General features: G+C 66.2%; 37 protein-coding genes. 19 read left to right on the top strand and 18 right to left on the bottom strand.

Features of this window, described 5'->3' with window-relative positions; all coding sequences use genetic code 11:
* Window positions 1-119: 119 nt before the first annotated feature.
* The 4 genes from MLE27_RS15710 to MLE27_RS15695 form a co-directional block, all read right to left on the bottom strand.
* On the bottom strand, window positions 120-761 hold the full coding sequence (locus MLE27_RS15710) for a LysE family translocator (RefSeq protein ID WP_243313185.1): 642 nt from the start codon (window positions 759-761) through the stop codon (window positions 120-122).
* Window positions 762-855: 94 nt separating this feature from the next.
* Window positions 856-2,466, bottom strand: coding sequence for an HD domain-containing phosphohydrolase (locus MLE27_RS15705; protein WP_243313184.1), 1,611 nt, complete (start codon window positions 2,464-2,466; stop codon window positions 856-858).
* A 555-nt stretch (window positions 2,467-3,021) separates the two neighbouring features.
* Window positions 3,022-3,324 (bottom strand): RNA recognition motif domain-containing protein, encoded by a 303-nt coding sequence (locus MLE27_RS15700; RefSeq protein ID WP_243313182.1) that lies wholly within the window; start codon window positions 3,322-3,324, stop codon window positions 3,022-3,024.
* Between the two features lie 304 nt (window positions 3,325-3,628).
* On the bottom strand, window positions 3,629-3,997 hold the full coding sequence (locus tag MLE27_RS15695) for a molybdenum cofactor biosynthesis protein MoaE (RefSeq protein ID WP_243313181.1): 369 nt from the start codon (window positions 3,995-3,997) through the stop codon (window positions 3,629-3,631).
* 193 nt (window positions 3,998-4,190) lie between these two features.
* Here MLE27_RS15695 and MLE27_RS18220 point away from each other — a divergent pair, with 193 nt between their 5' ends.
* The 11 genes from MLE27_RS18220 (at window position 4,191) to MLE27_RS15640 (ending at window position 18,647) form a co-directional block, all read left to right on the top strand.
* Entirely contained in the window at window positions 4,191-6,344 is a 2,154-nt protein-coding gene (locus MLE27_RS18220; RefSeq protein ID WP_243313178.1) for a glycosyltransferase family 39 protein, read from the top strand.
* 52 nt (window positions 6,345-6,396) lie between these two features.
* A complete protein-coding gene (locus MLE27_RS15685; protein ID WP_243313176.1) occupies window positions 6,397-8,151 on the top strand; it encodes a sigma 54-interacting transcriptional regulator in 1,755 nt (584 codons plus the stop codon).
* A gap of 422 nt (window positions 8,152-8,573) precedes the next feature.
* Entirely contained in the window at window positions 8,574-9,857 is a 1,284-nt protein-coding gene (gene gabT, locus MLE27_RS15680; RefSeq protein WP_243313175.1) for a 4-aminobutyrate--2-oxoglutarate transaminase, read from the top strand.
* A gap of 65 nt (window positions 9,858-9,922) precedes the next feature.
* Window positions 9,923-11,167 carry an ABC transporter substrate-binding protein gene (locus MLE27_RS15675; protein WP_243313173.1) on the top strand — a complete coding sequence of 415 codons (1,245 nt, stop codon included), beginning with the start codon at window positions 9,923-9,925 and terminating at the stop codon, window positions 11,165-11,167.
* 91 nt (window positions 11,168-11,258) lie between these two features.
* A complete protein-coding gene (locus MLE27_RS15670) occupies window positions 11,259-12,143 on the top strand; it encodes a branched-chain amino acid ABC transporter permease (RefSeq protein WP_243313171.1) in 885 nt (294 codons plus the stop codon).
* A 9-nt stretch (window positions 12,144-12,152) separates the two neighbouring features.
* On the top strand, window positions 12,153-13,157 hold the full coding sequence (locus tag MLE27_RS15665; protein WP_243313169.1) for a branched-chain amino acid ABC transporter permease: 1,005 nt from the start codon (window positions 12,153-12,155) through the stop codon (window positions 13,155-13,157).
* Entirely contained in the window at window positions 13,154-13,879 is a 726-nt protein-coding gene (locus MLE27_RS15660; RefSeq protein ID WP_243313166.1) for an ABC transporter ATP-binding protein, read from the top strand. The genes MLE27_RS15665 and MLE27_RS15660 overlap by 4 nt, the downstream gene beginning before the upstream one ends.
* Window positions 13,866-14,576 (top strand): ABC transporter ATP-binding protein, encoded by a 711-nt coding sequence (locus tag MLE27_RS15655; RefSeq protein WP_243313165.1) that lies wholly within the window; start codon window positions 13,866-13,868, stop codon window positions 14,574-14,576. The genes MLE27_RS15660 and MLE27_RS15655 overlap by 14 nt, the downstream gene beginning before the upstream one ends.
* Window positions 14,577-14,583: 7 nt before the next feature.
* Window positions 14,584-16,374 (top strand): aldehyde ferredoxin oxidoreductase family protein, encoded by a 1,791-nt coding sequence (locus MLE27_RS15650; protein ID WP_243313163.1) that lies wholly within the window; start codon window positions 14,584-14,586, stop codon window positions 16,372-16,374.
* Window positions 16,375-16,407: 33 nt separating this feature from the next.
* Window positions 16,408-17,064 carry a CBS and ACT domain-containing protein gene (locus MLE27_RS15645; protein ID WP_243313161.1) on the top strand — a complete coding sequence of 219 codons (657 nt, stop codon included), beginning with the start codon at window positions 16,408-16,410 and terminating at the stop codon, window positions 17,062-17,064.
* Window positions 17,065-17,189: 125 nt separating this feature from the next.
* Window positions 17,190-18,647 (top strand): NAD-dependent succinate-semialdehyde dehydrogenase, encoded by a 1,458-nt coding sequence (locus MLE27_RS15640; RefSeq protein ID WP_279355866.1) that lies wholly within the window; start codon window positions 17,190-17,192, stop codon window positions 18,645-18,647.
* 306 nt (window positions 18,648-18,953) lie between these two features.
* Here MLE27_RS15640 and MLE27_RS15635 read toward each other — a convergent pair whose 3' ends face one another.
* The 5 genes from MLE27_RS15635 to MLE27_RS15615 form a co-directional block, all read right to left on the bottom strand.
* Complete coding sequence (locus MLE27_RS15635) at window positions 18,954-19,805, bottom strand: universal stress protein (protein ID WP_243313160.1); 852 nt, start codon at window positions 19,803-19,805, stop codon at window positions 18,954-18,956.
* A gap of 150 nt (window positions 19,806-19,955) precedes the next feature.
* The gene (locus tag MLE27_RS15630; protein WP_243313158.1) at window positions 19,956-21,017 is read right to left on the bottom strand and encodes a sulfite exporter TauE/SafE family protein; all 1,062 of its coding nucleotides are present in this window, start codon (window positions 21,015-21,017) and stop codon (window positions 19,956-19,958) included.
* Window positions 21,018-21,045: 28 nt separating this feature from the next.
* The gene (locus MLE27_RS15625) at window positions 21,046-21,345 is read right to left on the bottom strand and encodes a hypothetical protein (RefSeq protein ID WP_243313156.1); all 300 of its coding nucleotides are present in this window, start codon (window positions 21,343-21,345) and stop codon (window positions 21,046-21,048) included.
* A gap of 55 nt (window positions 21,346-21,400) precedes the next feature.
* Complete coding sequence (locus tag MLE27_RS15620; RefSeq protein WP_243313154.1) at window positions 21,401-21,940, bottom strand: hypothetical protein; 540 nt, start codon at window positions 21,938-21,940, stop codon at window positions 21,401-21,403.
* Between the two features lie 6 nt (window positions 21,941-21,946).
* A complete protein-coding gene (locus tag MLE27_RS15615) occupies window positions 21,947-22,108 on the bottom strand; it encodes a hypothetical protein (RefSeq protein WP_243313152.1) in 162 nt (53 codons plus the stop codon).
* 250 nt (window positions 22,109-22,358) lie between these two features.
* Between MLE27_RS15615 and MLE27_RS15610 the strand changes: the two genes are divergently transcribed.
* Window positions 22,359-24,377: a S16 family serine protease gene (locus MLE27_RS15610; protein ID WP_243313150.1), complete on the top strand. Its 2,019-nt coding sequence runs from the start codon at window positions 22,359-22,361 to the stop codon at window positions 24,375-24,377.
* Between the two features lie 98 nt (window positions 24,378-24,475).
* Here MLE27_RS15610 and MLE27_RS15605 read toward each other — a convergent pair whose 3' ends face one another.
* Together MLE27_RS15605 and MLE27_RS15600 are read right to left on the bottom strand one after the other, a co-directional pair.
* On the bottom strand, window positions 24,476-24,781 hold the full coding sequence (locus MLE27_RS15605; RefSeq protein ID WP_243313149.1) for a type II toxin-antitoxin system PemK/MazF family toxin: 306 nt from the start codon (window positions 24,779-24,781) through the stop codon (window positions 24,476-24,478).
* 29 nt (window positions 24,782-24,810) lie between these two features.
* Window positions 24,811-25,056: an AbrB/MazE/SpoVT family DNA-binding domain-containing protein gene (locus MLE27_RS15600; RefSeq protein ID WP_243313148.1), complete on the bottom strand. Its 246-nt coding sequence runs from the start codon at window positions 25,054-25,056 to the stop codon at window positions 24,811-24,813.
* Window positions 25,057-25,211: 155 nt separating this feature from the next.
* On the opposite strand from MLE27_RS15600, the gene MLE27_RS18035 reads away from it, so the two are divergent.
* The 3 genes from MLE27_RS18035 to MLE27_RS15590 all read left to right on the top strand — a co-directional run bounded on the left by MLE27_RS18035 (window position 25,212) and on the right by MLE27_RS15590 (window position 26,005).
* Window positions 25,212-25,337 carry a hypothetical protein gene (locus MLE27_RS18035; RefSeq protein WP_279355865.1) on the top strand — a complete coding sequence of 42 codons (126 nt, stop codon included), beginning with the start codon at window positions 25,212-25,214 and terminating at the stop codon, window positions 25,335-25,337.
* Window positions 25,338-25,402: 65 nt separating this feature from the next.
* A complete protein-coding gene (locus MLE27_RS15595) occupies window positions 25,403-25,594 on the top strand; it encodes a type II toxin-antitoxin system HicA family toxin (protein WP_243313146.1) in 192 nt (63 codons plus the stop codon).
* 12 nt (window positions 25,595-25,606) lie between these two features.
* A complete protein-coding gene (locus tag MLE27_RS15590) occupies window positions 25,607-26,005 on the top strand; it encodes a type II toxin-antitoxin system HicB family antitoxin (RefSeq protein ID WP_243313144.1) in 399 nt (132 codons plus the stop codon).
* A gap of 31 nt (window positions 26,006-26,036) precedes the next feature.
* On the opposite strand, the gene MLE27_RS15585 is transcribed toward MLE27_RS15590, so the two are convergent.
* On the bottom strand, window positions 26,037-27,392 hold the full coding sequence (locus MLE27_RS15585; RefSeq protein WP_243313142.1) for a sigma-54-dependent transcriptional regulator: 1,356 nt from the start codon (window positions 27,390-27,392) through the stop codon (window positions 26,037-26,039).
* A complete protein-coding gene (locus MLE27_RS15580; protein WP_243313141.1) occupies window positions 27,389-28,855 on the bottom strand; it encodes a sensor histidine kinase in 1,467 nt (488 codons plus the stop codon). The genes MLE27_RS15585 and MLE27_RS15580 overlap by 4 nt, the downstream gene beginning before the upstream one ends.
* 523 nt (window positions 28,856-29,378) lie before the next feature.
* Between MLE27_RS15580 and MLE27_RS15575 the strand changes: the two genes are divergently transcribed.
* A complete protein-coding gene (locus MLE27_RS15575; protein WP_243313139.1) occupies window positions 29,379-29,612 on the top strand; it encodes a hypothetical protein in 234 nt (77 codons plus the stop codon).
* A 208-nt stretch (window positions 29,613-29,820) separates the two neighbouring features.
* Here MLE27_RS15575 and MLE27_RS15570 read toward each other — a convergent pair whose 3' ends face one another.
* The 3 genes from MLE27_RS15570 to MLE27_RS18215 form a co-directional block, all read right to left on the bottom strand.
* Window positions 29,821-30,045: a hypothetical protein gene (locus MLE27_RS15570; protein WP_243313137.1), complete on the bottom strand. Its 225-nt coding sequence runs from the start codon at window positions 30,043-30,045 to the stop codon at window positions 29,821-29,823.
* Between the two features lie 328 nt (window positions 30,046-30,373).
* Window positions 30,374-30,646, bottom strand: coding sequence for a hypothetical protein (locus MLE27_RS15565; RefSeq protein ID WP_243313135.1), 273 nt, complete (start codon window positions 30,644-30,646; stop codon window positions 30,374-30,376).
* A gap of 45 nt (window positions 30,647-30,691) precedes the next feature.
* The gene (locus MLE27_RS18215; RefSeq protein ID WP_243313134.1) at window positions 30,692-32,908 is read right to left on the bottom strand and encodes a multicopper oxidase family protein; all 2,217 of its coding nucleotides are present in this window, start codon (window positions 32,906-32,908) and stop codon (window positions 30,692-30,694) included.
* A 1,041-nt stretch (window positions 32,909-33,949) separates the two neighbouring features.
* Between MLE27_RS18215 and MLE27_RS15555 the strand changes: the two genes are divergently transcribed.
* Window positions 33,950-37,081, top strand: a complete 3,132-nt coding sequence (locus MLE27_RS15555; RefSeq protein ID WP_243313131.1) for an ATP-binding protein — start codon at window positions 33,950-33,952, stop codon at window positions 37,079-37,081.
* Between the two features lie 26 nt (window positions 37,082-37,107).
* On the opposite strand, the gene MLE27_RS15550 is transcribed toward MLE27_RS15555, so the two are convergent.
* A complete protein-coding gene (locus tag MLE27_RS15550) occupies window positions 37,108-38,907 on the bottom strand; it encodes a M6 family metalloprotease domain-containing protein (protein WP_243313129.1) in 1,800 nt (599 codons plus the stop codon).
* A gap of 268 nt (window positions 38,908-39,175) precedes the next feature.
* Here MLE27_RS15550 and MLE27_RS15545 point away from each other — a divergent pair, with 268 nt between their 5' ends.
* A complete protein-coding gene (locus tag MLE27_RS15545) occupies window positions 39,176-39,451 on the top strand; it encodes a glutaredoxin family protein (protein ID WP_243313127.1) in 276 nt (91 codons plus the stop codon).
* A gap of 397 nt (window positions 39,452-39,848) precedes the next feature.
* Here the strand turns inward: MLE27_RS15545 and MLE27_RS15540 are convergent, their stop codons facing one another.
* Window positions 39,849-41,474, bottom strand: coding sequence for a hypothetical protein (locus MLE27_RS15540; protein ID WP_243313126.1), 1,626 nt, complete (start codon window positions 41,472-41,474; stop codon window positions 39,849-39,851).
* A gap of 471 nt (window positions 41,475-41,945) precedes the next feature.
* Here MLE27_RS15540 and fdnG point away from each other — a divergent pair, with 471 nt between their 5' ends.
* Entirely contained in the window at window positions 41,946-44,984 is a 3,039-nt protein-coding gene (gene fdnG, locus MLE27_RS15535; protein ID WP_243313124.1) for a formate dehydrogenase-N subunit alpha, read from the top strand.
* Window positions 44,985-45,086 lie beyond the last annotated feature (102 nt).

Here is a 45,086-nt window from a genome sequence, read left to right as displayed (position 1 = left end):
GGCGGGGCAAACCGATATATTTGAAGAATATCGGCTTGCCCCGCCCGCCGGAGGCCAGGCAGGGAGCCTACAACCCAAATTCTTACGCCCTCGCGCCGCTAACGCGAAGCCTTTCGCCGCTACCGCGCCGCCCCCGCTCCGTCCGTCCTGAACAGCAGGTGCAGCCCCAGCCCAACGAACACCGCGCCCAGCGCCTTGGGCAGGTGCACCCGCATCAGGGCGTTGCGGGCCAGGAAGCGGCCGAAGCGCCCGCTGGAGAACGAGATGGGCGTCATCACCGCCAGCAGCATCAGCGACGTGACAACCCCCATGATAAGCACCTGGGACCACACCGGCCCGGCCGCCGGGCTCGCGAACTGCGGATAGAAGGTGACGCAGAACAGGAAGGCCTTGGGGTTCATCACGTTGGTCAGCACGCCGCGCCTGAAACTTTGAGCAAAAGTGCGTTGCGCGCCGCCGCCCCGCAACTCCAGCACGGAAGGCCCGAACATGGTCTTGAGCCCGATCCACACCAGATAGGCCGCGCCGCCCCAGCGCACCACATCGTAGGCCGTCTGGGAGGCGGCCAGCACGGCGGAGAGCCCGAAGGCCACGCACACGGCGTGCACGTAGGCCCCCACGGCCACGCCCAGCACGCAGGCCAGCCCGCTGCGCGACCCGGAAGCCATGGAGGTGGTGACGATGTAGAGCATGTCCGGCCCGGGCGTGATGACCAGGACGAAGACCAGGCCGACGAAGGTCAGAAAGGTGGTGATGTCCATATTGATGCGCCTTTGACGGGCCGGGCGCTGCCGCGCGGCCCCTTTTCCGGACCCGGGTAGCAGCCGGGGAGGCGGCCCGCAAGCCCCAAGGCGGTTAGAGCGTCCGCCAGGGCAGGAGCAGGAAGGCCTCCACCACGGCGGGGTCGAACTGCGTCCCGGCAGCGGCCTTGATCTCCTCGCAGGCACGGGCGCGGTCCATGCCGCTGCGGTAGGGGCGGTCGCTGGTCATGGCCTCGAAGGCGTCGGCCACGGCGCAGATACGGGCCAGCAGGGGGATGTCCTCCCCGGAGAGGCCGTGGGGGTAGCCCTTGCCGTCGTAGCGCTCGTGGTGGTGCAGGGTGACCTCCAGCGCGCCGCCGAGGTAGCGCAGCTCGCGCAGCACCTCGTGGCCCAGGACGGGGTGGCGCTTGACGCAGTCGTATTCCTCGGGGGTCAGGGAGCCCGGCTTGAGTAGGAGCGCGTTGCTGAGGGTCAGCTTGCCGATGTCGTGCAGCAGGGAGCCCCAGTCCAGCAGGTTCATCCGGCGCTCGTCCAGGTCCATGGCCTCGCCGATGGCCATGGCGATGCGGTTCACCCGCAGGGAGTGGGCGGCCGTGCCGCTCTCGCGATGCTCCAGGGCCTTGAGGAAGGCCCGGATGAGCAGGTCGTAGTTGCCGAGCAGCTCCTGGTTGGTGGCCTCCAGTCGGGAGACGAGCCCCGCGATGCGCACGCGCATGGCCTCCACGTCGCTGGCGAGCAGCCCTATCTCGTTGGTGCTGTCCACCACCACGGGTTCGTCCAGATGCCCTTCCGCGATGCGGTGCACCCCTTCGGACAACTGCAATATCGGACGGCTGAACCGCCTGGCCAGCCAGAGGCTGGCAGCGAGGCCTCCGGCCACGCTGACGAGGCCCACGCCCAGCAGAATGAGCAGGTGGCCGTTGCGCAGGCCACGCAGCTTGGCCGTGTCCAGGGCGATCTCCACCACCTTGCCCAGCTGCCCGCTTTCCGTGGGCGCGAGCTGGAAGTAGCGGTAGTGCACCCCGTCTCCGGCCTTGAGCTCCGCCTGCCCGGCGGCCATGGCGTGGTTCATGGCCTCGCGGCGCTCGCCCTGGAGCAGGAAATGCTTGCCGTTCTCGTCGCTGGTGAAGGAGACCCCGGAGGAGTTGAACACATGCAATGAGAGCAGCATGTCGTTGTCCTGGCGTATGTCGCCGGGAACGGTCTCCAGCCTGACCCCTGCGAGGCTTGCGGAGTGCCTGGAGAGCGAAACGCCCACCTCCAGGAGGTGCCTTCCGCCCTCGGCCACCTGGTAGGCGAACTTCTTGATGCCGTCGTAGCGGCTCACCGTGGCCCGGTAGGTGGCGTATTCGCCGGAGCGGCGCACCTTCTCCAGGTAGGCGGCGATTTCGGTGCCGGGTTCGGCGATGTTGAGCCCCTGGTCCTTATCGAAGGTGGTCCGCACCACGACGTTGTCGCCGTCGATGACGAAGAAGTCGATGTCCTGGTCCTGCGGGAGGCGCAGGGAGGAGAGGTCCAGAGCGCCCAGGTCCCCGCCGCTGCGGGAATAGGCCTCCTGGAAGCGGCGCATGGCGACGCGCATGCGCTCGTCCAGCATGGTCTCGTAGAGGAGGTAGGCCCTGTCCTGAATGAGCAGCGTCCGGCGGACGTTGCCCAGCATGGAGCGGATCTGGCTCTCGCGGAATTCGGTGATGACGGCGTCCAACAGGCAGCCGTTGCCGGCACCACGCCCGCCACCAGCACGCCCGTGACGCAGGCGAGCAGGATGAGCAGATCCTTCCTGAACGAATGGAATTTTTTGCTACGGCCAGCCACAGATGCCCCGGACCAATCAGGATGCCCAAAACTGAAACCTAGCACCGGCTCCAGCGATATCGGCGGCCCGTTGCCCTGCCCGTTGCGTGGATGCGGTCGACTGTGTTCCTGGAATGTCATTATGACACACCTGTGAAAGCCGTCAAGACCGGGACGCCCACCAGACGGCTTCCCGCCTGTGTCTTCCGGGCATGGTAGTGAAACACGAAGCTAAAACTTCTCGCAACTGGAAGCCGCGCGAGACGAAACCGTTCAATCACGGATCAATACAGCATAGTTTCTGCTCAGGACTTTTCTGCCCCTCCTGCCGCGCTCCGCCTCCCGAACCGCAAACAAAAAAGGCCGGGGTTTCCCCCGGCCTTACGTGCAATGCCAGCCAGCTTCGCCCCGCCGCGCCCCTCTCAGGGCGATGCGGCCAGGCGTTCACGCCGGCGGAAAGCGGATACTACCAGCGGCCGCCGCCACCGCCGCCACGGTTGTAGCCGCCGCCGCCACCGCTGCGGGGCTTCTCCTGGGCTTCGTTGACCTTCAGGGTGCGGCCGCCGAGCTCCTTGCCGTCCATGCCCTGGATGGCGGCCTTGGCGCCTTCCTCGTCCATCTCGACGAAGCCGAAGCCACGCAGGCGGCCGGTCTCGCGGTCGGTGATCAGGCTGACGTTGTAGACTTCACCGAAAGCGGAGAAGGCGTTGCGAACGTCGTCTTCAGTGGAGGAAAAGGACAGGTTGCCGACATAAAGTTTCTTAGACATACGCTTAAAGCTCCTGTTTTGGCATGCTGTGTCTCGTCGCTTGGAGCTGCGCGTCCTTCATAGCCCAAGATCCAAAGAAACCATGCGCGTTGAACGTTGCGGCCCCGCAGGCAGGTTCCGCAATTACTCAGCCGGTAGCTGTTATCCATGCCGCAGGCCTCTGCCTGCGGTCCAGGTACTGACTCGCGGGTGTCGCCACCCGAACATTCCGCTTACAGGCCGAATGCAGGCCGTGTAAACACAAATCTGGCGTCCCAGGCCGCGCGGCGGGGATTTCTCCGCCTTGCGGCCGGGCCGGGGGGCCTCAGGCCACCTCGCAGTGTTCGCACTTGCTCACCGCTTCGGCCTTGATGCGGTTCAGGGCGTCGGTCAGGGCGGAGAGCACGTTCTCCCGGATGTCCCCGGCGACGATGATGAACAGCAGGTCCTCCCCGGGGTGGAAAATGCCGTCCTTGGCCACGGCGCGCACCGCGAAGATGCCCTGCCGGGCCTCGATCTCACGGCAGATGGCCTGGATCTTCTCCTGGTCGGGGTGCACCTCCAGGCGCTCCACGGCCTTGCCCTCGTTGCGCGAGGTGGCCCGGACCACGCCGTTGTGCACCAGCACCATGCCCACCTTCTCGGTGAAGCCCGGCATCCCCTTCAATTCGGCAATGGCCTTGGAAATATCCAATCCGACCTCCCATGCCGCCTGGCGGCACGTCGATATTCACAACGTTTAAAACACAACGCCCTGCCGCGCAAGGCGCTGGAAGCGCGAAATCCGCCCTAAGGGCCGCGCGCTCCCTTGCGCGCGGGGGGGCCTTTCCGTATCTTCGCGCCGCCCGCGCCGGGACCGGCCGGGCAGACCGTCACAAGGTGGCCGTGTGGACAGCATCTATTTGAAATGGGGGTTCCGGGCCGCCGCGGCGCTGGCGTTGTGCGCGCTCATGGTTGTGGCGATCCTTTTCCGCAGCGGCGCGGCCGACGCCCTGGGCGGCGGGGACATCTGCGCGGCCGCCCAGTGCACGGGCGTTTCCGCGTCCGGCCGGGCTGGCACAGGGACTTCCGGCCTTTCCTTTTCCGGTGAATCGGAAATCGTCTTCAAGCTCGACCGCGACAAGCAGCTCCAGATAGTCTGCGCCCTGGATGGACTCCAGCAGGCCGACGGGTACTCCATTGCCGTAAACGACCAATGGTTCTTCGACCGCCAGGCCGGGTCGAGCCCCGCGCAGGAGACGCTCTCCTTCTGCGGCAAGCGCGGCCTCAACCGCGTGCGCCTCGCCGCCACCGGCCCCGGCGGCCGGCAGGACCCGGCCCCGGCGGGCGTGGTCCGCTTCTCCGCCTTCTCCATAGATGCCGCCAACGTGAACGACGTGTTCCCCTTCGCCAAGGCGGGCTATGTGCGGCGCGCGCTGGACATTCTGGCCGAGCGCCTGGACGGCCTCGCGGACCCGGCCGCCGTGGCCGGTGCGCTGGCCAACCCCTACACCGGCCTGGGGCTGTTCTTCCTCTGTCTGCTGCTTTTCGACGCGGCCGCATCCGGCAGAGGCCAGCAGTCGATGCCGGACAAGCTGCTGCGCGCGGCCCACATCGCTGGCCTGGGTCTGTTCCTGCTGCTGGTGGTGATCGTGGCCAACAAGAGCCTGGCGGGCATGGCCCACACCCTGGCCCTGCCCATGGAGGGCAACCCCGTGGAGGGCCGGGAGCTCTACAAGGGCGCGCTCTTCCCGGACCTGCGGGCCATGTACACCTCCGCCGACGCCTACAACTACCTCATCACCATCTACCCGCCGGTGTATTCGGCCCTGGTCAAGGGCGCCACCCTGCTTCTGGGCGAGACGCTCTACGCCTCGCGCGCCGTATCCATTCTCTTTTGCGCGGTGCTGATCGGCAGCCTGGGCTGGCTGGTTCTTCGCGCCACCGGGAACAGGGCGCTCGCAGGCATCGCCATGCTCATGCTGGCGTGCGACCCCACCCTTGCCCAGTGGGCCGCCCTGGGCCGCCCGGACGCCACGGCATGGGGCCTGCTGGCCCTGGGGCTTCTGGCATTCCTCTCCGGGCTGGGGGGCCGCCGGAACCACCTGTACGCGGCGGCGGGCCTGTGCGCGGGGGCGATCTTCACCAAGCAGCAGACCCTGCCCATCGTGCTGGGCATGCTCTGCTACGGTCTCTACGGCGAACACCGCGAGGACGTGTTCAAGCGCTTCGCCCTGCCCTTCGGCGTCTTGGCGCTGGGCGCAGCCCTGGCGCTCAACGCCCTGACCGATGGCAATTTCCTGTTCAACATCCTCGAATATCCGGTGGGCCTGAGCTCCCAGCCGGACTTCAACCGCACGCGCTGGCTGCTGGACCGCCTGTCGACCTACTTCTTCGGCAACTTCACCCTGACCTTCGCCTTCCTGCTGCTGTCCCTGGCCGGGCTGTTGCGGGGCGCGGGCGCGCTGTCGCTCACCCTTTTGCTGGTCTACCTGCCCTTCTACGTGAGCCTGATGCGCAGCTGGGGCGCGGACACCAACTACTCTTTGGGCCTGATCCTGCTGGTCACGGCGGGCACGGTGGCCGCCTGCGCGCGGCTGTTCGACGGCCGGCGGCGCCAGGTCTGGCTGTGCTGCGCGGTGATGTGCCTGGCCCTGGCCGGGGGCCGGGGCGCGCAGGGGCTCACCTGGTCCGGGCTGCCCGCCTTCGCCGCTCTGCCGGACGCGCCCCAGGCCGAGGAGTTCCTCACCTTCCGGCGCAGGCTCGGCAACATCACCTCCGCCATCACCGGGCCCACGCTGTGCGACTCGGAATCCTACTTCCTGCTGGCCGGCGGCAAGTCCGAGCTGTACACCTTCGATTCCATGGAGATGCTCTGCTACGAGAAGTCCGGCCAGTGGTGCTGGCCCTGCTCGGGGCTGCTCAAGGACATCGCCGCCAGGCGCTTCCACCTGGTGCTCCTGCGCAACGACATGGAGTCCGTCATCACGCGCACCGTCCGCGAAAACTACAAGCCCATCGAAACCTGCGCGGAGCATACCCTGCTGGTCGCGAAGCCCTGATCCTGTCGCGCGCGGGCATTGCGCCCCGGGCCGTTTCGGGGCATTTGAGGGCATGCCCCACCACGCCATGCAGACCAGGCATCCGGCCACCGCGCCCTACACGCCAGACGACGTGCTGCACTCCTTGGCGCGCGGGGTGCTCACCGTGGACGCAGCCTGCCGCATCGTCTCCTTCAACGCCTACGCCGCGAGCCTCCTGGAGCTTGACGCCGCGCGCGACCGGGGCCAGCACCTGCCCGACCCCCTGCAGGAGCTGACGGTCCGGCTGCGCACCTGCCTGGAGGGCGAAGCCGTGCCCCCGGCCCTGGTCAACGTGGACGGCCGCATGCTCCAGGTGGAGGTCTCGCCCATCCGGCGCAAGGGCGGGGTGGCCGGGGCCATGGCGCTCATGGGCGAGCCCGGCCCCTGCGGCCTGCCCGTGCCGGAAATTCCGCTGCGCGCGGTGCTGGAGTCGGTCTCCGAAGGCATCTGGATCTGCGACGGCCAGGGCACCATCCTGGACATCAACCGCGAATCCCAGCGCCTCAACTCCGTGCGCGCCTCGGACTACGTGGGCCGCAGCATCCGCTGCATCCTGGACGAAGGCCTGGTGGACCACTCCGTCACCCTGGACGTGCTGCGCTACAAGCGCCAGTCCAGCATCATCCAGCGCATCACCAAGACCGGCAAGCAGCTCCTGGTCACGGGTTCGCCGGTGTTCGGCGACGACGGCGAGATCTCCATGGTCGTGGTCAACGAGCGCGACGTCACCGAGCTCAACGCCCTGCGCGAGGGCCTGCAGAACGCCCGCAAGGTGGAGGAGAAATACCGCAACGAGCTGGCCGAGCTCTCCATGCTGGAGCTTCGGCAGAAGGAGATCGTGGCGGACAGCCCGGCCATGCGCCACTGCCTGCACGCCCTGCTCAAGCTGGCCAACATGGACGCCTCGCGCATTTTGATCCTGGGCGAATCCGGCACGGGCAAGGGGCTCCTGGCCAAGTTCCTGCACCAGCACAGCCCCCGGGCCAAGAAGCCCTTCGTGCCCATCAACTGCCCCGCCGTGCCCGAGAACCTGTTCGAGGCCGAGCTCTTCGGCTACGAAAAGGGCGCGTTCACCGGCGCCCTCAAGGAGGGCAAGGCCGGGCTCATCGAGCTGGCCAAGGACGGCACCCTCTTCCTGGACGAGGTGGGCGACATCCCGCTCTCGGTGCAGGCCAAGCTGCTCAAGTACCTGGACGACTACGAACTGCGCCGCCTGGGCGGGTCGCTCTCCAAGAAGGTGGTCTGCGGCGTGGTGGCCGCCACCAACTGCGACCTGGAACGCCTGGTGGAGCAGAAACGCTTCCGCAAGGACCTCTTCTTCCGCCTGAACACCTTCATCGTGCGCATCGCCCCCCTGCGCGACCGCCGCGAGGACATCTTCGGCCTGGCCGAGCACTACCTGGCCGGCTGCAACACGCGCTACAACAAGAGCAAGCGGCTCTCGCCAAGGGCCATTCGCCTGCTGGAGGCCCACGACTTCCCCGGCAACGTGCGCGAACTGGTGGGCATCATCCAGAAGGCTTTCGTGATGAGCGAAGGTGATGATATCACCGAAGCCATCGAGGAGGCCCTCGGCGTGGCGCCGGCTCTGGGGTCCACGCGCGGCCTGGTGGAGAGCACGGACCAGGCCAGCGTGCTGGCGCTCAGGCACGCCGCGGCCCGCTGCAGGACCACGCGCGAGATGGCCGCCTGCCTGGGCGTGAGCCAGTCCACGGTGGTGCGCAAGCTCGCCAAGTACGGCATCAGGCTTTCTGATTCACAAGTGAATCAGGACGCGGTTTCATAAACGAAACAGGCTTCATTTTTCCTGGATTTGGCCCCGCAGGCCAGACAACGGTTCGTTTTTCCTGCTCAACGCATCACCGCCTCAGACCTGGTTTTTGCCTCTCGCTTCCTGCTTTGTTGATTTTTCCGAATTTTGTGAAAATTGTTTTGAATCTGTTTTGAATCAGATTTAACGCACTGAAATTACATACATTCGTGAAAAATTTGATCCGATAATGAATCAAAAGCACGCGCAAGACGGGCAGGCCATTTACTCAATACGCTGAAATAGCTGGACTTACCACGGCATCCTGCGCTGGCCTGCTTCTTGCTGAACTTTTTTACCTTTTCGTAAAAGGTGCGGCACTGGCCCATTCCTATAACCTCCTGCCATGAGGGATGCCCGTGGGACACTCAACTTCGTCCGTCCAAGAACTTCTCGAAATGCGCGACCGTTACGTGCCCAAGGGGCCGTTCAACGCGAGCCGCTACATCGCCGCCTCCGCCAACGGAGCCGTGATCACCGACCTTGAAGGCCGTGAGCTGATCGACTTCGCCGGGGGCATCGGCGTGGTCAACGTGGGGCACTGCCACCCCAAAGTCGTGGCCGCCATCAAGGAGCAGGCTGAGAAGTTCATCCACACCTGCTTCCACATCGTCATGTACGAGCCCTATATCAAGCTGGCCAAGAAGCTCTGCGAGCTGGCCCCGGGCGACTTCGAGAAGATGGCCCTGTTCGCCAACTCCGGCGCGGAAGCCGTGGAGAACACCGTCAAGATCGCCCGCAGCCACACCAAGCGCCAGGGCGTCATCGTGTTCGAGGGCGGCTTCCACGGCCGCACCCTGCTGACCATGACCATGACCAGCAAGGTCAAGCCCTACAAGTTCGGCTTCGGCCCCTTCGCCCCCGAAGTGTACCGCATGCCTTACGCCTACTGCTACCGCTGCCCCATCGGACTGGACCGCAAGACCTGCAACGCGGCCTGCGCCGACATGCTCAAGGATTTCTTCATCGGGAACGCCGCCGCCGAGAGCGTGGCCGCCCTGGTGGTGGAGCCGGTGCTGGGCGAGGGCGGCTTCGTCACCCCCCCCAGCCTCTACTTCCAGAAGCTGGCCGCCATCTGCCGCGAGAACGGCATCGTCTTCGTGGCCGACGAAGTGCAGACCGGCTTCGGCCGCACCGGCGAATACTTCGCCATGAACCACCACGGCGTGGCCCCCGACCTGACCAGCGTGGCCAAGAGCCTGGGCGGCGGCATGCCCATCTCCGGCGTGGTGGGTCGCAGGGAGATCGTGGACGCGCCCCAGGTGGGCGGCACCGGCGGCACCTACGGCGGCAACCCCCTCTCCTGCGCCTCGGCCCTGGCCGTCATCGAGGCCTTCGAGGAGGACAAGCTCCTGGAGCGCGGCCGCGCCCTGGGCGCCAAGCTCCAGGCCCGTTTCGCCTCCTGGATGGAGAAGTACGAGATCATCGGCGAGGAGCGCGGCCTCGGCCCCATGCGCGCCCTCGAACTGGTGACCGACCGCGAGACCAAGGCCCCGGCCACCACCCAGGCCAAGGCCCTGGTGAAATACTGCGTGGACAGGGGCCTGCTGCTCCTCTCCTGCGGCACGCACGGCAACGTCATCCGCACGCTCATGCCGCTGGTCATCACCGACGAGCAGCTCGAACGCGGCCTGGCGATTCTTGAAGAAGGTTTCAGCGAGCTTTCCAGGGGCACGCTGTAGCAATCAACGCAACGAGGACCGGGGACCCCCCGCAGCGCGACAACCGTCAACTCAGGGAGTAAGGCATGAGCTACGCCTCCATCGGCAAACGGCTTCTCGGACTGGCCGCCATCGGCCTGCTGACCGCCGGCCTTTCCGGCCCGGCGTTCGCACAGAAAACCATCAAGATCGGCAACGTGGAGCCCCTCTCCGGCCCCTCGGCCTCCGTCGGCGTCCAGGGCAAGCAGGCCCGCGAGATGGCCGTGGAGGAGATCAACAAGAACGGCGGCATCAAGAGCCTGGGCGGCGCCAAGCTGGAGCTGGTCTACGCCGACTCCAAGTCCGACCCGACCGTCGGCGTCACCGAGACCGAGCGCCTGATCAACACCGAGAAGGTGCAGCTCATGACCGGCTGCTGGAACTCCGCCGTCACCTACCCCGCCACCCAGGTGGCCGAGCGCTACGGCGTCCCCTTCGTGGTGCCCGTCGCCGTGCGCGACACCATCACCGAGCGCGGCTTCAAGTACGTTTTCCGCATCGCCGCCAAGGACTCCTGGTGGGTGCGCGACCAGTTCCGCTTCCTCAAGGACATGCAGGACGAGACCGGCGTGAAGCTCAAGACCATGGCCCTGGTCTTCGAGAACGGCGACTGGGGCACCGGCTTCGCCGAGAAGTGGCGCGCCCTGGCCAAGAAGGACGGCTACGAACTGGTGCTCGACGAGCCCTACCCCTCCACCGCCTCCGACCTGACCCCCGTGGTCACCAAGCTCAAGGCCGCCAACCCCGACATCGTGATGCTCGTGTCCAACGCGGCCGACGCCATCCTCATCACCAACACCATGGCCGAAATGAAGGTGAAGCCCAAGGTCACCGTGGCCAGCGGCGGCGGCCACGCCGACCCCAAGTTCCTCGAGAACGCCGGCAAGAACGCCCTGTACCTGTTCGACGAGGTCGAATGGAACACCGACGTGAACAAGCCCGGTGCCAAGGAAACCAACGCCGCCTTCAAGGCCAAGTACGGCTACGACCTCACCGGCGAGTCCGTTGACGCCTACGTCGCCATGTACGTGATCGCCGACGCCCTGGAGCGCGCCGCCTCCACCGACCCGGAGAAGGTCCGCGCCGCCCTGGCCGCCACCAAGCTCTCCACCGGCCCGGCCATGATCTGCTCCTACGACAGCATCGAGTTCGACGAATCCGGCCAGAACAAGAACGCGGGCATCGTCATCGTGCAGGTCGCCGACGTGAACGGCCAGCTCGACCGCGTGACCGTTTGGCCCAAGAACGCCCGCCGCGCCGGGTACACTCCGGTTTTCCCGGCCAACAAGTAAAACACCGACCCGCTTCTGCCACAGCCCTCCCCGGGCCCGGGCCCGTCCGCCGCACGGGCCCGGGGAGGCGCACAAACACCGGAGACGACGCATGACCGCGGTGATACAGGCGGTGATAAACGGCATCATGATGGGGGCCATGTACGGCCTGACGGCCCTGGGGCTCACCCTGATCTTCGGGGTGATGAAGGTGGTCAACTTCGCCCACGGGTCGCTTCTGATGGTGGGCATGTTCGCCGCCTACTGGCTGATCAAGCTCACGGGCATCCACCCCTATCTCTCCCTGCTGGTGGTTCCGCCGCTGCTCTTCTTTTTCGGCTATTACATGCAGAACCTGCTCATCAAGCCCGTGTTCAGGGCCGAGCAGCAGGTGCGCGAACCGCTCACGGTCATCATCGTCACCACGGGCGTATGGTACGTGCTGGACAACCTGGCCCTGATGCTCTTCGGCGCGGAGTACCGCACCGTGAAGACCTCCATCACCGGCACATCCTTCTCCATGGGCGACTTCATCGTCTCCATACCCAAACTTTCGGGCTTCGTGGTCTCCGTGGCCACGGCCGTGGGCCTCTGGCTGTTCATGGTCAAGACGCGCACGGGCAAGGCCCTGCAGGCCACCAGCCTGGACCGCGAGGCCGCCAACCTCATGGGCATCGACCAGTACCGCATCTACAACCTGGCCTTCGGCATCGGCACGGCCATCGCGGGCATCGCGGGCTGCGTCATCATGCCCTTCTACTACGTCTACCCCTCGGTGGGCGTGGTCTTCGACATCAGGGCCTTCATCATCGTGGTCCTGGGCGGCCTGGGCAGCATCCACGGGGCCATGCTGGGCGGCGTGATCATCGGGCTCATCGAGTCGGTGTTCTCGCAGTTCATGCCCTCCACCTGGACAGAGGCGATCATCTACGCCGTGTTCCTGGTGATCCTCTTCGTCAAACCTTCCGGCTTCTTCGGGAAAAAACAGGACTGGTAGGAGGCGCACGTGAGCCGGAAACAACTCGACATGACGCTGCTCGTCCTGGCCGTGGCCGTGTGCTTCGCACTGCCCCTGGTCATCACGAGCCCGACGTACCTGCAGATCCTCATTCTGCTCTTCTTCTACGCCTACCTGACCACGGCCTGGAACCTGGTGGGCGGGTTCGCGGGCGTGCTGCCGCTGGGGCACTCCGTGTTCGTGGGCATCGGGGCCTACACCTCCACCATTCTCTCCAACCAGTACGGCGTCTCGCCCTGGATCGGCATGCTGGCGGGCGGCGTGATCGCGGCCTTCGTGGGCGTGCTCATCGGCAAGCCGACCTTCCGCATGCGCGGGGCCTACTTCGCGCTGTGCACCATCGCCTTCGCCGAGGGCATCCGGGTGATGATCGAGAACATCGACTCCATCGGGCCCATCAAGATCAACGGCCCGCGCGGCCTGCTGATCCCGCTCAAGGGGGACTCCTTCTGGAACTACCAGTTCATGCACAAGGAGCCCTACTACTACATCATCCTGACCATGCTCCTCCTGGTGGTGGCCCTGACCTGGTTCATCTCCCGCTCGCGCATGGGCTACTACCTGGCCGCCGGCGGCGAAGAGCCGGAAGCCGCCCAGGCCCTGGGCATCAACGTGGCGCGCTACAAGCTGATCTCCATGGCCATGAGCTGCTTCCTCACGGCCCTGGCGGGCACCTTCTACGCCCAGCTGATGCTCTACTTCTACCCCAAGGGCCTCTTGGGGCTCGACCTCTCCTTCGAGATCGCCTTCATCGCCCTCATCGGCGGGCGCGGCACCATCGCCGGGCCGGTCATCGGCGCTCTGGCCCTGCGGCCCCTGAACGAGTTCACCCGCATCTACCTGGGCTCCCAGCTGCCGGGCCTGCACCTGGTCATCTTCGGCACGATCCTGATCCTGGTGATGCTCTTCCAGCCCAAGGGCCTCACGCCCCCCCTGGCCAGGCTCTACGACAAATTCGCCGCGCGGATCACCGGTGAGGGAGGCGCGAAATGAACATCCTGGAAATCAAGGACCTGACCAAGCACTTCGGCGGCCTCACCGCCATCCACGACCTGGACCTGCACATCGCCAAGGGCGAGATCCTGGGCCTCATCGGCCCCAACGGCGCGGGCAAGTCCACCCTGTTCAACTGCGTGGCCGGGGTGTTCCCCCCCTCGGTGGGCGACATCCGCTTCAAGGGCGAGTCCATCGCCGGGAAGAAGCCGTGGGACCTGTGCTCCCTGGGCCTGGCCCGCACCTTCCAGATCGTGAAGCCCTTCGGCTCCAAGACGGTGCTCTACAACGTCATGGTGGGCGCGTTCCTGCACACGGGCTCCACCTCCAAGGCCCGCGACAAGGCCATGGAGGTGCTCGAAACCCTCCAGCTCGACCACCGCAAGGACCAGCTGGCCAGCAACCTGACCATCGCCGACCGCAAGCGCCTGGAGATCGCCAAGGCCCTGGCCACCGACCCCGAGCTCCTGCTGCTGGACGAGGTCATGGCCGGTCTGCGCCCCACCGAGGTGGACGACATGATCGCCATCATCAAGGGCCTGCGCGACCGGGGCGTCACCGTGTTCGTGATCGAGCACATCATGCGCGCGGTCATGGCCCTTTCCGACCGGGTGGTGGTGATCCAGTTCGGCGAGAAGATCGCCGAGGGCAAGCCCGAGGACGTCACCAAGGACGAGAACGTGATCAAGGCCTACCTGGGGAGTGAATATGGCGCTGCTTAGCGTGGAGAACATCGACGTCTTCTACGGCGACGTCCAGGTGATAAACGGGCTCTCCCTCACCGTGAACGAGGGCGAGGTGGTGTCCATCATCGGCGGCAACGGCGCTGGCAAGTCCACCCTGCTCAAGACCATCTCGGGGCTTATGCCCGTGCGCTCGGGCAGCATCACCTTCAAGGGCGACCGCATCGAGAACCAGCCCCCGGAGACCATCGTGGAGCGCGGCCTTGTGCACGTGCCCGAGGGACGCAGGCTGTTCTCCCTCATGAGCGTGGCCGACAACCTGGAGATCGGGGCCTACATCAAGCGCGCCTTCAAGGTGAAGGACAAGACCCTGCGCCAGGTCTACGAGCTGCTGCCCAGGCTCCTGGAGCGGCGCGACCAGATGGCCATGACCCTCTCCGGCGGCGAGCAGCAGATGGTGGCCATCGGGCGCGGGCTCATGGCCCTGCCCGGCCTGCTCATGCTGGACGAGCCGTCGCTCGGCCTGGCGCCCATCCTGGTCAAGTCCATCTTCGAGACCCTGCGCAAGATCGCGGATACCGGCACCACGGTGCTCCTGGTGGAGCAGGACGTGCACCACTCGCTCAGCCTCTCGGACCGGGGCTACGTGCTGGAGCACGGCCGCGTGGCCCTGGAAGGCCCGGCCGCCGAACTGATCGACAACAAGCACATCAAATCCGCCTATCTGGGCATGTAGAGGGACGATGCACGGTTTCCACGGCAAGATCCTGGTGGTGGACGCAACCTCGCGCAGTTTCAGCGTCGAGAGCGTCCCCGACGAGGTGTACGAGGCCTACCTTGGGGGCAAGGGGCTGGCCACCTGGCTCCTGCTCACCCGCAACCCCGCCGGGGCCGATCCCCTCGGGCCGGAGAACAGGCTGATCTTCGCGGCCGGGCCCTTCTGCGGCGGCGCGGCCTGGGGCGGCAGCCGCTACGGGGTGTTCACCAAGTCGCCCCAGACGGGCTTCTACGCCGAGTCCTACTCCGGCGGCAGGACGCCCGAGGCTGTGGACTCGGCAGGGTTCGACGCCGTGGTCATCGAGGGCGCGGCGGACGCGCCCCTGGCCCTGACCATCCACCCCGGGGGTTGCGAGTTCCACGACGCCTCGGAGCTCTGGGGCATGGACTCCTACAAGTCAGAAGACGAGGCCCTGGCCCGTTTCTCCATCGACAAGCCGGGCTACGGCAGGCCCGGCGCGGTGGTCATCGGCCCGGCGGGCGAGAACCTGGTCAGCTTCGCCATGATCGCCAACGACCACTGGCGCTGCGCCGGCAGGGCGGGCGTTGGCGCGGTCATGGGCTCGAAGAAGATCAAGGCCATCGTGTTCCAGGGCGACGCCAAGCGCGTCCCGGCGGACCCCATGGGCCTGCGCTCCTACGCGGCGGCCTTCGCCAAGGCCGGGGTGCAGTCGCCCGGCGTGAAGGCCTACAAGGCCCAGGGCACCACCATGATGGTGGCCCTGATGAACACCGCCGGAGCCTTCCCGGCCAAGTACTGGTCGCAGGGCAGCTGCGAGCACTGGCCCAACCTCTCGGGCGAGCGCTTCCACAAGGAGCATCAGGTGGAGCCCCACGCCTGCCTGAAGTGCTTCATGGCCTGCGGGCGCATGGCCACCCTCAAGACCGGCCGCCACGCCGGGCTGACCCTGGAAGGCCCCGAATACGAGACCATCTACGCCTTCGGCGGCCTGTGCATGATTACGGACATGACCGAGGTGGTCTACCTGAACGACCTCTGCGACCGCCTGGGCATGGACACCATCACCGCGGGCAACCTCTGCGCCCTGGTGATGGAGGCCGTGGAGCGGGGCCGCCTGGACATGGACGTGCGCTACGGCGACGCCGACGCCTGCGCCCGCCTCATCGAGGACATCGCCGCGCGCCGTGGCGCCGGGGCCGTGCTGGCCAAGGGCATCGTGCACGCCGCGCGAGAGTGGGGCCTGGAGGACCTGGCCATCCACGTCAAGGGCATGGAGCCCCCCGGGTACGATCCGCGCGTGCTCAAGGGCATGGGCCTGGCCTACGCCACCTCGGACCGGGGCGCCTGCCACCTGCGCACCACCTTCTACAAGCCCGAGCTGGCCGGCTTCATCCCGGCGGACGCCGTGGAGAACAAGGCCGAGATGCTCATCGACTACGAGGACAGGCTGACCATCTTCGACACCCTGATCCTCTGCCGCTTCTTCCGCGACCTCTACACCTGGGAGGAGCTGGAAAAGGCCGTGCACCTGGTCACCGGGCTGGACGCCTCCAAGCCCGCCCTGCGCCGCCGCGCGGCCGCAGTGTCCGACATGGCGCGGGCCTTCAACCTGCGCGAGGGTCTGACCCCGGAGCACGACCGCCTGCCCGCCAGGCTGCACCGCGAGGCCCTGCCCGACGGCCGGAAGCTGACGAAGGACGAGATGGACTACATGCTGGCGGACTACTACCGGCTGCGCGGCTGGACGGACAACGGCTGCCTCAAGGAGCCGGTTCCGGGCGCGGCGGCCAGCTGACCCGAACCCGTAACGCCACCAAAGGAGCGGCTTATGCTTGTGGGCGAATGGATGCTCAAGGACGTCACCACCGTTACCGAGGACGTGTCGATGCACAAGGCGGGCAGGATCATGCAGCAGCGCGGCGTGCGCCGCCTGCCCGTGGTGGACGGCGAGGGCAGGCTGACCGGCATCGTCACCGAGCGCGACATCAAGGCCGCATCGCCCTCCAAGGCCACCTCGCTCGACATCTACGAGATGACGCAGCTGCTCTCCCAGATCAAGGTGCGCGACATCATGACGCCCAAGCCCCTGCGCATCCGCCCCGGGGGCACGGTGGAGCGGGCGGCGGCCATCATGCGCGACAACAAGGTGGGCGGCCTGCCCGTGGTTGACGACGACGACCGCGTGGTTGGCGTCATCACCGATACCGACATCTTCCGGCTCTTCACCATGATAAGCGGCGTGGACCGGGGCGGCGTGCAGCTGGCCGCCGTGCTGCCCGTGGAGCAGGGCAACCTCAAGCAACTCATCGACGACCTGCGCGGCATGGACGCCAAGATCGTGAGCATGCTCTCGCACCTCAACGCCAGCGACGAGAAGAAGCGCACGGTCTACATCCGCCTCCGGCCCATGACCGAGGCCGACGAGTACCGCATCAGGGACCGCATCCAATCCAGGCATCAGCTGCTCTACTGGGTCAAAGACTAAGCTAGAACTTCGCGCCGACAATCAGCGCCCTCCGGGACGGCTTGAAAAAGCCGTGTCCTGGAGTGCGTCCAAAATCCGGGGCCGCAAGGCCCCAATAACAGGGGACCGCCCCACAGGAGTGAGCCATGCGGCCCGACGGTTTCAAAGTTTTCCGCAACCTCTGCTTCATCGACGGCAAGTGGATGCCCGCCCTGGACGGCGAGACGATCGAGGTGACTAACCCCGCCACGGGCGAAGCCCTGGGCACCGTGCCCCGCTGCGGCACCAAGGAGGCCTCCCTGGCCATCGCCGGGGCCTCGCGCTCGCTGACGGCCTGGCGATCCATGACGGCGCTGGAGCGCGGGGCCTTCCTGCACAAACTCCACGCCCTGATCCTGGAGAACCTGGACGAGCTGGCCGCCCTGCTCACCCTGGAGCAGGGCAAGCCCCTGGCCGAATCCAGGGGCGAGATCCTGCAGGGGGCGTCCTACTTCCCCTGGTACGCCGAGGAGGCCCGCCGCGCCTGCGGGCAGGTGATCCCCACTCCGGCGCGGGGCAAGCGCCCCCTGACCATCCACCAGGGCCTGGGCGTGGTGGGCGTCATCACGCCCTGGAACTTCCCCTTCGCCATGATCCCGCGCAAGGCCGCGCCCGCGCTGGCCGCGGGCTGCACGGTGGTCATCAAGCCCGCCTCCCAGACGCCCTACTGCGCCCTGGCCCTGGCCGCCCTGGCCCAGGAGGCCGGGTTCCCCGCGGGCGTGTTCAACGTCGTCACCGGCGACTCCTCGCGCATCGGGGCCGAGCTCACGGGCGACCCGCGCGTGCGCAAGCTCTCCTTCACGGGCTCCACCGAGGTGGGCAAGAAGCTCATGGCCCAGTGCGCGGGCACCGTGAAGCGCCTCTCCCTGGAGCTTGGCGGCAACGCCCCGCTCATCGTCTTCGACGACGCGGACATCGAAAAGGCCGTGGAGGCCGCCCTGAGCTCCAAGTTCCGCAACGCGGGCCAGACCTGCATCTGCGCCAACCGCATCCTGGTGCAGAACGGCATCTACGACGCCTTCGTGCGCCGCCTGGGCAGCAAGGTGGACGGCCTCAAGCCCGGCAACGGCCTGGAGCCCGCCACCACCCTCGGGCCGCTGATCGACTCCAAGGCCGTGGCCTTCATGGAGTCGCTCGTGGCCGACGCCGTGGCCTCCGGCGCGAGGGTGGCCGTGGGCGGCAAGCGCCACGCCCTGGGCGGGCTGTTCTACGAGCCCACCCTGCTCACGGGCGTCACGCCCTCCATGCGCGTTTTCAAGGAGGAGATCTTCGGCCCCCTGGCCCCCGTGGTCTGCTTCAGCTCTGAGAAAGAGGCCATCGCCCTGGCCAACGACACCAACGCCGGGCTGGCCTCCTACATCTTCACCCGGGACATCGGGCGCATCTGGCGCGTGAGCGAGGCCCTGGAGTACGGCATGGTCGGCGTGAACGAGGTGACCCTGGCCATGGCCGAGGCCCCCTTCGGCGGCGTCAAGGAGAGCGGCATGGGCCGCGAGGGCGGGCACGAGGGGCTCATGGACTACATGGACACCAAGTACATCCTCATGGGCGGCATCGACGCCTAGCCTCGCCAAGCCTCACCACACTATGAAAAAGGCCCCCGGCGAAAGCCGGGGGCCTTTTGAATGATAAGGGATTCCAAAGGGAGGAACTCCCTTGCCCCGCCGGAGGCCGCCCCCGTTGGTCCAGGCACCCGCCGGGGCCTCCCCAGGGCCGAACCGGCCGCTGTATTTGAAGAACATCAGCCAGTTCGGCCCTGAGGAGGCCCCGGCTGGACCCGCCATGGCTCACCTCGTCTAAACGTGGCAAACATACAAGGCCCCTTCCCAACATGGTGTCGGGTCAGGACTCCGCCCCCGGTGGGTGAGAAATCAGCTCTTGGTGATCCAGACCGGCAGGCCGGAGTGCGCCACGATCCACTCCACCACGCCGCCCATGAGCAGCCTGCGCAGCCCGGTGCGCCCGTGGGAAGCGATGACGATGGTCCCGCTGCCGCCCTCCTCGGCGTACTTGAGGATCTCCTCCGGCGCGTTGCCCTCGAGCACCTTGCCCTTGGCGGCGACCCCTTTGGCCTTGGCCATCTCCAGCACCTCGCCCACAAAACCCTTGGTGGATACGGCCAGCTCCTGCGCGGCCTGGGGGGCCAGGGCCAGGTACTCGTTGGGCACGTCCATCACGGAGACCACCTCCACCAGGGAGTTGAGCTCCGCGCCCACGGCCAGGGCCTTCTCGGCGGCGGCCAGGGCGTAGCGGGAGCCGTCCGTGGCCAGGACCAGGCGGCGCAGGTTCACGGCGGCGCCCTCGGGCACGATGAGCACGTCGGTATGGGAGAAGCCGATGGTCCGGGCGGTGACGCTGCCCAGCAGCAGACGGCCCATGGTGGAGGTGTTGCGCCGCCCCATGACCACCAGGTCGGCGCGCATGGAGTCGGCCAGATCCGCGATGACCTCGCCCGGCTCGCCGCTCTCGCAGACGGTTGCGATGGTGAGGCCCCGCAAGGAGGCCTCCCGCGATGCCGCGGCCAGGGCCTGCTCGCAGGGCTGGCGCAGCACGCGGGAGATGTCCCCCACGCCCACCAGCCTCAGGTCGCCCTGGTAGGGCGGGGCCACGGCCACCGCCGTCAGTGAGGCCCCATGCGTTCCGGCCAGGTCGAGGGCCGCCTTCAGGGCGTGCATGCTGGGCTGGGATTCGTCCACACTCACGAGCAGGCGCTTGATGGGCATGATGGACCTCCGGGTGCTAACGGTTCGTGTTCTTCTACAAATCATCCGCCCGGGCCGGGCGCAAGAAAAAGTCAGGCCCGAAGCATTGCGCATACCAGGGGCCTGACTGTTCATCCAAAGCGCTGCGCGCGCCGGTGCCTTGGCGGAGTGTTATGCTTCCTGTTCCACGCTCGTGGGCGACATGGCCTTCTTGGCCTTGAGCATGCTGCCCAGGATGATGACCGCGCCCACCACCAGGGAGACGACCATGAACCCGAAGCTGACCTTGCTGAGCACGGCCAGGGTGGCGTCGCTCACGTCCATGAGGCCCAGCTTGCCCAGGTACTCGGGCATGGCCAGCGCGCGGGACACGGCCACGATGAGCATGATGGTGCCCATGACGATCTTGATCATGTGCTCCTTGACGTAGGTGGTGCCGATGGCGCCGAGCTGCACGCCCAAGAGCGACCCGGCCAGGATGATAAGCGTGAGGCGGATGTCCACCATGCCCTGCATGGCCCAGTTGATGGAGCCGGCCAGGCCCATGACGAAGGCGATGACCAGCTCCGTGGCGGAGGCGACCAGGCTGGTGGCGCCCAGGATGTAGATCATGCCGGGCACGCCCACGAAGCCGCCCACGGCGATGGTGGCGGCCAGCAGGCCGGTGGCCAGGCCCACGGGCAGCAGGAACCACAGGGAGATGCGCAGGTTGGCGCGCTTGAAGCTGACCATGGGCCACAGCTCGATCTTCTGGAGCCTGAGCGCCAGGGAGCAGGTCTGCTCGACGCCGCAGGAGTTCTTGGAGGACTTGAGGGCGTCGATCATCACGATGCCGCCCACCACCACCAGCACCAGCACGAAGGAGACGCTGACATACAGGTTGGAGCCGGCCTGGCCCCAGGCGTTCAGGATGAAATTCTGGATCTTGATGCCGATCTGCACGCCGATGCCCGCGAAGGCGGCCATGAACAGGCCCAGCTTGATGTCCACCTGGCCGTAGCGGTAGCGCTTGATGGAGCCCACCAGGGCCTTGGGGAACTTGTGGCACATGTTGGAGGCCACGGCCACGGTGCCGGGCACGCCCAGGCTCATCATGCCCGGGGTGAGCACGAAGGCACCGCCGGAGCCGATGAAGCCGCTGACCAGGCCGCCGATGAAGCCCACGATGAACAGGAAGCTGATCCCGGCGGGATCGAGCGTGATGAATTTGGTGGCTTCGTTGAGCATATCCATTGTCGTTCTCCTTGCGGTTCTGGGCTGGTTAGGCGTTGACGGCCGCGCGGGGGCGGGTGTCCTTGCGGGCGGGGGCCTGGGCGGTGGCCTGGGCCGGGGCCTTCTTCACGGCGTCGATGCCCAGCACCTGCCAGAGGGTGCCGGCGAAGGTTCCATGGATCCAGGAGAACAGGAACACGGTGGCGATGGGCAGCGCGGTATAGATGCCGCCGCGGGCGAAGTTGGCCATGATCACGTCCTGTAACATGTACACGGCGGTGTACAACGCGCAGCTGCCGATGCCGTATGCCACGAGCTTGCCGTAGGGCTTCTTCTTGTTGGCGTGCATTCTGAGTCTCCTTGTTGCTAAAATTTTCACAAACAAGGGCGGTCCAACCCCACCCCTACCCGATCACCTCGAACAGGGGCATGCTCACATGGAATCCGTCCCTGCCACGCTGCTCCTTCACCGCGAGCACGAATTCGACCCGCCGAAGCCTGCCGCATTCCTGCTCCACCACATCAGAGGCCCTGCCGAAGCGCAGCACGTGCCGGAAAACGACCCCGGCCTGGCGCGCCTCGCGGGCGAAATCCCCAGCGGACTTCTCGGCCCGCATCTCGAAGAGCCCACGGCGCTTGGCCGCCTGCTCGTCGTTCTTGTCCGCGTCGGGCCTGCCGACGCTCAGTCCCACCACTTCCGTGCCCAGCCTGCCGGCCACACCCAGGGCCTGACGGATGAGCGCCGGAGAAAATTCCGCTTCGGTGGACACGGCCACGATCTTCTTGCTCTCCCCGCCGGTGGGGGTGAGGCCAAGGTCAGGGCCGGAGAGGCCGTATTCGGCCAACCCGGCGGCCTGGCCGGTCTGCTCCAGGAACTCCCGGATGCGGCCGGGCCGCCGGATGCGGACAGCCCCTTCGGGCTTGTCGCTGACGCGCCTCGCCATGACTGGCTAGACCCTCGCCCTCGGGCGGTTGTCGGGGCGCTTGGTTGCGGCCGAAGCCTTGCGGCCACGCTGCGCGGCCATGATCTCGAGGGCTTCGCGGTCCAGGTCCTGCTCCGCGAAGGCCAGGGCTGCAAACACGGTTTCAATGCGTTCCCTGATGCTGGCCATGATCGTGTCCTCCTCGTTTCGTTGCCCCCATAGTCCAAGATGCGTGCCAACAGCATACGTGCTGTAATTATTTGACTTTTTTGAATGGCAGAAGATTTTTGCGTTGCATCGTGCAACGCCTTTCGGCCCAAGGGGGCTGCACGGCGTGTTGCGCATCACAACAGCCGTTGCATAATGTTACACGCTGCAACGGCGCTGTTGCGCCGGGGGCGGGATTGAACGTAGACAGGTGCAAACCTGCGAGGTGCACATGATCTTCTTCCAGAAGCGCACAGAGGGGAAAACTCCCGAATCGCCCACCTCCGACCTGGAGGCGTTGCGAGCGCGGGCCAAGAGCCCGGACCTGCCCGCCCACGCCAGCGAGGCCGCCCTGCGCGAGCTGGACCGCCTGGCCAAGACCGACCCCTCCGTGGCGGAATACTCCGTGGGCCTGGGCTACCTGGACTTCCTCCTGGGCCTGCCCTGGAACGCCCTCACGCAGGACAAGCTGGACCTGGCCGCCGCCGGGGAAGTGCTGGCCGAACGCCACTACGGCCTTGGGCAGGTGAAGGAGCGTGTGCTTGAGTACCTGGCCTCGCGGGCGCTTCGGGCCTCGCGCGATTTCCACATCCTGGTGGTGGACGACGAGGACATCGCCCGCACCAACCTCGAGTATGTGCTCAAGAAGGAAGGCTACCGCGTGCGCGGCGCGGGCAACGGGCTGGAGGCCCTGGAGGAGATCGGGCGCTGGGAGTTCGACCTGATCGTCACGGACCTCAAGATGGACCGCATGGACGGCATGCAGCTCTTAGAGGAAGCCCGCAAGATTTCGCCCAACACGCAGGTGATGATGGTCACCGGCTTCGCCACCGTGGACACCGCGGTGCAGGCCATGCGCCAGGGCGCGGTGTACTACCTGGCCAAGCCCGTGAACCTGGACGAGCTGCGCGCCACCGTGGCCCGCATCGCGCGGGAGAAGGCGGCCCCCACCGTGTTCCGCAGCCCGGTGCTCTGCTTCTCAGGCCCCCCGGGCACGGGCAAGACCTCCGTGGGCCAGGCCATCGCCCAGGCCCTGGGGCGCAAGTTCCACCGCATCTCCCTGGCGGGCCTGCGCGACGAGGCCGAACTGCGCGGCCACCGGCGCACTTACGTGGGCGCGCTGCCGGGCCGGGTGCTGCAGTCCATCAACCGCCTGGGCGTGCGCAACCCCGTGTTCATGCTCGACGAGCTGGACAAGATCGGCAAGGACTTCCGGGGCGATCCGGCCGCCGTCTTCCTCGAAATGCTCGACCCCGAGCAGAACAGCCAGTTCGTGGACAACTACCTGGAGGTGCCCTTCGACCTCTCCCAGGTGCTGTTCATCGCCACGGTCAACGACGTGCGCGAACTCTCCGGCCCCCTGCTGGACCGCCTGGAGCTGGTGCCCTTCCAGGGCTACACCACCGCCGAAAAGGTGCAGATCGGCCTGCGCCACCTGCTGCCCAAGCAGTTGCGCGAGCACGGCCTGACCCACCCCTTCCCGGAGTTCACCGCCGACGCCGTGGGCGCGGTGGTGGACGGCTACACGCGCGAGGCGGGCGTGCGCAACCTGGACCGCGAGCTGGGCCGGGCCTGCCGCAAGCTGGCCAAGCTGCGCCTGGAGGCAGGGCCGGACGGCGCCGCCGCAGCGGCCGTCACTGTCGGCAAGGACCTCATCCCCGGACTGCTCGGGCCGAGGAAATACGCCCGCGAGGCCGCCGGGGGCGAGCCGCGTGTGGGCGTGGCCACGGGGCTGGTCTACGCCGACCACGGCGGGGAGATCATCTTCGTGGAGGCCATCCGCATGAAGGGCCAGGGCAACCTCACCATGACCGGGTCGCTGGGCGAGGTGCTCTGCGAGTCGGCCCGGACCGCGCACAGCCTGGTGCGCTCCAGGGCGGCGGAGCTGGGCATCGACGGGGAGTGCTTCCTCTGCGAGGATCTGCACGTGCACATCCCCGCCGGGTCCATCCCCAAGGAGGGCAGCTCGGCGGGCGTGACCCTGGCCACGGCCCTGGCCTCGCTCTATACGGGCCGGGCGCTCAGGCGCGACGTGGCCATGACCGGGGAGATCACGCTGACCGGGCAGGTGCTGCCCGTAGGGGGGATCAGGGAGAAGATTCTGGCGGCCGCACGCGCCGGGGCCGCGCGGGTGATTCTGCCCGAGGGCAACAGGCCCGAGGTGGAGGCCATGAGCGCGGAGGAGCTGTCAGGGGTGGAGGTGGTGTTCGTTAAGGGCGCGCTGGAGGCGCTGGAGTTGGCTGGGGTGTAGGGGCCCTGAACGGGCGCGGCCCCCGCAGGCCAGTGTTGCGATGGCAGGCGGCAACCATCGATGCGAGGCCCGTGCGTCGAGTGTGATAACCCTCCCGCCTACCAGCCCAGGATGGCGGCAAGTTTCGCGCTGGCTTCTTCCACAAGGGCGTTCGATGCCCGGCCCTTCACTTTCAGGCCCCTTGCGCGCCAATCCAGGCTTTTGGTCTGATCGACCAGAACGACGCCGTAGCAGCATTCGCCGGACGGGATTTCGACTTCGAAGGGATAGCCTTTCACCTGGCTCGTGAGCGGAGCCACGAAGGCGAACCCGGTGACTTCGTTGAACGCGCGCGGGGACATCACAAGCCCGAATCGCGCCCCCGCCTGCTCGTGGCCGGCCTGGGGGTCGAAATCGAGGTGCACGTAATCGCCCCTGTCAGGCGTTTTCCCGCTCACAGCAGCTCTCTGCCCTTTTGGCCGCCCATATCGAGGGCGTCGTGCCTGTTCTCAGGCGTCACCTTGCTGAGCAGCTCCGCAAGGTCGTATTTCCGCCGGGCCTTTTTGATGGTCAGCCCGTCAACCGACGTGTCGATGCTCACGGCGTCGTCGGCCTTGAACCCCGCCGCGTCCGCGATTCCCTTGGGGATACGCAGGCCGATGCTGTTGCCCCAGCGTTTCAGAACGACTTCCATGGTCATGGGTTACCTCCGGCTCCTGTCGATGGATTCACGTGAGAATCCCGAGCGGGATCGCTTGCATCCCGCCGCCGATGCCGCTCATCCGGTCATTGTGCGGTGATGCAACGGCAGGGATGATAATTTTGTATAATGCAGGCGGATGGGGGCGTCAACCAGTGCTGCTGCTTCTGCCCGAGGGCAACAGGCCCGAGGTGGAGGCCATGAGCGCGGAGGAGCTGTCAGGGGTGAAGGTGGTGTTCGTGATGGGCGCGCTGGAGGCGTTGGCGTTAGCGGGGGTGTAGCCGTTCCAGGGGGTATCGCACGCGATCCGGCTTGACTGACGCCCTGCGGTGTGTATTCTACACACATGGAGAGCAGGGAAATCATCCAACGCCTTGAACAGTGCGGATTCACCCTGCTACGCGTAAACGGCAGCCACCATGTTTTAGGGCGACCCGACGGGCAACGGGTGGTTGTACCACATCCCCGCAAGGACATCCCCGCCGGTACCCTGCGCAATATCTTCCGGCAGGCTGGTTGGCCCTGGCCGCCCCGATAGGAGAAACCATACATGCGCAAACACTATCCCGTAATCCTGCATACCGACGACGGCGTTGCCTACGGTGTCACCGTGCCGGACCTGCCCGGCTGCTTCACTTCCGGCGACACGCTTGAGGAAGCGCTTTCAAACGTCCAGGAGGCTGTGGAAGCCTTTCTGTTCGACGCGGACAAGGCCCCGGAGCCGAGCGCGCCTGGTGCGGTGTTGGCCTTGGCCGAAGCCGAGGGAGGCGTTCTGGCTTTTGTCGAGCTTGACCTCGCCTTTTTGGATAAGGAACCGGTGCGGGTGAACATCAGCGTTCCCAGGTTCCGACTGGAGCGAATCGACGCGGCCGCGAAGAAGCTGGGCCTGACCAGGTCGGGCTTTCTGGTTCAGGCGGCGGAGGCTCTTGCGGAGAGAAAACACCCTTGACCCTGGACGCCGAAGGAGCACCGCTCGGTTATCACTCCCCCAACCCATATCTCTTCACCTTCCGCCACAGCGACACCCGATCGATCCCCAGAATCTCGGCGGCTTTGGTCTTGTTCCCGCCTTCGTGGGCCAGCACGGCCTCGATGTGCCTTCTCTCCAGCTCTTCGAGCGTGATGAGCTCCGGGCCTTCGTGCTTCACCAGGGCCGGGGCCTCGCCCCTCAGATCCTGCGGCAAATCCGCCGGTTCCAGCTTTTCGCCCTTGGCCATAATCACCGCTCGCTGCACGATGTTCTCGAGCTCGCGGATGTTGCCGGGGTAGTCATAGGCCATCAGGTGCCTGAGCGCCTCGGACGACACCCCTGAGACCGTCTTGCCCATGGCGGGCGCGTATTTGGCGATGAAGTACCCGGCCAGCAGCGGGATGTCCTGCCGTCTCTCCGACAGCGGGGGCACGCGCAGGGTGATGACGTTGAGCCGGTAGTAGAGGTCGGCCCGGAACATGCCGTGGTCCACCTCTGTCTTGAGGTCCTTGTTGGTGGCGGCCAGGATGCGCGCGCTCACGTCTATCTCCTGGGTGCCGCCCACGCGGAAGAAGCGCCGCTCCTGCAAGACGCGCAGCAGGCGCACCTGCATGGTCAGCGACATCTCGCCGATCTCGTCCAGGAAGAGCGTGCCCTCCCCCGCCACCTCCAGGAGCCCCTTCTTGAGCGTGGAGGCCCCGGAGAAGGCCCCCTTCTCGTGCCCGAAAAGTTCGTTGGCCAGCAGATCCTCGTTGAAGGCCCCGCAGTTGATGGCCAGGAAGCGGCCGCCCCCGCGCGGGCTGGCCTCGTGGATGGCCCGGGCCACAAGCTCCTTGCCGGTGCCGGTTTCGCCCAGGATGAGCACGGTGGAGTCCGTGGGCGCGATGTGGTGGATGTTGTCGCGCAGGGCCTGGATGGCCGGGCTCTCTCCGATTATCAGCGGGCCGCTGCCCAAATCCGCCACCTGGCGGGAGAGGCGGGCAACCTCCTGGCGCAGGCGGCGCTTGACCATGGCCTCGGCCACGGTGGCGCGCACCTCGGCCAGGCTGTAGGGCTTGGTCAGGTAGTGGCAGGCCCCCAGGCGCATGGCCTCCACGGCGGTGGACACGGTGGCGTGCCCGGTCATGACCACCACCTCGGTGTCCGGCCAGAGGCGCTTGCACTCGGCCAGCACGGCCAGGCCGTCCAGGTCCTTCATGCGCAGGTCGGTGAGCACCAGGTCGAACTCGCGGTTGTCCAGCAGGGCCACGGCCTCCTCGCCGCTGGCGGCGGACGCCGTGGCGTAGCCCTCGCGCGTGAGGATGTGCGTGAGGTTCTCAACGGCTATGGACTCGTCGTCCACGATGAGGATCGTGCCGCCCTTCATCTGCCCGCCTGCTCAGAGTTCTTGGCCCCGCCGTGCAGCGGCAGGCGGATCACGAAGCGCGCCCCCTTGCCCGGGTTGCGCTCGGCCGCGATGGAGCCCTTGTGCTTCTCGATGATGCCGAACACGATGGAAAGCCCCAGCCCGGTGCCCTTGCCCACCTCCTTGGTGGTGTAGAAGGGGTCGAAAACCTTGCCCAGGTCCTCCTCGGGGATGCCCACGCCCGTATCCTCCACGGCGATCACGGCCGTGTTGTCCGCAGCGTCGGCCTCGGCGGAGACGGTGATGGCCCCCGGCGGCGCGGGGATGGCCTGGGCGGCGTTGAGCAGCAGGTTGATGAACACCTCCTGCATGCGGGCGGCGTCGAGATCCACCACCAGCCCCTCGGGGATGGACTTGCTCAGCGTGATGCCCGCCGGAACCTGGGAGGAGACGAGCCTGAAGGCCTTGGCCACCACCTCGTCGAGGCTGGCGGGCTTGAGGCTGAAATCCTTGGCGCGGGCGAACTCCAGCAGGCCCTTCACGATGTCGCGGGCGCGGATGACCTCCTGCTGGATGTTCCCGAGCATCTTGGCCGCGAAGGCCGGGTCGCACTCGGTCTGCTCCTCGATGAGGATCTGGCAGGAGGTGGAGATGTTGTTCAGCGGGTTGTTGAGCTGGTGGGCGATGCCCGAGGTGAGCACGCCCAGGGAGGAGAGCTTCTTCTCCTGGATGAGCTGGTCTTGGCGGCGCTCCAACTCGCGGGTCATGCGGTTGAAGGCCTCCAGCACGAGTTGGGTCTCGTCGCCTGAGCGGGGCACGTCCAGGGTTTTGAAGTTGCCCTGCCCCACCTCGGTGGTCGCCCTGGTGATGGTGCCCAGGGCCCGCAGGATCTTGCGCACCAGCAGGAAGGCCAGCACGATGCCCGAGAGCGTGATGAGCAGGCCGGAGACGAACAGCTGGCGCTTGAGGTCCGCCACCAGGCGGAAGGTGCGGTTGCGTTCAGAGTTCTTGATGTCCAGGGAGAGGTCCACCATGTCCTTGCCGGTCTGGCGCAGCTCCTCCCGAGCCTGGGAGATTTCCGTGCCCGGCTTGACCGGGTGCAGCGACATGCTCAGGGACTGGTAGCCGTCCAGGGCGACGGCCAGCCGGGCCATGGCGTTCTTGGCGCGCCCGTCGCGGGCGATGGCGGCCATTTCGGCCAGGGTCTTGCGGGCCTGGGCCGTGTAGTTCTGGGCCTCGTCGAAGTCCTCGTCGTGGCCGTAGAGCATGTAGTTCTTTTCGTAGCGCCTGATCTCGAGGATGGTGTTGGAGAGGTCGTCCGCGCCCTCCATGAGCGTCAGGGTGGCCTCCAGGCGGATGAGGTAGTTGTAGGAGACCACGCCCACCACGGTGAAGAGCAGTACGGGGATCACCACGCCCACCAGCACCTTCTGGCGGATGGTCAGGTGCGGAAGCCGGGAAAGAAGCGCGTCGAGGGTGCTCATGGGCCTGATCCTGCTCGCTTTTTGATATGGCGTAAAACGGCGCTCGGCCATGATAGACCCGGAAGTCCTGTTTGTCAGCCATGTTGCGGCGCGGGCCGCCGGCGAGGCGGCGCATAGACGCGGCGGAAGGCCATAAAAAAAGCCCCGTCCCTTGGGTGGGGACGAGGCGTTGGATTCGGAGGCATTCGCTGCCGCTTCAGGGATCGCATCCCTTCCTCGTGGCGCCCCGCCGCTGCCTTCCACGGCGGGATCTTCATGGCTTTACCGGTCCGCTATGGATGGTCCGCGATCCGGTGACGGTCACTCCGTCTGGTTTGCCTGGCCTTGTGGGCTGTGCGCCCGGTTGCCGAGGCGAGGGGTCGTCGCGGTCATCCGCCGGTATGGTCCTGATGCTGGCCCAATGGTCTTCACCTCCGTTGGGGTGGTCCACGTTGCCTTTGCCATGCTTATTAAATAGTCAGGAAATTCAGTCTGTCCAGGGGCGGCGGGCACAAAAAGCGCCCGGCCCCGAGAAGGAGCGCACATGACGGGACCGCAGAGCAAGGGCGGCCAGGGGCTTCCGGCCTGGGCCGGGGAAGAGGCCGCGCTGTACCGCAACAAGAAGAACGGCAAGCTCTACGTGATGCTGGCCAGGGCCGTGGATTGCACCAACGAGCGCGACGGCCTGCCCGTGGTGGTCTACTGCCCGCGGGACGACCCGGCCTTCGTGAGCGTTCGCAAGGAGCGGGAGTTCCTGGCCAAGTTCGACCCCGCCTGAGCGGCGGGGCCTCCGCCCGGAACGGCCCAGCCAGGTCAAGCTGGCGCGCCGTGCCCGACGGACGGAGCGGAACCATTGCCGCCGCCACGACGCTCACTTCCCGTTTCGCGCCCGCATTACCCTGGCAGCCTGTCGGCGATGGCGATTCACAAGGGCGAATCATCGAAAAGCCGGCACGGTCCGGCCAGTGGGGACACCCGGCGGACGATCAGCGCCAGTACCAGCGGTAGTGCCCGGGGCCGTAGTAGTACCCTTGATAGTAATACGGGTAGGGCCCGTAATAGTAGGCCGGGGGGGCATAATACGGATCAGGGCCGTAGTAGACCGCCGGGGCTGGCGGCAGCAGCTCGTAGTGGGTCACGCCGTCCTTGTCCTTGTAGACGGCGCAGCCGCTCAACAGCAGCAGGCAGAGGCCGAGCATCAGGCGTTTCATGCTTCCTCCCCGGCGCGTTTGGGCATTGCCCCAGTGAGCGCCCGTCAGACGCTCGGGCTGGGCTGGCGGTGTCCGCTTCGCGCCCTCGCGGTTTCCAGAAAAATGGTCATGTTTCGCCGAGTGGCAACCTCGGCCTCGAACAGTATGTCGTGGGCCGGCGTGCGGGGGTTTCATTGACGTAAACGCCCCGGCCTGGGCCGGGCCGGTCCGGCCCTCCAACAGCGTAGGATTGCACCGACAGGCACCAACGGGTTCGAAGCGCGGCAGAAAGGGAGGGGAATGCCCGCCGCCGGGCATTCCCCTCCCTTTCACGTTGTGAATCCGAACCTCAGTTCGCCGGACTCACCGCGGCGGCAGCCTTGGCGGCCTGCGCGTTGGTCTGCTTCGTGGCGCTCACCACGCAGCTCTGGTAGGCCTTGGCGCACTGGGCCTTATCCTGGCTGGTCGCCATGCAGGTTCTGTAGGTTCTCTTGCAGTAGCCCGGGTCCGCATAGGGGCTCGGGGCCTGGACCTGGCTCTGAGCCTGGCCCGCGGCCGCCGCGCCGAGCAGCAGCCCGCCCAGCAGGGCGAGCGCGCAGAAGTGTTTCATTGTCCGCAGCATGATCGGACTCCTCCGCTCAAATGTTTTTACGCACGGCTTCATGCGCTAGTTGGTCTGCAGCAACCCCAGAAGCGAGAAGATGCCCGGCAGGACGCGCACCTGATACACAGAGAGCGGGCGCATCATGTCGTGCTCTTCGTGCTCCAGGATGTGGCAGTGCCACACGTACTCGTGCCCGAAGTTCACCAGGGGGTTCATGACCGCGTCGAAGGGCATGGCCCCGTTGCGCGGCCGGACGCTGTCCTTCACCGGGAAGGGCGTCTTGGGCAGGTCCAGCTTCAGGGCCACGGTGGTGTTGGTGCCGGGGAACATCCTCACGGTCTCCTTCCAGCCCTGTTCGTTGGGGTCCACGGGCAGGCTGTTTCCGGCCCAGTCCGTCCTGGCCACCACCTGCACGTTGAACAGGTGGAAGTGGATGGGGTGCACGTCGCCCGTGTTGTTGACCACGGTCCAGACCTGCTTGGCCCCGGCCATGCCCGTCTCGGTGACCTTCTCATCGTAGCCGAAGCCCTGGATGTACATGCCCTGGTTGTTCAGGTGGTACTGGGCCGTGCCGATCTTCTGGATCAGGCGGCCGTAGTCGTCGAAGTCCTCGTTGAGGGTCTTGATCTGGTTGGGCAGCCCGCCCACGGTGGCGGAGCGGTTGTTGACCGCGGTGTTCAGGGGCACGATGGGCCCGGGCTGGGAGCGCGCGAAAATGCCCGGCAGGCCGGTGTTGGGGTCGGCCAGGCGGGTCTTGATGGTGGCCAGGCTGGTGTTGAACGCCGGATCGGGGGCGTTGCTGTCCACCCGGAACTCCATCAGGGTGCGGGTGTTGGGCCCCTTGCCAATCAGGGTGGTGGGCGCGCCGCCCATGCTTAGGGCGCCGGGGCCGGTGGACGAGAAGTTGGGGTCGCCGGTGAAGTAGTCGTTGCGGGGATCGCCGCCCGGGGCGGGCGCGGCCATGTCGTTATAGAGGATCAGCCGGGTTCCGTCGGGCAGGCCGGAGAAGTCGATGAGAACGTCCGCGCGCTCCGCCGGGGCCAGCCAGAGGTTGTAGTGGATGCCGTCCCACTGGGCTGGCGGGTTGGTGTTGAGCTCCGTGTAGGCGGGCAGGAACCCGCCCTCGTTGCCGATCTGCAGGATTGTCGGGGGGGCGGTTACCAGCGGCGTCACCGGAGTTGCGGGCAGCACGGGCTCGCCGTTGTCGCCCGGCTGCTCGAAGTAGAGCTGCAGGTTATAGTTGCGGGCGTTGGAGCCGTTGAGAACCCTGAAGCGGTACACCTGGGGCCTGACCGCCTGGTAGGGGTAGGCCTTGCCGTTGATCACCGGGGTGTCGGCGAAGAACTCGGGCACGCACGAAGGCGTGGGCAGCGGCTCCGTCACGTTCTGCACTGGCGGATAGACCCATTTGCCGTAATCCACCCGGCCGGAGGGCACGGGTGCGCCAGTGGCCGCGTCCTGGTTGACCTCGTAGATGTGCGGATACCACAGGGAGCCCACGGTCTGGCCCCAGTCGGGGTTGGCTGCCCAGGTGGGGTCCTGCGTGGCGATGTCGGCGGCCACGAAGCTCTTGTCCTGGATGATCAGGGGCACGCCGTAGCCGGGCAGGGTATTGTTGTTGATGAGGGCCTGCTCCTCGCTGTCCGTAATCAAGTATCCGGCGGCCAGCCCGACGTAGGGGTTGACGCGGGTCATGGCCACGAAGTGGTCGTGGTACCACAGCAGGCGGGCGCTCTGGTCGTTGGAGTAGTAGACCGTCTCCTCGCCGGGGTTGGGCGTGGGCATGTCCGGCACGTTGCTGTAGCTCGGGCCGGTCTGTCCGCTCGGGGTGAACCACTGGAAGGGCGTGCCGTCGCTGATCCAGGGGGTGAAGCCGCCGTGCAGGTGCACGGAAACGGCGTTCTGGGGCAGCATGCCGCCCATGAGCGTGGTGTCCAGCGGGAGGAAGAAATTATCCTGCGGCAACTGGTTGATGTATTTGATGCGCACCGGCCTGCCCTTCTGGGCCACGATCAGCGGGCCGCCGAAGCTGGGGGTGTTGACCGGGTTGGTGGTCAGGTCCACGTAGCCGCGCAGCTTGGTGCCCAGCGGCATCTCGCTGTGCATGACCATCGAGTACTGCTGGATGCCGATGACGTAATAGTCGCAGTTGGGCCCGTAAGGTTGCCCCGGGTCAGGGGTTGCGATGGGGATCGAGGGCAACGGGTCCACGAACTTGCTCAGGATGGGGCTCTGGGCGAACCCGTACGCCTTTGTGGTGCCGATCCCGTTTTGATCCACGTTCCAGGGAAGCGCCGTCGCCGCAAGGAGCAGGACGGTGGCCACAGCCGATTTAAGGAACACACAAAAATGGTGCCGCATGAAGACGTCCTCCGTTTGATCCCGCTCTTCTCTGCAAAACGGCAAATCCCCCACTGCATCGAAAGCAGATGTCACCCTGGGCGAGGGCGGACTTATAAAGATATTCCTAGAAATCCAGTCTTGGTCAAGAAAAATTCTCACAATCGACATATCCGGCAATAGGTTTCATCTCCGGAAACAATATTCCCAGACATTCCTGCCGGCTGGCGGTGCCTGCGGAGAGCGTGCCTCCGCTGCGGGCCGGGAGGCGGCGGTTTTTGTGTGGCAGGTTCAGACGATATCGTCGCCTGAACCGCCCTCTAGTGGGAAGGTGACGTGGGCAACGGATTGCCCGGGAAATGACGGGGATCGTCAGCCGTCGCGGGCCAGGCGCCCTTCCGGGCGGGCCGCGTGTCGGAAGGGCCGAGGCCGGCGCTCGCGGCGGGCGGGCACCCTGGTAGTGCGCCGTCCGCCGCGGGCCGAAGGCCGCCGCATAAACGGCCCCCGGGCTATGCATCCGCAGGGGAAGTCGCCCTGCGGCCCCGTAAGGTTACAGCCGCGAACGCCTTGCGTGTGTACCGGCGGAAGGGGCGGCCTGTGCGCAGTGGCGGAGCGGGAAAATCCCTCTTGGTTTGCGGCGAAATCCCGGCGCAGCGCCACTCCAACAGTATGCCGTGCCGGAGCATACTGTTGTGCACCACGCCACCCAGACGACAAAACTGTTAATTACCGCCAAAAAATCGCCCCATGGCACTGAGCAACCCGACACAAAACATACCGCGAAGGAGTGAATTGCGTCGCCAGATACGCCTGAAACGTGCGCTTCACAACTTCAATCCCTGAAGATCTTGCAAAGTTACCGTTCTGATGCCACCATAACAAACAGCTTAAAAAGAACCGTGACGTTTCCCGGTCACATGCGGCGGGCGTGGCCGCGGGCACGCTCCAATGAAAGAGAACGCCACTGCGGGAGGCCCCGCCTTGGACACCAACCGCACCGAACCACTCAGGAACCTGTTGCTGGCCGTGTTGCTGCCCTTCCTGGCGTTCGCGGTGCAGTTGGCCTTCTGGCAATATATCGACCCCTTCGTCTGGTTCCTGTTCTTCCCCGCCGTGTTCTTCAGCGCCCGCATCGGCGGCCTGCACGGCGGACTGGCCTCCACCCTGATCTCCGCCGTCATCGTGTGGTATGCGTTCATGCCCACGCGCTTCTCCTGGACCATCACCTCACCGGGCAATTTCTACTCGGTGCTGCTGTTCCTGGTCATGGGCGCGCTGTTCAGCGACAGCCAGGAACGGCTGCGCCGCGCCAGATTGCAGGCCGAGGACTCCCTGCGCGAGTCCCTTGAGGCCAAGAACCAGATCACCGCGCTCTACGAGAAGACCCGCGAGCTCGACCGGCTCAAGACAAATTTCTTCGCCAACGTCAGCCACGAGCTGCGCACCCCCCTGGCCCTCATCCTCGGGCCCACGGAGCAGAGCCTGGCCTCCGGCTCCCTCGACGACAGGACCCGCCACAACCTGGAGGTCATCAGGCGCAACGCCAGCCTGCTCCAGCGCCACGTCACGGACCTGCTGGACGTGGCCAAGCTGGAGGCCAAGCGCATGGCCATGCGCTACTCCCGCTTCGACCTGGCCTACCTCACCCGGGTCATGTGTTCGCACTTCGAATCCCTGGCCAGCGTGCGGGGCGTCGCCTTCCACATCGAGACTCCGGCGCACCTGCCCTGCGAGATGGACTCCGACAAGGTGCAGCGGATTCTGCTGAACCTGCTCTCCAACGCCTTCAAGTTCACCCCTGACGGCGGCGAAATCCGCGTGAGCCTGACCGTGGAGGCCGGCCGCGCCGCTCTCACCGTGCGCGACAACGGCCCCGGCATCCCCGAGCACATGCTCCAGGCCGTGTTCGAACGTTTCCGCCAGGTGGACGATGGCGCCACGCGCAAGCACGGCGGCACGGGCCTGGGCCTCGTCATCGTCAAGGAATTCGCGGAACTGCACGGCGGGCGGGTGCATGCGGCCAACGCCCCGGGCGGCGGCGCGGCCTTCATGCTGGAGATGCCCCTGACCGCGCCGGCCGGCACCATTTTCGACGCCGACCCCCAGAACATCGACGAGGACATGTTCCGCCTCAACTGGGGCGGATTCACGCCGGAGCCGATCCCCCCCGCCCAGGACGCCTGCCCCGCCGATCCGCACGCCCCGGTCGTGCTGGTGGTGGAGGACAACCCGGACATGAACAGGTTCATCACCTCCGCCCTGGAGCGGCGCTACCGGGTGGTCAACGCCTTCGACGGGGAGGAGGGCCTGGCCAAGGCCTTGGAGCTCCAGCCGGACATCGTCCTGGCGGACGTGATGATCCCGAAGATGAGCGGGGACGAGATGGCCCTGGCCTTGCGGCGGCGCCCCGAGACGGCGGACACCCCCATCGTCATGCTCACAGCCAAGGCGGACGAGGCCCTGCGGGAGAAAATGCTGCGCAGCGGCGTGCAGGACTACATCGCCAAGCCCTTCTCGGTGGCGGAGCTCCAGGCCAGGGTGGCCCTGCTCGTCAGCGGCAGGCTGAAAATCCAGGAGGAGCAGGCCAGGCTGGCGGCCATCGTCGAGTCCACGGACGAGGCCATCATCGGCAAATCCCTGGACGGCGTGATCCTCACCTGGAACTCGGGCGCGGAGAAGATATTCGGGCACCCGGCGCGGGAGATCCTGGGCCGGTCGGCGCTCAGGCTCTTCCCGCCCGAACTGGCCGCCACGGAAGCGGACATCATGGCCCGCGCCCGCACCGGCGAAGCGATCCCGCCGTTCGACACCGTGCGCCTGCGCAAAGACGGCTCCCCCGTGGATGTTTCCGTATCCGTCTCCCCCATCATGGACCGGCAGGGCAACGTCACGGGGATCTCGACCATCGCGCGCGACATCACCGCCCGCAAGCGGGCGGAGGCCGAACTCATCGAGATGAAGGACAGGGCCGAGGCTGCCAGCAAGGCCAAGAGCGAATTCCTGGCCAACATGAGCCACGAGATACGCACCCCGCTCAACGGCATCATCGGCATGCTCCAGCTCATGGACATGGGCGAGCTGGACCCCCAGCAGCGGGAATACCACCAGGCCGCCACCAAGGCCTCCCTGCGGCTGGCCAGCCTGCTCACCGACATCCTGGACCTCTCCCGCATCGAGGCCCACAAGCTCGCCATACGGGTGACTGAGTTCAAGACATCCCTGATCGGCGACACCCTGCTAGAGCTCTTCGGCGTGGCCGCCCGGGAAAAGAACCTCGCCCTGGAGATACGGCTCGACGAGCGACTCCCGCGAACACTGGTGGGCGACGAGAACAGGCTGCTCCAGATCCTCTTCAACCTGGTGGGCAACGCCATCAAATTCACTTCGAAAGGCCGGGTGCTGGTGGAGGCGTCCCCCCTGCCGTCCGGGCCGGGCGGGGAGCCCCGCGTGCTGTTCACGGTGAGCGACACGGGCATCGGCATCCCGGACGCCGAGCTCGAGCACATCCTCGAACCCTTCACGCAGGCCGAGGCCTCCTACTCGCGCAGCTTCCAGGGGGCCGGGCTGGGCCTGACCATCGCCCGCAAGCTCACGGGCCTGCTCAAGGGGGAGATGTGCATCGACAATTCCGGGCCGGAGGGGACTTCCATCACCCTCAGCCTGCCGTTCGGGCTCCCAAGCGGCGCAACGCCGGGGCCAATGGCCCAGGCCCGGCCCAATGCCCCGGCCGGGGGGCGGCCCCTGCGCATCCTGCTGGCGGAGGACGACGCCGTGAACGCCATGGCGGGCAGGCGCATCCTGGAGAAGTGCGGGCACCAGGTCCGGCGTGCGGCGGACGGCGCGCAGGCCTTGGACCTTTTCCGCGAGCAGGACTTCGACCTGATCCTCATGGACGTGCAGATGCCGGTGATGGACGGCCTCGAGGCCACACGGGCCATCCGGGCGGACACGTCGCTGGGCGCGAAGGCCTTGGTGCCCATAGTGGCCATGACGGCCTACGCCATGCAGGGCGACAGGGAGAAGTGCCTCGAGGCGGGCATGAACGGCTACATCTCGAAGCCGGTGGAGAAGGAGGTCCTGCTGGCCGCCATCCGGGAGGCCACGGGCGCCTAGGCGCCCGTGTGAACACTTTTAGCCGCTCAGTTCCCGAGCAGGATCGTCAGCGGCAGGAACAGGTTCGTCCGCGAGACGATGGTCGCCGTCATGGTGGAGCCCACGAAGGAGATGTCCTTCAGGCCCAGGTGCGTGGCCTGCCCGTTATACAGGCTGGAGGCGGGCGTGCTCGCGGGCGTGAAGGCGTTGGTCACGTTGCCCAGGTAGAACAGGTCGGTCTGGTCGCCGTAGGAGCCCCCGGCTCCGTATGGCCCCAGGATGTTGTAGGCGCTGGAGGCCTGCACCGCGGTGACGCCCTGGTGCGAACCCGCCACATAGGTGTTGATGTCGTTGTTGCCGGGGTTGCCCACGCCGGGGGTGCCGACGGCGTTGTCCACGTGCAGGATGAGCAGACCGCCCTGGTAGCCGGGGCGGAAGTACCTGATCCCCTTGTCCCACCCCTCGCAGTTGCGGTTCTCGGCCAGGAAGTATTCGGTGGTGCTCAGGCCCGTGTCGACGAGCTTGAGGGTGGTGTCCGAAAGCGCCGGCCCGAAGCTGCGCGTATGGCCGTTGATGCCTGTCGTGCGCACCGTGTCCCAGATGCAATAGGCCCGCGACCAGGCGTCGAAGGTCACCGGCGTGGTGGCGGGGTCTTCCCCGGTGTCCGCTCCCCAGGAGCCGAAGGACATGATGGAGAACATGCCCAGCCCGTAGTTGGTGTAGCTGGTGTCGTAGAGGTCGGGCATGCCGCACATCTGGTGGCCCATCTCATGGGCGATGACGCCCATGGGGTGCTGGCGGGAATACACGTTGAGCTCGCCGTTCATGGCCCAGTTCGTCAGGGTCTTGCCGCCTGCCAGCACGCCCGCGCCGCCCCAGGCGTGGGCCCAGATGCTGGGGGTCAGGGCGGTGCCGGAGGCCTCATAGCCCGCGGGGATGAAGTAGATCACCGCTTCGGAGGGAGTGATGGAGCCGTCGTTGTTGGCGTCCAGGCTGGCGAAGTCCACATAGGGCGCGGCGGCGGCCAGGGCCTGGTTCAGCCAGGCCGTCTCGGCCGGGTAGGTGTAGTTGCCGCCGTAGTTTGGATGGTTCGAGGCGATAGTCACGTTGACCACCCCGGGCGTGGCGTTGCCGTTCTGGGTGTGGTTTATGGGCGTGACCGCCAGCTTGGAGTGGGAGTTGTCCTTGTAGAAATTGGCCACGGACTTCACGCCGGGCGCGGTGCTGAACACGCGGTCGTACCAGGCCTGGTTGGTGGTGGAGAGGGCCCGGTTGGCGAAGGCCACCAGGACGATGAGCATCTTCTTCTGGCCCTGCACCAGGGTGGGCGTCCACGGGTTGGCGGCGCTCTGCACCGCGACGGACTGGGCGGCGGACTGGGCGGCCGTCGACGCGGCCGAGCCTGCCTGCACCCCGGCGGCCTGCCAGTTCGCATCGCGCGTCAGGCGCAACCCCAGGGCGTAGCCTTCCTTCTTGGCCGCATCGGGGGCGGGGCGCAGATGCATGCCATCGGCGGGGGGCGCGTGCCTGCCGGGTATCAATCCCGAGGGGACGAGCCCGGGGCTTTCGGAGAACGTCTCGCCGGAGGCCTGGCGCTTGGTGTTCTTCGGCCCGGAAGGGAGGGCGTATTCGAAGTATCCGTTGGCCTTGTCGCGGACCAGGGTGTAGCCGTCGGTGGTCTCCGTCCAGTTCTGGAATTCGTCGCCCCGGATGCGGACCGTCAGCTTCGAGCCGTCGGGCTGCTCCGCCTCCACCGGAAACGGGTTGGCCGGGCCGGCCAGGGCCAGGGAATTCACGGCAAGCGACAGGATAGCGACGGCAGCGAGGATGCGAGGGAGGAACGGCATGGTTGAGCCCTTTCTGGAGTCGGCCCGAGGCTTGAGCCGCCACGTGGAAATGAAACTAATAACTAATAACTCAGTTCCGCCCCGGCACAAGGCATCATTTCATACCTCTGTTGACCACAATACGTATCATCATTTTATAATTGAATAAATTGTTCAGGCTGCGCACCGGAGCGTGTGGAGCATGTACCCTACCCCTCCCCAGAACTTGACCTTCGGCCGGGGGAGGACGTTACAATCGCCAAAATCAGTGCCGCATGAGGAGACGCCCATGACCCCTGCGATCAAGGTCTACGCCCTGTCCACCTGCCACCACTGCGCCGCCGCCAAGGAATACCTGACCTCGCGCGACCTGCCCTTCGACTGCGTCTATGTGGACCGCCTCTACACCGAGGACCGCAACCAGGTCATGGCCGAGCTGCGCAGGATCAACCCCACCCTCACCTTCCCCACCATCGTCATCGGGGAGACGATTATTGCCGGTTTCCAGGCTGACAAGATCGATGCGGCCTTGGAGGCCCTCTCCGTAAGCGCCCCAGGCGAATGACAGCCGCCCCAGGCGGCGGGGATGAAACCCGTGAGAACCGGTAAGGGCGCTCGTGCGCGTCCGTGACGCCCCTCAAGCCCTGCCGCCTGGTCTGACAGGCGGGGCCGTTCCCGGCGGATTTCGCCCGGGCCGGGGCGTTGACGCCCTGGAAACGCTCCTTCACGTTCACCTCATCCAACCCAGCGGGGTTCCGGGGCGGCACCACCCCGCGCCTGCATGCATCCGGGCCGGGCTCCATGGACCGGGCTCCATGGCGCGGGTTCAATGGCGCGTGCTTCGGGGCCGGGGCACCATGCCCGGGCTCCTGGGGCCTGGCGCCAGGGTCCTCCCCACCTCCAAAGAAAAGGGCGGCCGGCATCTGCCGGCCGCCCCTTCATTTGGGTCCGTCATCGCTCGCCTAGAGGCGGGTGAAGTTGTGGCACTTGGAGCAGTCGAACTTCTCGTCCGTCACGTGCTGGGCGTGAACGCCGTTGAAGAGCTGGCTGGCGCTCCACTCGCCGGACCTGTCCCCGTGGCAGCCGCTGCTGCAGGTGTGCAGGTCGGGGTTCTTGAGGGCGTAGCCCAGGGCGTCGAAGTCCACGGGGCCCTGCACGCCGGGGGCCGTGTGGCAGGTGGCGCAGGCCAGGGCCTGGGTGCGGGGGCGCACGCCGTGGTAGATGCCCTGGAGGCGCTCGGTGTCCGCGAACTGGTAGCCGCTGGGCAGTGACCAGCCCACGGCCGCCGCGCCTTGCAGGATGGCCTGGTTCACATCGGCGGTCTGGAACAGAATGCCCATCTTCAGCGGCAGCAGGCGCTTGGTGGCGGGGTCCACGGGCTGCTTGGCAAGGTGGTGCTTGAGCGGCATCAGCTTGGAGGGTTTGTCGTTCACGCCGCCCACGGGGCCGGCCATGAGGGTGCGCCCGTTGGCCTGCGGGGCCACGGGGTCGCCGAACTTGTAGAAGGTGCTCGTGCCGTTGGACCAGCCGTAGGTGGGGGTCACGTTGGACTGGAACTGGATCCAGGGCTCGTAGAGCCTCGCCGCGTTGACCTGGGGCGTGTTGGAGTAGTCGCGGAACATGTCGGTGGGGGTCGACGCCGCGAACGTGGGGATGTGGCAGGTCTGGCAGGCGATCTTCTGCGCATGCTTGTTGAGCCGGGAAAGGTTGGCGGTGTTGGTGTGCGGCGTGGCGGTGTGGCACCCGCTCATGGTGCAGCTCACGGGCTGGGCGGGGTTGTCCACCTCGCGCAGGTCGACGCCGCGCCCTCCGATGCGGTGGTTGGTGGTCTTGTGGCAGCTCGCGCAGGTGAACTTCTGCCCGTCGGCGGACATGTGCACGTCATGCGTGAAGGGCGGGTTGGTCAGGATGGGCTCGATGTCGCCGCGCTTGTTGTTGTTGCCGCCGCCGGACCGAAGGTGGCAGCGCAGGCAGGCGTCGCGGTCGGGCTTGGCGATGTCCGCCGCGGCCTGCTTGGCGCTCACGCCCATGGCCGCCACGTCGGGCACGAAGTGCGCGGTGCCGCCGTCCAGCGAGACGGTGCGCTTGTACTTCTTGGAGTGGCACATCAGGCAGTCGATGTTGGTCAGCGTGGGGTTGGCCAGCTCGGTGGCGTCGAGCTTCTTGCCCTTGCCCACGTGGCAGGCGGCGCAACCGCCGTCCACGGCCTTGCCGTCCACGTTGGTCAGCTTGGTGAGCCAGTTGAAATCCGGGTAGATGCAGTAATCGTTCATGCCGCCCAGCTTGCCCACGTCCCCGGTGAGGTTGGAGACGCCCCCCGCGTCGCCGCGCCAGCGATAGTGGGCCGAGGCCCCCATGGCGGCGGCCTGGGTCTGGTGGCATTTCAGGCAGGTGGCGGTGATGTTGTTGGGGTCCAGCCCGGCCACGCGGGTGGCGTGGCTGCCCGTCAGATGCGTGGCGGCGGCGATTCCCGGCACGGTCAGGAGGAGGAGATCGTCGTCTGCAAAGGCGAGTGCGGCCACCGGGTCAGCCAGCGGGAACGACATGCCGGCCAGCATGAGGAGGAGGTAGAGTGCCGATCTGCGCATAGAGCACCATCCGGAAGGTGGAGTCGTTGAAGGCCCGGCCCCCGCCGATCCAACAGGGCGGGACTTGCAACCGGGCCTCGAAAATGCTGACGGCCCAACCCTAGGGAAATAGGAATCAGGTGACAAGATTAAATCTGCCGCGATGTATTGAGTTCATCTATTTTTCATGGTATAAGGAAAAATTTCACTTTTCATACCGACTTCTGAATCATTCTTCCCCCAGTCAAACACCATCGAATTTGGAGGATGCGATGCGTGCTGCCGGAAAACCCATAGGCACACTCGATCAATTCCATTCTGTATGTTAATGTGTTAGATTAAACATATTAAAATAATTGAACTTTTTCAGATTATGCCTTGTTTGACATAACGAAACGTGCCACCATGCGCCCACCAACCCAACGAGAGGACGCCAACCCACACGCACACGCGCGCTCCCACGCGGGCACCTCTCGAAGCCAAGGAGGCTGCATGAACATTTCACGGCGAGGATTCGTAAAGCTGGCAGGGGCGACGGCCACCTGCCTGGGCCTTACGGAGCTGGGCTTCAACCTTGCACCTGTGAAGGCTCACGCCGCAACGCTCAAGATTGCTGGCGCGAAAGAGGTGATCTCCATTTGCGGCTTCTGCTCCTGCGGCTGCAACATCGTTATGTCCGTGAAGGACGGCAAGCTCGTCAGCGCAGAGGGCGACCCCGACTACCCCGTGAGCGAAGGCGCGCTGTGCGCCAAGGGCGCGGCCTTCCTCTCCATGCACCTCTCCGACCACCGGCTCACAAAGCCGCTGTACCGCGCTCCCGGCAGCGACAAGTGGGAAGAGAAGGACTGGGACTGGACCCTGAACCGCATCGCCCAGAAGGTGAAGGAGACCCGCGACAAGGACTTCATCCTCAAGAACGACAAGGGCCAGGCGGTCAACCGCCTGGAGTCCGTGTTCCAGTTGGGAACCTCCCAGATGGACAACGAGGAGTGCGCCGTATCGCACCAGATGCTTCGCAGCCTGGGGGTCGTGCACATCGACCACCAGGCGCGGGTCTGACACAGCCCCACTGTACCGGCTCTGGCAGAGTCGTTCGGACGTGGTGCGATGACCCAGCATTGGATCGATATCAAGAACGCCAATGCTATTCTGATAATGGGCAGCAACTGCGCGGAGCATCACCCCATAGCCTTCAAGTGGGTGCTCAAGGCCAAGGACGCCGGGGCCACGGTGATGCACATCGACCCCAAGTTCTCCCGCACGTCGGCCCGCTGCGACATGCACGTGCCGCTACGCAGCGGCACGGACATAGCCCTCCTGGGCGGCATGATCCGCTACATCCTCGAGAAGGACAAATACTTCAAGGATTACGTCCTGCAGTACACCAACGCTGCGTTCATCGTCGGCAAGGACTACGACTTCAAGGACGGCCTCTTCTCCGGGTATGACGCGCAGAAGGCCGGTTACGACCAGAAGAAGTGGGACTTCGAACGCGACGACAAGGGCACGCCCAAGCGCGACATGACCCTCAAGAATCCCAGGTGCGTCTTCCAGCTCATGAAGAAGCACTACGACCGCTACACCCTGGACAAGGTCGAAGCCATCACTGGCGTGTCCAAGGCCAACCTGCTCAAGGTCTACGAGGTCTACACGGCCACCGGCAGGCCGGACAAGGCAGGGACCATGATGTACGCCCTGGGCTGGACCCACCACAGCGTGGCCGTGCAGAACATCCGGGCCGCGGGCGTGATCCAGTTGCTGCTGGGCAACGTCGGCGTGGCCGGCGGCGGCATCAACGCCTTGCGCGGCGAGCCCAACGTTCAGGGCTCCACTGACCATGCCCTGCTCTGGGACTCGCTGCCGGGCTACAACCCCGTGCCCAACACCAACTGGGCGACCTACGACGACTACCTCAAAGCCAATACGCCCAAGACCGCGGACCCCAAAAGCGTGAACTGGTGGCAGAACAGGCCCAAGTACATGGCAAGCCTGCTCAAGGCCTGGTTCGGCGAGAAAGCCACCAAGGAGAACGGCTTCGGCTACGAGTGGCTGCCCAAGGTCGACGCCGGGGTGAGCTACGCCAGCATGTTCCTGTTCGACAGGATGTACGCGGGCAAGATCAAGGGCGGCTTCATCTTCGGCCACAACCCGGCCCAGAGCATGCCCAACACCCACAAAATCCGGAAGGCCCTGCCCAAGCTGGACTGGCTCGTGATGGGCGAGGTGCACCACACCGAGACCACGGACTTCTGGCGCGGCCCCGGCGTGGACCCCAAGTCGGTGAAGACTGAAATCTTCGTGCTGCCCTCCTGCCAGCGCGGCGAGAAGGACGGCACCATCTCCAACAGCGGCCGCTGGCACATGTGGCACCACAAGGGCGTCGAGCCCATGGGCGAGAGCAAGCCCATGGGCTATATGGTCGTTGAGATATTCAAGAAAATCCGTGAGCTCTACATGAAGGACGGCGGCGCGTTCGCCGAGCCCATCCTGAACTCGGACTGGCCCGAATCCTACGACGCGGACATCCTGGCCAGGAAGATCAACGGCTCGTTCACCCGCGACGTGAAGGTGGGCGACAAGGAGTACAAGAAGGACGACCAGGTGCCCGCCTTCGCCATGCTGATGGACGACGGCTCCACCACGAGCCTCAACTGGCTCTATTGCGGCTGCTACGGCCCCTCGGGCAACCTGGCCAAACGGCGCGACCACACCCAGACGCCCATGCAGGCCAAGATCGGGCTGTTCCCGAACTTCTCCTGGGCCTGGCCGGTCAACCGCCGCATCATCTACAACCGCGCCTCCGTGGACGTGAACGGCAAACCCTTCAACCCGGAGCTGCCCGTGATCTCCTGGGAGGACGGCAAGTGGGTGGGCGACGTGCCCGACGGCCCCTGGCCGCCCATGGCCATGGAGGGCGGCAAGTACCCCTTCATCATGCACACCGAAGGCCACGGCCAACTCTACGGCCCAGGCCGGGTGGACGGCCCCTTCCCGGAGCACTACGAGCCCGCCGAGACCCCGGTCAAGGCGCATCCGTTCTCCAAGCAGTTGAACAATCCCTGCATCAAGTGGATCAAGAGCGACATGGACAAGCTGGCCGCCCCGGCCGACCCCAACTACCCCATCGTGCTCACCACCTACAGCCTCACCGAACACTGGTGCGGTGGCGGCGACACGAGAAACACCCCCAACCTGCTCGAGGCCGAGCCCCAGCTCTACGTGGAGCTCAGCCAGGAGCTGGCCAAGGAGAAGGGCATCGCCAACGGCGACCCGGTGGTTGTGGAGAGCATCCGGGGCAAGGTCGAGGCCATCGCCATGGTCACCGTGCGCATGACCCCGTTCAAAGTGCAAGGCAAGACCGTGCACCTGATCGGCATGCCCTTCTGCTTCGGCTGGACCACGCCCGGCGTGGGTGACGCCACCAACCGGCTGACGCCGACCGTGGGCGACCCCAACACGGCCATCCCCGAGTACAAGGCCAGCCTGGTGAACATCCGCAAGGCCGACAAGGTCACCGAACTCTCGATCTAATCAGCAGGGCCGGCCCGGCGCGCCGGGCCGGCCCCGCAGGGAGATTGCATCATGCCCAAGGCGATATTCGTAGACACCTCGCGCTGCACCGCCTGCAGGGGC

Origin of the sequence: Fundidesulfovibrio agrisoli (assembly GCF_022808715.1) — a bacterium.
GTDB lineage: Bacteria > Desulfobacterota > Desulfovibrionia > Desulfovibrionales > Desulfovibrionaceae > Fundidesulfovibrio > Fundidesulfovibrio agrisoli.
This window is presented reverse-complemented; position numbering and strand designations above follow the sequence as displayed.

What these genes read in the sequence shown, in the direction of transcription:
- MLE27_RS15675 (WP_243313173.1), top strand. Translation starts at nt 9,923, where the DNA reads ATGAGCTACGCCTCCATCGGCAAACGGCTTCTCGGACTGGCCGCCATC.
- MLE27_RS15660 (WP_243313166.1), top strand. Translation starts at nt 13,154, where the DNA reads ATGAACATCCTGGAAATCAAGGACCTGACCAAGCACTTCGGCGGCCTC.
- MLE27_RS15640 (WP_279355866.1), top strand. Translation starts at nt 17,190, where the DNA reads ATGCGGCCCGACGGTTTCAAAGTTTTCCGCAACCTCTGCTTCATCGAC.
- MLE27_RS15615 (WP_243313152.1), bottom strand. Translation starts at nt 22,108, where the DNA reads ATGGCCAGCATCAGGGAACGCATTGAAACCGTGTTTGCAGCCCTGGCC.
- MLE27_RS15710 (WP_243313185.1), bottom strand. Translation starts at nt 761, where the DNA reads ATGGACATCACCACCTTTCTGACCTTCGTCGGCCTGGTCTTCGTCCTG.
- MLE27_RS15700 (WP_243313182.1), bottom strand. Translation starts at nt 3,324, where the DNA reads ATGTCTAAGAAACTTTATGTCGGCAACCTGTCCTTTTCCTCCACTGAA.
- MLE27_RS15570 (WP_243313137.1), bottom strand. Translation starts at nt 30,045, where the DNA reads ATGAAACGCCTGATGCTCGGCCTCTGCCTGCTGCTGTTGAGCGGCTGC.
- MLE27_RS15550 (WP_243313129.1), bottom strand. Translation starts at nt 38,907, where the DNA reads ATGCCGTTCCTCCCTCGCATCCTCGCTGCCGTCGCTATCCTGTCGCTT.
- MLE27_RS15575 (WP_243313139.1), top strand. Translation starts at nt 29,379, where the DNA reads ATGACGGGACCGCAGAGCAAGGGCGGCCAGGGGCTTCCGGCCTGGGCC.
- MLE27_RS15630 (WP_243313158.1), bottom strand. Translation starts at nt 21,017, where the DNA reads ATGGATATGCTCAACGAAGCCACCAAATTCATCACGCTCGATCCCGCC.
- MLE27_RS15645 (WP_243313161.1), top strand. Translation starts at nt 16,408, where the DNA reads ATGCTTGTGGGCGAATGGATGCTCAAGGACGTCACCACCGTTACCGAG.
- MLE27_RS15685 (WP_243313176.1), top strand. Translation starts at nt 6,397, where the DNA reads ATGCCCCACCACGCCATGCAGACCAGGCATCCGGCCACCGCGCCCTAC.
- MLE27_RS15670 (WP_243313171.1), top strand. Translation starts at nt 11,259, where the DNA reads ATGACCGCGGTGATACAGGCGGTGATAAACGGCATCATGATGGGGGCC.
- MLE27_RS15590 (WP_243313144.1), top strand. Translation starts at nt 25,607, where the DNA reads ATGCGCAAACACTATCCCGTAATCCTGCATACCGACGACGGCGTTGCC.
- MLE27_RS15635 (WP_243313160.1), bottom strand. Translation starts at nt 19,805, where the DNA reads ATGCCCATCAAGCGCCTGCTCGTGAGTGTGGACGAATCCCAGCCCAGC.
- MLE27_RS15580 (WP_243313141.1), bottom strand. Translation starts at nt 28,855, where the DNA reads ATGAGCACCCTCGACGCGCTTCTTTCCCGGCTTCCGCACCTGACCATC.
- MLE27_RS15585 (WP_243313142.1), bottom strand. Translation starts at nt 27,392, where the DNA reads ATGAAGGGCGGCACGATCCTCATCGTGGACGACGAGTCCATAGCCGTT.
- MLE27_RS15545 (WP_243313127.1), top strand. Translation starts at nt 39,176, where the DNA reads ATGACCCCTGCGATCAAGGTCTACGCCCTGTCCACCTGCCACCACTGC.
- MLE27_RS15565 (WP_243313135.1), bottom strand. Translation starts at nt 30,646, where the DNA reads ATGCTGCGGACAATGAAACACTTCTGCGCGCTCGCCCTGCTGGGCGGG.
- gabT (WP_243313175.1), top strand. Translation starts at nt 8,574, where the DNA reads ATGCGCGACCGTTACGTGCCCAAGGGGCCGTTCAACGCGAGCCGCTAC.
- MLE27_RS15650 (WP_243313163.1), top strand. Translation starts at nt 14,584, where the DNA reads ATGCACGGTTTCCACGGCAAGATCCTGGTGGTGGACGCAACCTCGCGC.
- MLE27_RS15625 (WP_243313156.1), bottom strand. Translation starts at nt 21,345, where the DNA reads ATGCACGCCAACAAGAAGAAGCCCTACGGCAAGCTCGTGGCATACGGC.
- MLE27_RS15595 (WP_243313146.1), top strand. Translation starts at nt 25,403, where the DNA reads ATGGAGAGCAGGGAAATCATCCAACGCCTTGAACAGTGCGGATTCACC.
- MLE27_RS15620 (WP_243313154.1), bottom strand. Translation starts at nt 21,940, where the DNA reads ATGGCGAGGCGCGTCAGCGACAAGCCCGAAGGGGCTGTCCGCATCCGG.
- MLE27_RS15600 (WP_243313148.1), bottom strand. Translation starts at nt 25,056, where the DNA reads ATGACCATGGAAGTCGTTCTGAAACGCTGGGGCAACAGCATCGGCCTG.
- MLE27_RS15540 (WP_243313126.1), bottom strand. Translation starts at nt 41,474, where the DNA reads ATGCGCAGATCGGCACTCTACCTCCTCCTCATGCTGGCCGGCATGTCG.
- MLE27_RS15655 (WP_243313165.1), top strand. Translation starts at nt 13,866, where the DNA reads ATGGCGCTGCTTAGCGTGGAGAACATCGACGTCTTCTACGGCGACGTC.
- MLE27_RS15610 (WP_243313150.1), top strand. Translation starts at nt 22,359, where the DNA reads ATGATCTTCTTCCAGAAGCGCACAGAGGGGAAAACTCCCGAATCGCCC.